This is a genomic window from [Actinomadura] parvosata subsp. kistnae (genome assembly GCF_900323885.1).
GTDB lineage: Bacteria > Actinomycetota > Actinomycetes > Streptosporangiales > Streptosporangiaceae > Nonomuraea > Nonomuraea composti.
Genome location: NZ_OOHJ01000023.1, coordinates 113494 through 168192 on the forward strand (window position 1 = coordinate 113494; position 54699 = coordinate 168192).

The following is a 54699-nucleotide window of genomic DNA, read 5'->3' on the forward strand; positions in this document are numbered from 1 at the left end:
GTCCGGCCCGTACGCGGTCAGCATGTTGCGGACCGCCACCCACGCGAACAGCGGCCACTCGGGGGAGATCTCGCCCTTGATCCAGGCCGGCCAGTGCAGGTAGGCGTCCTTGGACACCCGAGGGTCGGTCAGCAGCCGCCGCAGCAGCGCCTGGTCGCTCACCGCCCACGCCACGACGCCGCCGGGCAGCTCGACGCGGGTGGCCGGCCCGAGCGCGCGGATGCGCTCGGCCTCGCCGTGGATGTCGCGGCCCGCGGGGTCGATGACGAACGGCCGTGCTCCGGTGCCATCCATGGGCTCTCCCGGCTCGTGGGGGTTGCGTCCTCCGGCAGCGTTCCCCATCGGGCCGGGCCGCGCCCACTATCCAGCCGGACCGATCTTTGTACGCGCGCCGTCCCGCGCGTCCGCGGGAACGAGCGCGAACCCGTTGACGATCTCCGGCTGGATGCGGATCACCTGCTCCATCTCGCCCGCCACCCAGGGGGTCAGCATGCCTCTGAGCAGCGCCGCCTCCTCGGGGTCGGTCACCAGGCGGGCCACGCCGGTGACGATGACGCTCCAGCCCAGGCGCTCGTGCCCGTCCAGCTCGTCGGCCTCGTACGCCACCACCACCGCCTCCGCCGGCGCCACGTGGGAGCCGAGGATCGTGCCGGGGCTGGAGCGGATGACGATCCGGCCGTCCACGACGACGTGGTTCACCGGCCGGATCGCGGGCAGCGCGTGCCGGGTGAAGACGACCCGGCCGAACGGCACCTCCGCCAGCAGCCGCAGCGCCTCCGTCTCGGGCAGTTCCCGGAGCCGCCGGTCGCCCGTCCCGTTCTGGTACATCACCGTCACAGCCTGCCGACCCGGCCCCCGTCCCCGACAGGGACCAAAGTCCCTACTTTCCCCGAAGGAGTGCCCTGCGGGGGCGATCGGCGCGGCGGATAGCCTGATCGCGGCGCGGACCAGGTGAAAGGGGGCGGAAGCGGTCATGACGTGGTGGGCGGTGGTGCGGTTCCTGCACGTGCTCGGGGCGGCGCTGTGGGTCGGCGGGCAGCTCACCGTGTCGCTGGTGGTGCTGCCGCTAGCCCGGCGGCTGCTCGACGGCGAGCGGCGCGGCCAGGTGCTGACCGCCGTGGGCCGCCGCTTCGGGCTGCTGACCGTCGCGGCGTTCCTGCCGCTCCAGCTCGCCACCGGCGTGGCTCTCGCCTGGCACAAGGGCGTCACGTGGGGCATGCTCGCCGAGCCCGGCTACGGGCGGACGCTGGCGGCCAAGCTGCTGCTGTTCTGCGCCGTCATGGCCATGGCGGGGGCGCACGGGTGGGCCAGCGGCGCGGGCCGTCCCCGGCCGGCCAGGGTGCTGGCGATCGGGTCGCTGGTGGGCTCGCTCGGCGTGGTGCTGCTGGCCGCCGCGCTGCCCGCGATGTAACGCGTACCGTGAAGGGCTGACCGTGTGGAGAGCGAGTGCCGCCCGCCTGCGCGCAGGCCGACGGACCTCCCGGCGGAGGACCTTCGGCCCTGATCCGGCGCGCCCCCTCATGATGGGCTGGGCGCATGACAGGTCCGACGGTGAAGGAGGCGCTGGAGGCCGCCCTGGAGGCGGCCCGCTGGGCGCCGTCCGTGCACAACACCCAGCCCTGGACGTTCTCCGTGTCCGGGGAGGAGATCGCGCTGCGCGCCGACACCGACCGGCGGCTGCGGGTCGGCGACGCCTCCGGGCGCGAGCTGCTGATCAGCTGCGGCGCGGCCCTGTTCACCATGCGGACGTCGCTGCGCGGCCACGGCTACGAGCCCGTCGTCCGCGTCCTGCCGGACCCCGACCGCCCGTCGCTGCTCGCCACGATCACGCCGGGCACTCCCGCACCGCCCGACGAGGACGCCCGGCTGCTCGGGGAGCAGATCGAGCTGCGGCGCACCCACCGCGCCGGCTTCACCGACCTGCCCGTGCCCGACCGGCTCGTCGAACGGCTGATCATCGCCGCCGTGGACGAGGGCGCCCGGCTCACCCCGGTGCGGGCGCCCGGGGCGGTGGAGGTCCTGGCCGCGCTCACCCGGGCGGCGCAGGCCGTCCAGGCAGGAGACCGGCGCTTCAGCCTGGAGGTGATCCGCTGGGCGCGGCCACCCGGCAGCCGCCGCAGGGACGGCGTGCCCGCCGACGCCTACCCCAGGCGCGCCGCGCCCACCGACCCGCACTTCCCGCAGCGCGACTACTCCTGGCGGCACGACTGGGGCGGTGCGGGCGGCACCGCCACCTACATCGGCGTGCCGGCGCTGCTCACCACGGCCCGCGACGGGCGCGAGGAGTGGATCGCGGCGGGGCAGGCGCTCCAGCACGTGCTGCTGCGGGCCGCCGCGCAGGGCGTCAGCGCCGCCTTCCACACGCAGGCGCTGGAGATGGACCTGCTGCGCGAGTTCCTGCGGCGGGAGCTGTGCTCGGGGGAGCACCCACAGATGATCATGCGGCTCGGCGTCACGTTCGAGGACAAGACCGCCGTCCGCCGCGCCCTGTCCGACCTGGTGGAGTGAGAACGCGCTCTCTCACGCGCGGCGGGCCCTTCCCCGCGGGAAAGGCCCGCAGGCGTCTCAGGTCAGGAGCGGGCCCACCGCTGGTTGGCTCCGCCCGTGCAGTCCCAGATCTGCAGCCGGGTGCCGTTGGCCGAGCTGACTCCCGTCGCGTCCAGGCACCTGCCGGACTGCGGGTTGACGATCTGCCCCGTGCCCGAGTCGAACGTCCAGCGCTGCGCGCCCGTGCCGTTGCAGTCGTAGAGCTGCACCTGCGTGCCGTTCGCCGTGCCGGCGCCGGTCACGTCCATGCACTTGCCGAGCGCCCGCACGGACCCGTCGGCGTTCCAGGTCCAGGTCTGGGCGGCGGTGCCGTTGCAGTCCCAGAGCTGGACGGCGGTGCCGTTGGCGGTGTTCGCGCCGGCGACGTCCACGCACTTGCCGCCGTAGCCGGTGATCCGGCCGCCGGTGCCGCCGGTCGGCGGGGCGTAGACGCGGACGTAGTCGACGGTCAGGGTCTGCGGGAACGTCGTGCTGCTGTCGGGGTAGCCGGGCCAGTTGCCGCCCACCGCCACATTCATGATCATGAAGAACGGGTGGTCGAAGACCCACCGGTTGCCGCCCAGGTCGGACGGGGTGCGGCGCTGGTACTCGACGCCGTCCACGTACCAGACGATCAGGTTGGGCGACCAGTCGACGGCGAAGGTGTGGAAGGCGTCGGCGAACGGGCTGCCGATCGTGTAGCCGGCGCCGATGCCGCCGCCCCCGGAGTAGCCGGGGCCGTGGATGGTGCCGTGCACGGTGTTGGGCTCGCGGCCGATGTTCTCCATGATGTCGATCTCGCCGCTGTTGGGCCAGCCGACCGAGCCGATGTCGTTGCCGAGCATCCAGAACGCCGGCCAGATGCCCTGACCGCGCGGCAGCTTCATGCGGGCCTCGAAGCGGCCGTAGGTGCGGGTGAAGGTGGCGGAGGTGAGCAGGCGGGCCGAGGTGTACTGGCAGGTGCCGTAGTGGCACTGGTAGCCGGCCGGGTTCTCGCGGCGGGCGGTGATCACCAGGTTGCCCGCGCCGTCCAGGGCGGCGTTGCGGGTGCTGTCGGTGTAGTACTGCTGCTCGTTGTTGCCCCAGCCGCTGCCGCCGATGTCGAAGCGCCACTTCGACGCGTCGACGGCGCTGCCGGCCGCGCCGTCGAACTCGTCGGACCAGACGAGCGGGCCGGGGGCGGGGGCCGCGGCGGCGCTGCCGGCCATGGGGGCGAGCAGCGCGAGGATCGTGGTGAGAGCGGCACCGAGGGCGAATAAGGCTCTGGAACGGGGGGTGCGTGCCATGGGGGTTACCTCATCGGGTCCACGGACGGTGAGTTTACGGAAACCTTCCGGCAACGTGAGCGGTCCTGTCAAGAGAGCGCTCTCTCGGATGTGGACGGCCCGACCGCTCGCGCCCGCGCCTCCGGCGTCCTGCCTGCCCTAGGCTTGTCCTTCCGTCACACCTCGCCGCCAGGCCGCGCCCGGCACGGCCGAGGACCCGCGCCGGCCTGTGGGGCTGGGCCGTCGCGGGCCGGTGCGCAGTCCCCGTGTGGTGAAAGCAGATGAACATCAGGACCAGACGACGAGACGAGCAGGTCAGCGCGACGAGGGAGGCGCTCCTGGCCGCCGCCGAGCGGCTGTTCGCCGAGCGCGGCGTGCACGCCGTCGGCAACCGCCAGATCAGCGAGGCCGCCGGGCAGGGCAACAACGCCGCCGTCACCTACCACTTCGGCACCAAGGCCGACCTGATCCGGGCCATCTCCCGCAGGCACGCCGAGCGGATCGAGGCCATCCGCGAGCGCATGATGGCCGGCATCGCCGGCTCCACCGACCTGCGCGACTGGGTGGCATGCCTGGTCCGCCCGTTCACCGAGCACCTGGAGACCCTGGAGGCCGCGGGCGGCCCCACCTGGTACGCCCGCTTCACCGCCCAGGTCATGGCCGATCCCGCGTTCAGCGCGATCATGGTCGATGAGGCGGTCAGCGCCGCCCCGGCGCTGCGGACGTACCGCGAGGGGCTGACCCGCTGCCTGCCCGGCCTGCCCGATGAGCTCCACAGCGAGCGCTTCGCCATGGCCCGCCACCTGATCGTCCAGATGTGCGTCGAACGGGAACGCGCCCTCGCCGAAGGCGCCCCCACCTTCCGCCCCACCTGGGCGTCCACCGCCGACGGCCTGATCGAGGCGATCCTCGCCCTGTGGCAGGCCCCCGCCGGCCCGTAGGCGTCAGCGGGCCGGGAGGTCCACCACGCCCCACACGTCCGCGACCCGGATGGTGCCGCCGCCGGGAGCGTCCTGGTAGGCGCGGGAGTCGAGGGCGACGTGGCGGTTGTCGTTCATGATCCAGAGCCGCCCGTCCGGCACCTTGACGTCGAACGCCGGCGCGGAGGCGGGAGGCGCCGCCACGTACGGCTCGTCCAGCGGCTTGCCGTCCAGCTCCAGGCGTCCCTTGGCGTCACAGCACCTGACGGTGCCGCCCGGCAGGCCGATGACCCGCCCCACGCGCCCCTGGCCCGCCGTGGTGCCGGGCCACCCCTCCGGCGTGCGGTAGAGGACGATGTCGCCGGCGTGGGGGACGTAGGCGGAGGTCCGCCGGTAGGACAGGGTCGTCCCCATCTTGATGGTCGGCTCCATGGACTCGCTGGGCATGGTGACGGTCCCGCCGCCGAGAGCCAGGTCGGCGAGCCCGCAGCCGGAGGCCGCGACCAGGAGCAGGGCGAGCGGGAGCGTGCGTAACCGTCTACGGATCATCAGGGCATTGTGCCGCAGAAGGCCGGCGGGCCTCGCGGACGAACGACAGCGCCACCGCGCCCATCACCGGCCCGGCGGCCAGGGTGGCGAACGCGGCCGGGAACGAGCCGGTGACCTGGTAGACCGCTCCCACCACGACCGGCACCGTGACGCTGCCGAGCTGCGCCACCGCGTTCGTCGCGCCCGCCGCCGAGCCCGCCAGCGCCGTCCCCGACAGCCCGGGCACCATGGCGATCAGCAGCGGCGAGTACAGGTACGCCCCCAGGCCCGCGAACCCGGCCATCACCAGGAACGCCGTCTCGGTGCTCAGGCCGCCGAACAGCAGCAGGCAGCCCGCGAACGCCACCAGCACCGCGATCGCCGGCCGTTTGCGCCCCCGCCCGGCCAGGTCGGTGGCCAGGCCGATGACCGGCTTGCCGGCCGCGCCCGCCGCCGCGAACACGACGACGACCGTCCCCGCCGCCACCGGGTCGATGCCGTGCCCCGTCACCATGAGCGTGTTGGACCAGGTCACGAAGCCGTACGTGCCCCACAGCCCGCCGAGGCCGGCCAGGCCGATCAGCAGCAGGTCGCGGTCGCGGGCCAGGCGGCGCAGCGGCGGGCGCGCGGCCGGCGGGCCGTGCCGCTCGCGCAGCAGCGCCAGGCACACCAGGGCGAGCGCCATCGACACGAGCCCGAACAGCTGGTACGAGGCCCGCCAGTCGTACCACTGGATCAGCCGGGGCACGAGCGCGTTGGCGATCATGGTGCCGAGCGAGGAGGCCATGCTGAACACGCCCATCGCCAGCCCGCGCTCCCGCTCCCCGAACCAGGACGCGATGAGCCTGACCCCCGCCGCGAAGTCGGCCCCCGCGCACAGCCCGATCAGCGCCTGCACCGCGATCCCGGCCCCGGCGGTCGGCACGGACCCGAACGCGATCATGAAGCCGCCGGCGGTGAACAGCGACCCCGACAGCACGACCCGGCTGCCGATCCGGTCGCCGAGCAGGCCGCCGCCGATGTTGGACAGCACGTAGCCGACGTAGTACGCCGTCGCGAACGCCCCCAGCCCCGCCAGCGACACCCCGAGGTCCTCGCCCGCCCGCAGGGACGCCGGCCCCCACGTGGAGCGGTCGACCGAGGTCATGGTCAGCGAGGCCCAGCAGAGCAGCAGCACGACCCAGCGGCGGCGGGACCGGCGCCCGACGGATGGTGACTCTGCGTGTTCGGTCACATCCGGTCACGTTACCGGCCGCCCGGGCCGCCGGCCGCATGGTCGCAGATCCGCCTCGCCGCGTGACCGTGCCGCGCCTTTCCGTGAATTACCGCTCGAAACGACGATAATGACATACCCGAAAATTGGCGCAGGGTGACCGGGTGCCAATGAAACGGGAGAGCGCGCAAAGCCGCACGGTTGAAGGCTGAATCTTCCGGTGCGGCGATTTATTTAGGTAGAATGACCAAGGCGAACTCATGCTGGTCCGCCAGTCCGTGCACAGAAAATTTACGGTAAATCCCGATCCGGCTTGACGGCATCGCGCAGCGCGCTACAGTACCGCACAACCTGGGGCTGAATGGGAGTGCCAGCATGGCCAAGAGGTTGATTGAAACGATCACGGACGACTTCGACGGCTCCCCCATGGAGGACGAGAATCCCGTCTCCTTCAGCATCAAGGGCGACCGGTTCGTCATGGACCTGAAGCCCGAGAACGAAGACAGGCTGCGTGCGGCTCTGGCGCCCTTCATCGCGAAGGCGCGGCGCGAGGAGACGGCGGCCACGTCGCGACCCCGCGGCCGGCGCGGCTCCAGCGGCACGACACGAGCCATGAGCAAGGAGAAGAGCCAGGAGATCCGGCAGTGGGCGAAGGCACACGGTCTGCCGGTCAGTGAGCGCGGCCGCATCGCCTCTTCTGTGATCCAGAAGTACGAGGCCGCGCACTAGATTGGCCCGCGAAAGGCCCCCTTCAATAGGGGGCCTTTCCTCTTGCCCCGGACCCCGGTTCACCGCCGCTCACGGCGGATTTGGAGGCCGCGCATACGGCCGGGATAAAGCGCTGGAGTCGCCCCGGCAAGTCATTTCAAAGGGGGCCTTCACCCGTTCCTCATGTTGGGCGGCGACATTGGCGGCATGCACGGACACGCACCACGTACCCCGGAAGCGGAGTGCAGCCGCCGCTGCAACCTGGAGCTGCCCTACGAGGGGCTGCCCGGCTCCGAGATGACCGCCGCGCAGCGGGAGAAGCCGCTCGCCCTCGTCCGCGTCTACGCCGGATACATGGACGGCACGCACGCCGAGGTGAAGATGAAGGAGGTGCGCGAGCACGTGGCTCAGCACGGCCACCGGCACGGTCAGTGCACCGCAGCCCGTGCGGGCGGGGCGGCGGCGTCACTTCTCGTCGGCGCTCGCGATCACCTCCAGGACGAACTCGCCCACCAGGCGGGGCACCCGGCGCGCGTCGCCGGGCGCGGGCGCGGGCAGGCCGAGCCGCCGGGCCAGGGCCAGCCGCAGCAGCGGATGCCAGCGCGGCCCGAAGGTGTCCAGCGCGTACTCGGCCGCGGCCTCCTTGGAGATCACCTCACCGGTCGCGATCGTGTGGTGCAGCCGGGGCGGTGACAACACGGTGGCCAGCGCCACCTGGTGGGCCGGCTGCAGCGGCTTGCGCGGGGGCCTGGCCGACAGAGCCCGGCCCGCCCAGGTGGCGAAGTGGCCGTGCAACTGCCCCAGGTTCCACTCGCGCAGCCGGCCCGGCTCCGGGTCGAGGCCCAGCTCGCCCGGGGCCGGGCCGCGCACCGCGACGCCCTTCTCCAGGAGCACCTTCCACACCACCGGGTTCGCCTCGAACCCGCGCCCCCGCTTGAACGACGGCCCGCTGTGCGAGGCGAGCGGGCGCAGGCTCGTGACCGGCCTGCCCAGGTCACGTTCGGCGACGAAGACGCCGTTCAGCGTGCCGGGGACGTCCGGCCGGGCCCGGGCCAGCGCCCGCCAGGCCGCCGGCGCGTTGCCCGCCTTGTGCAGCAGCGCCAGCCGGCGCAGGTCCCTTTCGCCGAGATCCCCGGCCACTGTGGCGACGAAATCGATGTCGCTGCGGCCTGCCCGCCAGGCGCCCAGCGCGACCGAGCCGACGACGTAGAACCCGCTGATCCGGCCCGGCAGCAACCGGTCCGCCACGGCCAGGTATCGGGAGACCGCCCGTTCCACCTCGTTCGCAAGCATGGGAGACAGCATGCCGGACCGGCCGCCGCCTCACATTCCGCCGCCGCACGCCGTCGTATCAAGGGCCGACACGAGAAGAGGGAAGGCATGCACGACTTTCAGGCCATCGCCGACCGCGTCGAGATCGAGGCGTTGCGCGGCGAGTTCACCGACGCGGCGATGATGCGCGACTACGACCGGCTGGCGTCGCTGTTCACACCCGACGGGGTGCTGCGGATGCCGAACATCCCGGCCGAGCTCACCGGGCCGGAGGAGATCCGGGCGTGGGGACGGCGGGTGCCGGGCTTCGTGGAGTTCCTGGTGCAGACCACGCATCCCGGAGTGATCCGCATCGAAGGGGACAGCGCGAGCGGGCGGGCGTACATGCAGGAGCTGGGGCGGCTGCGTGACGGGCGCGCGGAGTTCAACTTCGCGATCTATCACGACCGGTACCGGCGCACCGCTGAGGGGTGGCGGTTCACGGAGCGCGTGTATGAGGTCAGGTACCACGACGCCACGCCCCTGAAGGGTTCGCCCCCGCCCGTGGATTCCGGGCCTGGCGGAACGGGCATTTGACGGCGCGAGTATCACTTATGGGGTGAATACCACTGACACTGTGAGCATTGGTGCAGGTGTGAGGGGCGCTCCGGGCGCGTCCCCACACCCGCTCGACCACCCCGTCCGGTCCGCCCTGACCGGGCCGCACGCGGGATTCGCCGAGCGGCGAGGGGACGTGCTGCGCTACCCGCCGGAGGTGTCCCCGTTCACCGCCCTGCCCGCGACCCCGTCCGGCCAGGACTGGGCCGACGCGGCGGCACTCGCCGGGCCCGGCGCGATGTTCTCGTACGCGGCCGACGTCCTGCCGCCCGCCGGGTGGGAGGTCGTCATCCGGGTGCCGGCGGTGCAGATGGTCGGCGACGGCGTGCCCGCTCCCGACGGCGTGGCGGCTCCCGACGGCGCGCTCGCGCGTGACGGCGCGGCTGCTCCCGACGGTGCGGAGGACGTGGTGCGGCTCACGGCGGCCGACGTGCCGGACATGCTCGCCCTGGTCGAGGTCGCCCAGCCGGGGCCGTTCCTGCCGCGTACCGTCGAGATGGGCGTCTACCTCGGCATCCGCCGGCGCGGCGAGCTGGTCGCGATGGCCGGCGAGCGGCTGCACCCGCCCGGCTGGACCGAGATCAGCGCCGTCTGCACCCACCCCGCCCACCGCGGCCAGGGCCTGGCGGCCCGCCTCGTCCTCGCGGTCGCCGCGGGCGTCCGCGCCCGCGGCGAGACGCCGTTCCTGCACGCCGCCACGAGCAACACGAACGCCATCCGCCTGTACGAACGGCTCGGCTTCCGCCCCCGGCGCACCACCATGTTCCACGCCGTACGCGTCCCCGCCGAGATCGCCGCCGCGCCCGCGGGAGAGGCACGATGAGCGGCTGGGACGAGTCGGCGGCGCGGGCGAGCCGGGACGAGTCGGCGGCGTGGGCGAGCCCGGATGAGCCGGTCGCGCGAGTGGGCCGGGACGAGCTGGTCGAGCGGGTGCACGCGCTGCTGGCCGCGCCCCGGCCGTGGGCGGTCACGCAGGTCGGCGACCCGGTGCTGCGCCGCCCCGCCGAGCCGTACGACGGGCAGCTCCCCGACGCCCTGCTGCGCGAGCTGCTGGACGCGATGTTCCGGCACCTGCCGGGCGTCGGCGTCGGGCTGGCCGCCCCGCAGGTCGGCATCCCGCTGGCGCTGGCCGTCATCGAGGACCCCGCCGAGGTGCCCCCGGAGATCGCCGCCGAGCGGGAACGGGTGCCGCAGCCGCCGCTGGAGCTGGTCAACCCCGTCGTCACCCCGCTCGGGTCCCGCTACCACGCCTTCTACGAGGGCTGCCTGAGCGTCGAGGGCCTGACCGCCGTCGTCGCCCGGCACGCGCGGGTCCGGCTGGCGGCCTGCGACGGGAGCGGGCGGCCGTACGAGATGGAGCTGTCCGGCTGGCCGGCCCGCATCGCCCAGCACGAGACCGACCACCTGAACGGCATCCTCTACCTCGACCGGGCCGAGCCGCGCTCGCTGTCCACCGTGGCCAACTACGAGCGCTTCTCGGCACCGCGCCGCGAGGACGGTGAGGACGCCCACCGCGCCTGAGGCGCCGGCCCATTCCGGCGACCCGCACCACCGCGCCTGAGGCGCCGGCTTGTCCCGGCGACCCGCACCATCGCGCCTGGGGGCCGGGCCCATCCCGACGACCCGCACCATCGCGCCACACTCCCGAGCCGCGCCGTCAGGTGACACTCCCGCTCGCGTCGCCGCGTTCACACTCCCCAGTGACGGCCGAGCGAAGGGAGCCGGAGCATGAGTGCCGATGCGATCCCCGTCGCGGCGATCGTGCCGCTGGTCATCGTGGCGGGCCTGTTCGTCGGGTACTGCCTGGTGGACCTGGCCCGCTCGGACGTGCGCCTGCTGCCCAAATGGGCGTGGGCGCTCGTCTGCCTGCTGTCGGTGCCCGTCGGCGGCATCGTCTACCTGCTGATCGGCAGGCAGCCGAGATGATCGTCGAGACGCGCGGGCTGGAGAAGCGTTACGGGCCGCACCTGGCGCTGGCGGGGGTGGACCTGGCGGTCCCGCGCGGCGCGGTCTACGGGCTGGTCGGGCCGAACGGGGCGGGCAAGACGACGCTGCTGGCGGTGCTGGCCGGGCTGCGGGTGCCGTCGGCGGGGGAGGTACGGGTGGCGCCGCCGCGCGGCCGGGTCGCGCTGCTGCCGGACACGCCGCAGTTCGAGCCGTGGCTGACCGGGCGCGAGGTGGTCGCCCTGGCGCGGCGGCTGGTCGCCCCCGGGGTGCCGGTCGCGCGTGAGGAGCGGGTGCTGGCCGACGCGGAGCTGTCCGGGGCGGCCGACCGGCGCGTGGGCGGCTACTCGCGCGGCATGCTGCAACGGCTCGGCCTGGCCGCCACCGTCGTGGCGGAGCCGGAGCTGCTGCTGCTCGACGAGCCCGCCTCCGCCCTCGACCCGGCGGGACGGCGCGAGGTGCTCGACCTGATCGCGGGGCTGCGCGGGAAGGCGACGGTGGTGCTGTCCAGCCACATCCTGTCGGACGTGCAGGAGGTGTGCGACACGGTCGGCATCCTGCGCGAGGGACGGCTGCTCTTCCAGGGCCCCCTGCACGATCTGCTGGTCGGCCGGGCCGTGCCCGCCTACCTCCTGCGGTTGCGCCCGCCGGTCGGGCACGTCGCCGACGCGCTGCGCGCCAAGGACTGGGTCGTCGGCGTGGACGTCCTGGACGAGCAGCGGCTGCGCGTGTCCGTACGCTCGCTGGCGGCGGCCGAGTGGCTGCTGCCCGAGGCGCTGGCCTCCTGCGACGCCCGCGTGGTGAGCATGAACCCGCAGGCCGCCGACCTCGAAGACGTGTTCCTGGAGCTGACGTCATGACGCTGTGGCGGCTGGAATGGCTGCGCCTGGTCCGCACCCGGCGGCTGGTCGCGATCCTCGGCGCGTACCTCTTCTTCGGCCTCACCGGGCCGCTCACCGCCCGCTACCTCGACCGCATCCTCGGCGGGATCGGCACGGAAGGGGTGCGGGTGCAGCTCCCCGCGCCGACGCCCGCCGACGGCATCGCGCAGTTCACCGGCAACGCCTCGCAGATCGGGCTGCTGGTCGTGGTGCTGGTCGCCGCCTCCGCCCTGGCGTTCGACGCCCGCCGCGAGATGGCCGTCTTCCTGCGTACGCGGGTGCGCGGGGCCGCCGCCGTCATCCTGCCCGCCTACCTCGTCTCCGCCGCGGCCGCGGTTTCCGCGCTGACCCTGGGCACGCTCGCCGCCTGGTACGAGACCGCGGTCCTCCTCGGCGGGCTGCCCGTCGCCCGCCTGCTGGTCGGCCTGGCCTGCGGCGCCCTGTTCCTGGCGTTCGCCGTCGCCGTCACCGCGCTGGCCGCCGCGATCACCCGCGGCGTGGCCGCCACGGCTGGGGCCGCGCTCGCCGCGCTCCTCGCCCTGGCCGTCGCCGACGGGCTCACCGGCGTCCCGTGGCTGCCCACCCGGCTGGCCGGGGCCATGGAGACGCTGGTCCGCGGCGAGCCGGCCACCGGCCTGCCCGCCGGCGCGGCGCTCACGGCAGCCCTCACCGCGGGCGCCTTGGCCGCCGCCGTGGCGGTGAGCGATCGCAGGGAGCTCTGAACGTGCCGGGCCACCCGCGATGCCCGGCTCACGCGACCTGCCCGGCCCACGCGACCTGCCCGGCTCATGTGACCTGCCCGGCCCATGCGACCAGCCCGGCCCATGCGACCAGCCCGGCCCACGCGTCGGTCACGGGTGGTGCGGGCGGCGCCACCTCTCGTCGGCGCGCAGCCAGTCGGCCTCCCATTCCTGGTACCGCCTGCGGTCGAGGAGCCGCCGGCAGGCCGCGAACGCCGCCAGCGCCACCACGCCGGCCAGGAACACGACGAACAGCGCCGTCGCGACGCCCCGGCTGACCAGCTCCACGTCGTCGGCGGGCGGCTGGACGGGCATCCCGGAGGCGTCGACCCACACCGGGACCTGCGTGCCCGAAGTGGCCAGCGCCGGCACCGGCACCAGACCGGTCACGGTCGCGCCCTGCGGGGTCGTCCACCGCGCCGTGGCCTGGAGCGGCACCGCGGGCACCTCGGTGTAGGACACGCGGGAGGGCGGGGCGTTCTCCGTCAGGGTGGCCATGACCTGCGTCCGCAGCCCGGGACCGGCGTGCTGCTCTTTCGCCGCGTCCGAGTAGGCCGCCCGCCCGGCCAGTACGGCGGGCCACACGCAGGCCAGCACGAGCAGCACCGCCGCCAGCACCAGCACGGACTCCACCCGGTCGGAGCGGCGGCGCAGCGGATTGCCGTCCGGCCTGAGCAACCGCACCCGCAGAGCCAAGGGATGAATCGACGGCTTCATCGGGCACCTCCCTCAAACCCCTCTACCACGGAGACCCCCGTCCCATGCGTGCCGCAGGACGACCGGGCACCGGTTCGTGCGCACGACATCGAGGTGATCCTTCCCGGCGGCCGACACAGGCGCGGACCAGCCCGATGCGGGTGCTCCACCGCGCGATGAAGGGAAGGTCGTTCACCGGCGGCCGACGGCGTCTTCCGCGCCTGCGGAAAGCCGCCCTGAGCTGAGGACTTCGAGCCCTGGCGGGTAGTGGATCAGGCGACGGATGCCGCACGGAAGGGTGAGTCCGCGGGGAGGTCGTGATGGGAACGAGAGGCAGGCTCACGATCACCGGCCGGCGCTCAGGGCCCGGGGCGCCGACGGTCGGCGTGGAGGAGGAGTTCCTGCTGCTGGACCGCGCCGACGGCCGCCCGGCCTGCCGGGCGCCGGAGCTGCTGGCCCTGCTCGGCGGCCACCTCCAGGCCAAGCCCGAGCTCATGCGCTTCCAGGTGGAGACGATCACCGGCGTGTGCACGGACCTGCATCAGGTACGCGAGGAGCTGGCCAGCAACCGGCGGCTCGTCGCGGGGGCCGCCGCCGAGGTGGGCTGTCACCTGGTCGCGACCGGGATCGCCCCGAGGCCGGGGCCCGGCCTGGCCGCCATCACCGCCGACCCCCGCTATCACGAGCTGGCCGCCCGCTACCGCTCCCTGGTGGCCCGCTCGGGCACCTGCGGGCTGCACGTGCACGTCGGCGTCCCGTCACGGGAGGCGGGCGTGCTGCTCCTGGCCCGGCTGCGGCCCTACCTGCCCACGCTCCTGGCGCTGAGCGGCAACTCGCCCGTCGTGTCCGGCCGGGACACCGGCTGGGCCAGCCGCCGCTACCTGGAGTGCGTCCGCTGGCCGTCGGCGCGGCCCCCGAACGTGTGGCGCTCGCCGGACGCCTACGACGCGGCGGTGCAACGCCTGATCCGCGCCGGCCGGGCCCTGGACGCGAGGTCCGTCTACTTCCACGCCCGCCTGTCGCCGCGCTACCCGACGGTGGAGGTGCGGATCGCGGACTCATGCCTGTCGGTGGACGACGCCGTCGCCGTGGCGGCCCTGGTAAGGGCGCTGACCGTGCTGGCGTTCGACGACCTCGGGCGCGGCACGCCGATGAGGCGGGTGAGCGGCCGGCGGATCGCCGCCGAGCTGGGCGCCGCCGCTCGCGACGGTCTCGCGGCGCGGGCCGCCGACCCGTACACGGGGCGCTCGCTGCCGCACCGCGCGCTCCTGGCGGCCCTGCTCGATCACCTCGCCGAGCCCGAGCCGGTCGCGCGGTCGCTCGCTCCGGTCCTGTCCCGTGGGACGGGCGCCGACCGGCAACGCGCGTTGTGGCGCCGGGCCGCCACACCGGGCCACTTCGCCGCGCTGCTCGCCGAGGCCACGCTCGCCGCGACGCTCCACCCCGTACCACCGAACGGCTGACCGCCCCCGCCCCCGGCCTTCAGGACCGAAACCGCCGCCTGCCCCGCCTTCGGGACTGAACGCGCTGCCTCCCCCGCCTTCAGGCCCGAAGCCCCGGCCCGCCCTGGTGCAGCAGCCCTTCCTGGGGCGCCTACGTCTGCCGCCGGTGGCGCCACTGCTCGTCGGCCCGCTCCCAGGCGAGCCCCCACTCCCGGTACCGCCTCCGGTCCGCCCGCCACCGCCATCCCGCGAACGCCCCCACGGCCACCAGCGCGCCCCCGAGCAGGACCAGCATTCCCGTCGCGATCCCCCTCATCCGCAGGACGGCGATGTCCGTGGGCGGCGGCGCCGGCGCGCCCGAAGCGTCGAGCCACACCTTGACGGCCGAGCCCGCCTTGGCGAGCGCCGGTACGGGCACCTCGGCCACCCGTTCCGCCCCTGCGGGGGTCGTCCAGCGCACTGCGGCCGTCGGCTGCTCGGCGGGCACCTCGGTGAAGGAGATCCGCGTGCGGGGAGCGTCCCGCAGCAACGTCGCCGTGACCTGGTGCCGGGCCGCGCCCCCGGCCCGCTCGTCGTGGAGCGCCCGCTCGTACGTCGTCCACCCGGCCAAGACCGCGGGCCACACGCTGACCAGCACCAGGATCACGGCGGCCAGCGCGACGGCGGACTCGCGCCGGTCGGAGCGGCGGCGCAGCGGGTTGCCGTCCGGGCGGTACAGCCGCAGCCGCAACACCAGCGGGTTGATCGACTTGTTCATCGTGACCCTCCCTGGTCCCGAGAATGGAAGATGGCCGCGCGGACGGGCAGGGCCGGACGGCTCGGCGCACCGGGACGTTCGTCCTTCACAAGGACCGTCCAGGCCGGCGATTCCGTGACGGCCTTGCCGGAGCCGCGCCTACCCGAGGACCGGCGGCCCCAACTCCCGCGGGACCCACCGGATTCTGTCGGTCGCGTACGGCAACCTTCTGACCCGTGAACGTGACCCACCTGCTCTCCCCGGAAGCCCGGCGCCTCCACCACCACCTCACCGAGCCCGGCGCCGGTTACCCCCATCCGTGGCCCGACACGTCCCTGCTGACGGCGACCGACCTGGGGCACCTGCTCCCGCTCGCCTACCGCACGACGGGCACGGGCGCCGCCACCTCGATGCGGTTCGCCGTCGAGGACGCCGTGCGGGAGCGGCAGCCGGAGTTCACCCCCGCGTCGTGCCTGGCGCTCTACGACGCGCTGGTGGCCGGGCTGGAGCGGCGCAAGTGGGCAGACGTGTGCCTGGCGGCGGGCGCGCTGCTGCGCTGCCCGGGCGGGGTGCCGGAGGCGGAGCTGGCTGGGCCGGCGCGGGTGCTGACGGAGTTCATGGTGGCGCACGGCCGGCTTGAGGCGCCGTACGCGCTGCTGGCGGTGGCCGGGGTGGCCGGAGTGGAAGGGGCGGGGCAGCCGATGGACGAGCCGCGGGAGTCGCTGGCGATGGCCGAGCGGGAGGTCGTGCTGGGGCTCGACCCGGCCGGCCGGGCGCTGGTGGCGGAGGTGGGGCCGCGCTCGTTCGGGTCGCCGCCCGAGCTGCCGGGCGTGTGGGATCGGCTGGCCGCGTTGACACCGTACGCGGACTTCGCCCGCTCCGCGCTGGAGGCGGCCGAGGCGCGGCTGGCCGCGATCCACGCGCGGGAGCTGCCGTACCGTGCCGACAAGGCGTTCAGCGCGGCGGAGGTGGCGGCGCTCGGCCGGGCGGCGCGGCTGGCGCTGCACTGCGACGCGCCGTGGCTGCCCGCGCTGCTCGACAGCCTGCTGGCGCTGGTGGCGGTCGCGCCGACGGCGGCCAAGACGCTGCCGTCGCAGGCGCTGCTGTTCGAGATCGGACGGGCGGTCGTGCGCTTCCCGACGCCCGAGGCGATCACGGCGCTGCGCGCGGCCCGGGCGGCGACCCGGCACGCCGGCGTGGTCAAGCAGCTCGACCGCCTGATCAAGAAGGCCGAGCCGGGGCTGGCCGACCGGATGGAGGTGGCCTTCCGCATGCCGGACCTGGGGTTCGGGGCCGGAGGTCGGCTGAAGGTGTCGCTGGGGGAGTACACGGCGGTGCTCGCGCCGGGCGCGGGCGGCGAGTTCGAGCTGGGCTGGCGGCAGGGCGGCAAGCCGCTCAAGAGCGTGCCGGCGGCGGTGCGCAGGGAGCATCCCGACGAGGTCAAGCGGCTGCGCGAGCTGGTCAAGCAGGTGCGGCGGCAGGTGACGACGCTGTGCCGGGCGCTGGAGGCCGGGCTCGCGGGGGAGATGTCGTGGCCGTACGAGACGTGGCGCGACCGGATCGCCGGGCACCCGATCGCGGGCACGGTGGCGACCCGCCTGATCTGGGAGGCGGAGGCCGCGCCCGGCGAGTGGCGCACGCTGGCGCTGGAGGCGGAGAGCGCTCCCAGCGAGGGGCGTACCCTGACGCCCTCCTCCTCGCCAGAGGCGGGGCGCGTGCGGTTGTGGCATCCGGCGCGGGCGAGCGCCGAAGAGGTGGCCCGTCTGCGGGAGGCCGTGACCGAGGGGAGGGTCAAGCAGCCGTTCAAGCAGGCGTTCCGCGAGGTCTACCCGCTCACCCCGGCCGAGGAGGCGACGGCCGTCTACTCCAACCGGTTCGCCGGCCACATCGTGGACTACCGCCGCCTGTACGCGATGTTCAGAGCCAGGAACTGGGAGTCCAGGATGCTGGGCCCATGGGACGGCGGCGACACCGACGCCGCCACGCGGGTGCTGGCCGAGGGCCGCTGGCGGGTGTCGTTCCACCACGATTACCTGTACGACGAGCCCGGCGAGTACGCCACCACCGACCAGGTGCGCTTCCACCGTCGCGACGACGAGGGCGGCGGCGGCTGGCTGGAGTCGCCGCTGGCCGAGGTGCCACCGCTCGTGTTCAGCGAGGCCATGCGGGACGTCGATCTCTTCGTGGCCGTCACCTCGATCGCCGCCGATCCCGGCTGGGCCGACCGCGGGCACGACCGCCATCTGGCCTACTGGCGCGACACCTCCGTAGGCCCGCTCCAGCCCTCGGGCGAGGTACGCCTTGACGCCCTGGCCCGCATCCTGCCGCGCACGGCCATCGGCGGTCGCTGCACGCTCACCGACCGGTTCCTGGTGGTGCGGGGTGACCTGCGCACGTACAAGATCCACGTGGGCAGCGGCAACATCCTCATGGACCCGGGCGACGTCTACCTGTGCATCGTCCCGGACCGGCGCCGCGACGAGCGGCTGTTCCTGCCGTTCGAGGAGGACGACCGGCTGGCGCTCATCCTCAGCAAGGCATTCCTCCTGGCCAGGGACACGGAGATCACGGACGAGAGCATCCTCGCCCAGATCAAGGGCGGGACGTGATCGCTGGCCGGTACCGGTCGGATGGAGGCGTACCGACTATACAAACGACCGGTCGGTCAGATAGTTTGGCGCCATGACGCAGGACGGCCGGCGGCTGCGCGGGTTGCGGAGCCGGGAGGCGATTCTCGAACGAACGGTGGGCCTGGCCTCCGTCGAAGGGCTGGACGGGCTCTCCCTGGGACGGCTGGCGGCGGCCACCGGCACCAGCAAGTCCGGATTTTTCGCCCATTGGCGCGACAAAGAGGAGCTGCAGCTCGACGCGGTGGAATGGGCCGCCCGCCAATGGAAGGAGCACGTCGTGGCGCCCGCCATGAGCGCTCCCCCCGGGGTGCGGCGGCTGTTCGCGCTGCACGAGGCCCGCATGCGCTTCTACAGCGACGGCGTGCTGCCGGGCGGCTGCTTCTTCTTCACCGTGCAGGCCGAGTTCGACGACCGGCCGGGGGCCGTGCACGACCGGGTCGCGCGGGCCATGCGCGAGTGGCAGGAGTTCATCCAGCGGCTCGTGACGCAGGCCAAGGAACTGGGCGAGCTGGTGGAGGAGGCGGACCCGGCGCAGCTCGCGTACGAGATCGACGCTTTGGGGGAGATGACGATCATCCACTCCCGCCTCCACGACGGGCCCGCCGCCCTCACCCACGCCCGCCGCGCCGTCCTGCAGCGACTGCGCGCGCTCTGTCCCGAGCCCGCGCTACTCCCGGAGGATTGATCATGATGATGGAAGACGGCGCGCACGAGCCCGTCCAGGTGCACTTCGACGACCTCGACGCGATGGGCCTGCTGCACAACTCCCGCTACGCGCTGCTGGTCGAGCGCGCCATCGGCGCCTATTGGCAACGCCTCGGCTGGTCGCCCGACCCGGCCCGGTCGGCTTTCCGCGACGTGTTCCTGGCGGTCCGGGAGTTCAAGGTGACTTACCACGCGCCGATCGTGGGCGCGGGCGAGCCGGTGGTGCACTTCTGGATCGAACGTCTGGGACGCACCAGCGGCGTGTACGGGTTCCGCGTGCTGTCGCCGGACGGGGAGGTGGTCCACGCCGACGGCTACCGCGTCAACGTCAACCTCGACCCGGCCACCCTGCGCCCCACACCGTTCAGCGACGAACTCCGCACCGCCGCCGAGCCCCTGATGCGCCAGCCGACGGTGGCGGCACGCTGAGATCGCGTGCGCGCAGTGCTATGGCGTACACCGGCGCCGGTGCGAGTCTCGCGCGCTCAGGGCATGCGTGCCGGTGCCGACCGGTCGGTCTGTGCCGTGGGGTGGGTCTGTGCCGTGGGGTGGGTCTGTGCCGTGGGGTCGGTCTGGGACATGGAGCCGAGCTGAGACCGGCGCGCCGCCACGGTGCGCCAGCTCACGGTCACGGCACCCGCCAGCAGCACGATCCCCGACAGCACGCCGCTGAGGAACGGCACCCAGGCCGCGGCCGACGTCGGCGCCAGGACGAGCCCCGCCACGCCGAGCAGGCTCAGCACCACACCAGGAACGGCGATGTCCCAGGTCTTCCAGATGGGTGCCAGAGCGACGAAGTGCACCCCGACGACCAGCGCCACCCACGCCACGTTCGCCTGCTCGGGGGTTCCCAGCGCGGCGAGCACCCGCAGCCCGCCGAACAGCAGGACCACCTCGGCCGCCACGATGACGAGATAACCCCGCCCGAACATCGCCCCGCGCGGAGCCCCGCTCCCGTCCCGCTGCCCGCGCGCGGCGGTGAACCACAGGACGAGCACGACCGCGGCCCCCAGACCCGCCACCACCCGCAGCAGGAGCGCGACGGTGCTGTTGAGCGGGTCGTGCGCGTTCACGAAGACGAAGACGGCGCCGAACACCGCGCCGATCAGCAATCCGGTCATACGTTGCATGCCAACCATTGAACGGGGCTGCGGAAGGTCACCGCATGGGCCCTGGGGCGAGCTCGAGGTCGCCCTGGCCCTACCTTGACGACGATCCGCCGCATGGAGCAAACGATGATGAAAGCGACAAAGCGAGGGGCGGGACTCTACTGAATCGGAGAGGCCGAGAGATCGAGGTCCCGTTCGGCGGATACCTGAACTAGATCTCGACTGGAGCTGGTGATGGGAACCTGGGGAACAGGGCCGTTCGACAGTGACACTGCCGAGGATTTCCTCGACGAGCTGGAAGAACGGCCTGCGTCGCAGCGAGTGGCGGTCATCGAGAATACTTTTCGGGCCGCCATCGAGGCGGCGGGCAGTCCCAATGCCCCGGTGCTGCCCGAGGAAGTGGTGGCTGCCGCCGCCGTGGTCGCGGCCAATGTTCCGGCCGGAAGTTCCTTCTCTTGGAACGAGGAGTATCCGGACATCACAGAATGGCTGATGAAGCCGATCATGCCCGACCTCGCCTTGACCGCGATTCGGGCGCTGGAAATGACGCTGCCCGCAGACGGCTGGTTCTGGAGGAGTTGGGTGGACGCGGGAGAGAGGGAAGAGGCCCAGGCGACGATCGACAGTCTGAGATCCGTCCTTCGCCTTGTCGGTGAAAGCTGACCCATGGCGCTCCATGGTGGTGAAGGCTCGTGCCCATGAGCAGGGGAGTGGGCACGCCCTCTCCCGGAAGGCGGAGAGTACGCGCCCCCACGCGCGGGGTGAAACGTATGCGCGGGGGGACAGGCGGAACGTACTACGCCGTCACCCTCAAAGCCCGACACGGTGACCCGGCGCCCTGCGGTTCCGGCCCGAGCGGACGCCTGCTCAGCAGGTATACCCCGTTCCGCGTACGACAGCGTCCGTGATGGCCGGGCCGTGGGTCATCTCGCCGTTCCCCGTAGGTAGGCGAGCACCGCCAGCACCCGGCGGTTGTCGTCGGCTGTGGCCGGGATTTCCAGTTTGGCGAACAGGCTCGCCACGTGCTTGCCCACGGCCGCCTCCGTGATCGACAGGGCGCGGGCGACGGCGCTGTTGGAGCGGCCCTCGGCGATCAGGGCGAGCACCTCGCGTTCGCGGGCGCTGAGCCGGCGCGTGGGCTCCGTGACCTCCCTGGCTCGGGCCCACGTCCGTTCGAACAGGTCGATGAGGGCGGTGATCAGGCTCTGCTGGCGGATCGCCAGCGCGCCCGGCGCGTACGGGACGGGGGTGAGCCGGAGGAAGGCCAGCGTGCGGTCGAAGATGACCAGTTGCTGGACCGGCTCGTCCACCACCCGGTGCAGGTCGCCAGCGGCGTGCAACTGCCTGATTCGGGCCGCGCGGATCGGGTCGTCCAGGACGGTGGCGTGCACGATGGTGCGCATCCTGGTGCCGCGTTCCAGGGCGTCGAGGTTCTCGCGGCGGCTCGTGTGCTCGTTCCTGGCCGTGTCGGACACTCCCACGGGATGCATGGCGCGCACTTCCCGGGCCGAGACGGCGGCCTCCGAGATGCGCCGGCGGACGAGGGCGTTGTCCTCCAGTCGTTCCACGTCCACGGGGAGGCCCCGCAGGTCGCTCACCACCTCTTCGAGGCGGCGGGCCAGCTGGGCCAGCGGCACGCTCTCTTCCACACGCCTCCCTCATCACGCGAGCTTCCCGCCCATGCTAGACAAAACGCCCACAGCTCACATCGTGATCTACTTCGTAAAGGGCGCAGATTGGTGTCCTGCAAGCACAGATCCACCCGCTGAGGGGAGGGACGCACGGGCGCGTCCAGTTAGCATGGCCGTCCCGTCAGTGGCATACGGGTACAGGCCCGTCCATGGGGTCGAAGCACAGCACGATCTCGCCGAGTTGCCGGCCCTCGCGGATCAACGCCAGCGCGTCCTGTACGCGAGCCGCGGGAAAGGCGCTGAACGGGAGCGGCAGGACCCGGCCCTTCGCCAGGCCGGCCATGACCTCGGCGAACAGGCCCGGCTCGGACGGGTCGGCGAGGCCGAGCCGGACGTACCGGCCCTCGCCGGCCAGCGCTCGCTCCCAGCCGGGAGGGACGGGTCCGGCCACCACCTCGGCGCCCCGGCCGTCGGTCAGCTCCAGGACCCGGCGGGGAGCGCGCGGGTCTTGGGCGTCCAGTGTCCGCCACGCGCCCAGGGTGAGCAGGAGGTCGCGCTGGGCCGGGGTACGGGCGGCGGCGATCACCCTCGCGCCGCACTGGAGGGCGTGCCGCAGCGTGGCCAGGCCGAGCCCCGTGGCGTCGGCATGCAGGAGCAGGGTCTCGTCCGGCGACAGCTTGGCCTGGACGGTCAGAGCGAGATGGGCGTGCAGGTGCGCCAGCGGGACGGTCGCGGCCTCGGCGTCGGTCATTCCCGCGGGGATCGGGGTGAGGAGGCGGGCCCAGGTGAGGGCGTGGGAGGTGGGCGTTCCGGGGGCCAGTCCGGTAACGCGCTCGCCGGGGCGGACGCCGGTCACGCCTTCGCCGATGGCGGTGACCACGCCAGCGCCTCCCCACCGCCAAGTGGACGGGTCCCCGGTTCGCGAGCCGCGCTGGGACGAGGCGCCGGTTCGTGAGCCGCGCTGGGACGGGTCCCCGGTTCGCGAGCCGCGCTGGGACGAGGCGCCGGTTCGTGAGCCGTGCTGGGACGGGTCCCCGGTTCGCGAGCCGTGCTGGGACGAGGCGCCGGTTCGCGAGGTGCGCGGATCGTCCGGCCTCTCGACCCAGGTGAGGGGGAAGGTGGCAGCGCGGATTTCCACCGCCGCCATGCCGGGGCCGGGCGGCTCGTGGATGACGAAGCGGCTCCTTTGCGTCGAACGGCTCGGCGGGGCGGTGCGGAGCGGGCGAGCGTGGGCGCGAGGGCGGGCGGCCAGGAGGATGGAGAAGGCGTCCCGGCCAGGGGCGGTGTCGGGGCCGGTCTGGGCGATGTCGGTGAAGCCGCATTCGCGCAGCAGGGGCGGCCACTGCTCGCGGCGTAGCAGCGGAGTGCGCGGGCGGAGGGGGTCGTTCTCGGCGGCCCAGGCACGGCCGGTCGAGGCATGGCCGGCCGAGGTGTGAGCGGTCGAGGTGTCAGCGGCCCAGGCATGGCCGTTCGAGGTGTGAGCGGTTGAGGTGTGAGCGGTTGAGGTGTGAGCGGTCGAGGTGTCAGCGGTCCAGGTGTGAGCGGGCGAGGTGGGAGTGGGCGAGGAGTGGACGGTTGAGGTGGGGGTGGGCCGGAAGAAGGTGGTCAGTGGGCCCAGCAGGAGGCACGGGTCGTGGGTTTCGACGGCCAGGAGGTGGCCGCCGGGGGTGAGCAGGCTGCGTACGCGGTCCAGGGCGGCGGGCAGGTCCCTGGCGGTGTGCAGGGCGTTGGCGGCGATGACGAGATCGTGGGCGCCGGAGGTGAAGCCCTGGGTGACGGGGTCGGCGTCGAGGTCGAGGGGCCGGTAGTCGAGGAAGTCGTGGCCGGAGAAGCGGCGGGAGGCGGCGGCGCAGGCGGCGAGGCAGGGGTCGGTGAAGGTGTAGCGGGTGAGGTGGGCGAACAGGAGCGGGAGCAGGGCGGCGGTGGTGCCGCCGGTGCCGGCGCCTATCTCCAGTACGCGCAGCGGACGGTCGCCGGGCCAGGCGGCGATGATCTGGCTGAGGAGCGCTGCGGCCGTCCGGTTGGTGAAGCGGCATACCGGTGCGACGTCGTACAGGTGCTGGAGGAGCTTGTTGTCGATCGGCTCCGGGGAGCCCTGGTGGGCAGGCGGTGCGGCGGGGTTGTGTTCGCCGCGGAGCAGGGCCGGGAGGCGCCGGGTCAGGGAGGTGGTGAGGGCTGTTTCGGTGAGGTGGGCCGGGTGTCGCAGGAGGAGGGTGCGGGTGAGCTCGTCGGGGTCGGCCGGGACGGTGAGGCGCCAGCGGCCGGTGGAGCGTGAGCGGTGTCGGGGTTCGTCGGGGCGTGGGTGTGCGGCTTCGTGGTGCCACTGGTCGTGGGAGGGCGGGGGTGTCGTCGGTCTCGGGGGCCGTTGTTCCTCGTCGCTCAGGTGGGCCAGGCCGTGCTCGTGCAGGAGGTCGAGCAGGGTGGTGGTGAAGCGGCGGTGGCGGGGGAGGAGGCCGGCGGTGATGAGGTCGTCCATGGTGAACGGGGCGGAGGGGAGCAGCCGGGCGAGGGCGTCGGCGTAGCGGTGGAGGAGGGCGTGACGTGCCTCAGCGAGAAAGGCGTCGTGGCGGCCGGTGCGCCAGGCCGCGCGGATGCGTTCGAGTTCCTGGCCGGCGCGGGCGAGGATGACGCCGGGCATGGGCAGCTCGCACACCGCCCCGTTCGGGCAGGGCCCGGGTGTTGTCCGGTCGCTGCCGGGGCCGCACGTGGTCGCGTTGCTGCCGAGTCCGCCCGTGGTCGCGTTTCTGCCGGGCTGACGTGCGGTCTCGCAGGCCGCCGAGTCCGCGCCGTGCGCAGGCAGGGCGTCAGGGAGCGGTATGCGGGGGAGAGCGCTGGCGGGAGCCGGGGTGGGGTCGGATCGCATAGGACTACTGTGCGCGCCCAAACAGTCACATTCCCGCCCTCTGTCCTCACCATAAAACCACTTGAATGAGTGAGTACTCGCTCATTACGCTCCCGCCCATGAACAGAAGGCGGAGGGTGCCGGCCATGGCACCGGAAGACCGCCGCGCCGCACTCATCGCCGCCACCATCCCCCTCCTCAGGGAGTACGGCGCGGCGGTGAGCACTCGTCAGATCGCCGAGGCCGCGGGCGTGGCCGAGGGGACGATCTTCGGGGTGTTCCCCGACAAGGCTTCGCTGGTGCGGGCGGCGCTGATGAGCGCGTTCGATCCGCGGCACGCCCTGGACGCGCTGGCGGCGATCCCCGCGTCGGCCGGGCTGCGGGCCCGGTTGTGCGAGGCGGTCACGATCCTGCGGACGAGGATGAGCGCCAACGCCAACCTCCTGTCCGTCCCCAACGGACCCAAGGAGCCGATCGCGGACGACGCCGAGTTCCGCGAGCACATGCTGGACAACCGGCGCCGCATCCAGGTCGCGCTGGCCGAGCTGATGGGGCCGGATCGTGACCGGTTGCGGCGCTCGCCCGACGACGCGGCGCAGCTGCTGCTCATGCTGATCGCGGTGTCCGTGCACCGGGGTTTCGGTGCGGGCGCCGACTTCGCGGACATGGAGGACGAGGAGATCGTCTCCGTGCTGCTCGACGGGCTGCTCGTCAGGCCCTCTCCTATCCCAGACCCAGAAAGCCCCTGTTGATGCTGCTCCGTCTTCTGCGGGTCCAGTTGCGGCCGTACCGGAGGGAGATCGCGCTCGTCGTGGTCTTCCAGTTCGTGCAGACGCTGGCCACGCTCTATCTCCCCACTCTCAATGCCGACATCATCGACGACGGCGTCGTCAAGGGCGACACCGGTTACATCATGCGCATCGGGCTGGTGATGCTCGCTGTCACGCTCGTGCAGATCACGTGCGCGACGGTCGCGGTGTATTACGGCGCCCGTACGTCGATGGCCCTGGGCCGTGACCTGCGGGCCGCGATCTTCCACCGGGTGCAGGGTTTCTCGGCGCAGGAGGTCGGCCGGCTCGGCGCGCCGTCGCTGATCACCCGCACGACCAACGACGTGCAGCAGGTGCAGTTGCTGGTGCTGATGGCGTTCACCATGATGGTGGCGGCGCCGATCATGTGCGTCGGCGGCATCGTGCTGGCGCTGAACCAGGACGCGGCACTGTCGTCGCTGCTGCTCGTCGCGCTGCCGGTGATGATCGCCGTGGTCGCGGTGATCGTGGTTCGGATGCGCCCGCTGTTCCGTACGATGCAGGAGCGCATCGACCGCATCAACCAGGTGCTGCGCGAGCAGATCGCCGGCATCCGGGTGATCAGGGCGTTCGTGCGCGACCGGTACGAGCGGGAGCGCTTCGCGGGTGACAACGACCGGCTGACGGAGGTGTCGCTGCGGGTCGGCCGGTTGATGGCGCTGATGTTCCCCACGGTCATGCTGGTGGTGAACGTCTCCAGCGTCGCCGTGGTGTGGTTCGGCGGCCACCGGATCGCCGACGGGGCCATGGAGGTGGGCGCGCTGACGGCCGTCATCTCCTACCTGATGCAGATCCTCATGTCGGTGATGATGGCGATGTTCATGTTCATGATGATCCCGCGGGCGGAGGTGTGCGCGGAGCGGATCGAGGAGGTGCTGGCGACCGAGACGACGGTGCATCCGCCGGCGTCCCCGGTGGTGCCGGCGCGCAGTGACGGCGAGCTGGAGCTGCGCTCGGTGGACTTCCGTTACCCGGGCGCGGAGGAGCCGGTGCTGTGCGGCGTGAGCTTCGCGGCGCGGCCGGGCCGTACGACGGCGATCATCGGGAGCACCGGCAGCGGCAAGACGACGCTGCTCAACCTGATCCCGCGGCTGTTCGACGCGTCGGCGGGCGAGGTGCTGGTGGACGGCGTGAACGTGCGCGACCTCGACCCGGGCGCGCTGTCGCGGGCGGTGGGCCTGGTGCCGCAGTCGCCGTACCTCTTCTCCGGCACGGTCGCCTCGAACCTGCGTTACGGCAGGCCGGACGCGACCGATGAGGAGCTGTGGCGGGCGCTGGAGGTGGCGCAGGCGCGCGAGTTCGTGGAGGCGATGCCGGGCGGGCTGGACGAGCCGATCTCGCAGGGCGGCACGAACGTGTCCGGCGGGCAGCGGCAGCGGCTGGCGATCGCGCGGACGCTGGTGCACCGGCCCGAGATCTACCTGTTCGACGACTCCTTCTCCGCGCTCGACTACGCGACGGACGCGCGGTTGCGTGCCGCGCTGGCCGAGGAGATCGCCGACGCGACGATCGTGATCGTGGCGCAGCGGGTGAGCACGATCCGCGACGCCGACCGCATCATCGTCCTGGAGGACGGGCGGGTGGTCGGCAGCGGTACCCATGGCGAGCTGATGGACGGCTGCCCGACGTACAGGGAGATCGTCCTGTCGCAGCTCACGGAACAGGAGGCGGCGGCATGACGACGCAGGCGCCGGCGCGGCGCCCGCAGCCCGGCTTCGGGCCGGGCCGGATGATGGCGGGGCCGCCGGCCGAGAAGGCGCTCGACTTCGGCGGGACGTTGCGCAAGCTGATGGCGTTGCTGCGTCCCGAACGGGCGCTGCTGATCGTGATCCTGGTGCTCGGCGCCTCCAGCGTGGCGCTGACGGTGACGGGCCCCAAGATCCTCGGCCACGCCACGGACCTGATCTTCACGGGCATCATCGGCGCCCAGCTCCCGGCGGGGGCGACGAAGGAGCAGGCGGTGGCGGGGCTGCGGGCCCGCGGCCAGGGCACCTTCGCCGACATGGTGGCCTCGATGAGCGTGGTGCCGGGCCGCGGCATCGACTTCACCGCCCTGGCGCAGGTGCTGGGCTGGGTGCTGGTGATCTACCTGGTGGCGGCGCTGCTGGGGATCGTGCAGTTCCGGCTGACGACCACGGTCGTGCAGCGGGCGGCGGCGCGGCTGCGCGAGCGCATCGAGGGCAAGCTGGGACGGCTGCCGCTGAGCTACTTCGACGGCCAGCCGCGCGGCGAGATCCTCAGCCGGGCCACGAACGACACCGACAACATCGCGCAGACGTTGCAGCAGACGATGAGCCAGCTCATCTCCTCGGTGCTGACGGTCGTGGCGGTGCTGGTCGTGATGTTCTGGATCTCGCCGGTGCTGGCGCTGATCGCGCTGGTGACGGTGCCGGTGTCGGTGTACGTGACGACGGTCATCGGCAAGCGGGCGCAGCCGCAGTTCATCAAGCAGTGGTCCTCGACGGGCAAGCTGAACGGCCACATCGAGGAGATGTACGGCGGGCACACGCTGGTCAAGGTGTTCGGCCGGCAGAAGGAGGCGGCCGAGACGTTCGAGGAGCACAACCAGGCGCTGTTCGCCTCCAGCTTCCGCGCCCAGTTCATCTCCGGCGTCATCCAGCCGGCCATGATGTTCATCGGCAACCTCAACTACGTGCTGGTCGCCGTGGTGGGCGGGCTCAAGGTGGCGTCGGGGTCGATCTCGCTGGGCGACGTGCAGGCGTTCGTCCAGTACTCGCGGCAGTTCAGCCAGCCGCTGACGCAGGTGGCCGGCATGGCGAGCCTCGTGCAGTCGGGCGTCGCCTCGGCCGAGCGGGTCTTCGAGCTGCTGGAGGCGCCCGAGCAGTCGGCCGAGCCGGCCGAGCCGGTACGCCCGGAGAAGGTCAGGGGGCGGGTGGCGTTCGAGCACGTGTCGTTCCGCTACGCCGAGGACCGGCCGCTGATCGAGGACCTGTCGCTGACCGTGGAGCCCGGCCAGACGGTGGCCATCGTGGGCCCCACGGGAGCGGGCAAGACGACGCTGGTCAACCTCATCATGCGCTTCTACGAGGTGACGGGCGGCCGCATCACCCTCGACGGGGTCGACATCGCGCGGATGTCGCGGGAGGAGCTGCGCGCCAACATCGGCATGGTGCTGCAGGACGCGTGGCTGTTCGGCGGCACGATCGCGGAGAACATCGGTTATGGCGCGGAGGGCGCCACCCGCGAACGCATCGAGGCCGCGGCGCGGGCCGCCCACGTGGACCGCATCGCGCACACGCTGCCCGACGGCTACGACACGGTGATCGACGAGGAGGGCGGCGCGGTCAGCGCGGGCGAGAAGCAGCTCATCACGATCGCGCGGGCGTTCCTGTCGGACCCGGCGATCCTGATCCTCGACGAGGCGACCAGCTCGGTCGACACGCGGACCGAGGTGCTGATCCAGCGGGCGATGAGCTCGCTGCGCGAGGGCCGGACGAGCTTCGTGATCGCCCACCGGCTGTCCACGATCCGCGACGCCAGCCTGATCCTGGTGATGGAGGGCGGGCGGATCGTCGAGCAGGGCACGCACGAGTCGCTGCTGGCGGCCGGCGGGGCGTACGCCCGGCTGTACTCCGCCCAGTTCGCCCAGCCGGTGGTGGAGGTGGACTGACGGGACGGGCGGCGGGCGGACACGCGTCACGTACGCGCTCCGGCCGCCGCCTGATGCCGTAGGGTGATCGGGCGATCGCTCACAGTCGGGGGACGGCGATGTTCGACTTGATCATCAAGGGGGGCCGCTGGTTCGACGGCGCGGGGAGCCCGTCCGCGATCCGCGACCTCGGGGTGCGCGGCGGGCGGGTGGCGGCCGTGTCGGCCGAGCCGCTGCCGCAGGCGGGGTGCCGGCGGGTGCTCGACGCGGCCGGCTGCTGGGTGCTGCCGGGATTCCTCGACGTGCACACGCACTACGACATCGAGGTGCTGCTGTCTCCGGGGCTGCCCGAGTCCGTACGGCACGGCGTCACCACCGTCGTGCTCGGCAACTGCTCCCTGTCGGGCGTCTACTGCTCCCCCGACGACGCGGCCGACCTGTTCAGCCGGGTCGAGGCGCTGCCGCACGCCGCCGTGCTCGACGCGCTGAAGCGGCACCGGAGCTGGTCCGGGGCCGACGAGTACGTGCGGGCGCTGCTGGCCCGGCCGCTGGGCCCGAACGTGGCCGCCTTCCTCGGCCACTCCGACCTGCGGGCGTACGTGATGGGGCTGGGGCGCGCGGTCGGCGCGGACCCCGCCACCGGGCAGGACCTCGACCGGATGGCGGCGCTGCTCGACCGGGCCCTGGACGCCGGTTTCCTCGGCCTGTCCACGGTGGCCAGCACGCACTGCCGACTCGACGGTGACCGGTTCCGGTCGGCGCGGCTGCCGTCCACGTTCGCGGGCTGGCAGGAGTACCGCGCGCTGCACCGCGTGCTGCGGGCCCGCGGCCGGGTCCTGCAGAGCGCGCCCGGCAGCGCCCGCCCGTGGAACACGTTGCTGTTCCTGCTCGCGGGCGCCGGCCTGTGGGCGCGGCCGCGGCTGAAGACGTCGCTGCTGGCCGCGCTCGACTCCAAGACGGCGCCCGTCCCGGCGGGCGTGCTGACGCGCGTCACCGCGCTGGCCAACCGGCTGCTGGGGGCCGAGGTGCGCTGGCAGCACCTGCCGGTTCCGTACGAGCTGTACGCCGACGGCATCGACCTGGGCATCTTCGAGGAGTTCGGCGCCACGGCGGCCGCGCTGCACCTGCGGCAGGAGGCCGAGCGGGCGCGGCTGCTGTCGCGGCGGGCCTACCGGCGGTGGTTCCGCCGCGACTACGACCGCCGCTTCCGCCACCTGTACGACGCCGGCATCGTCGCCTGCCCCGACGAGGGGCTGGTCGGCCGGTCGTTCGGCGAGGTGGCGGGCGCGCGCCGGCGGCATCCCGCCGAGACGTTCCTCGACCTCGTGGTGGCGCACGGGTCGCGGCTGCGCTGGCGCACGACGATCGCCAACCACCGGCCGCACGTGCTCGACCGGCTGGCCGGCCATCCGGCGGTGCAGATGGGGTTCGCCGAGTCGGGCGCGCACCTGCGGAACATGGCCCACTACAACGCCCCGCTGCGGCTGCTCCAGCGGGTCGTGGCCGCCCAGGCGGCCGGCCGGCCGTTCATGACGGTCGAACGGGCGGTGCACCGGCTCACCGGCGAGCCGGCCGACTGGTTCGGGCTGCGGGCGGGCACCTTGCGCGCGGGCGACCGGGCCGACCTCGTCGTGGTGGACCCGGCCGGGCTCGACGACCGGCTGGCCGCCTACCACGAGGCGCCGATGCCGGACTTCGGCGGCGTGCGGCGCATGGTCAACCGCAGCGACGCGGCCGTCAGGGCGGTGTGCGTGGCGGGTGAGCCGGTGTTCGAGGGGGGCGTGTTCGCCGCCGGTTACGGGAGCACGCGGCGCACCGGCACGTTCCTGGGCGCGGACCGGCGGTGCGCCTGACCTGTCAAGGCGCCGCCGGCGCGACGGTCTTCCTGTTGCGCGGGTCGGCGAGGTCGTTGGCGGTGTCCACCAGCCAGATCGCCATCAGCACGCCGGCCGCCGCCGACAGGCTGTAGAGCAGGCTCCCCGCCTCCACGATCAGCCAGCCCGCCGCCAGCACCAGCATCGGCAGCACCAGGGACGTGATGCCGTACAGGTAGGTGACGAACCGCCAGCGGCCGTCCCACCGCTGAGCCCGCAGGACCAGCACCATCCAGACGAGCTGGGCCAGCAGCAAGGCGAGGCCGGCCCCGCCCGACAGGCCCAGGGCGAACTCGTCGGACACCGCGACGACGGCGCCGCCGCCGAACGCCAGCACCCCGGCGACGACCGACCAGCTCGCGTACTCCAGGCTGTCGCCCAGCACCGGCCGGATCAGCACCACGACCGCCAGCATCAGCACGGAGTCGAGCACCACGGCCCACCACGGCCAGCCCTGCGCGAGGGGGTGGATCAGCCAGGTGGCGGCGGCCGCGTACAGGGCGAGGCGCAACCGCTGCTCCTGCACGGTCAGCTCGGGCGGCTGCCCCACGCGGGGGCCGCGCAGGCCGAGCCACAGCGCGCACGTCCAGGGCAGGCCGATCAGGAGCATGGTGGCGACGTTCGCCGGGGTGGCCTCGACGAGCTCCTGCACGTCCCCGAACACCGTCAGCCGCCACAGCGGGGCGACGTCGCCGGTGGTCAGCGCGAGCACGGCGGTGGTGACGAGGGCGGCGGCGTAGAGAGCGGCGATGATCAGGGCGGGGACGCTTAATCGGTGGCGCACGGGTCACTTCCCGGAGGTTCAAGATCGGATCGGACGCCTCACCCTAGCGAAGGAGCGGGTGCCGAGGGTGCGCCCGGCCGCGAGCGGGTGCCGGGCGCGACTCCGATCGCGGAAGGGGCGTCGAGGGTGAGATCGGCCGCGACCTCGACGGCGATCTCGACGGCCCGGCGGGCCAGCGGCGATTGGGTGCGTCCGGCTCGCCAGTGCAGGTAGACCGCGCGCGGCGGCGGGGCGGGCCGCAGCTCGTGGACGCGCAGCCGGTCGTCGGACGGGACGTCCGCGCCGCGGACGGCGAGCCAGGGCAGCACCGCCGACCCCAGCCCGGCCCGCACCATCGACAGCAGCGTGTCGTTGACCGCCGTGCGGAACACGATCCGCGGGCGGGCGCCGCCCCGGGCGATCGCCTGCTCCAGCGCGGGCTGGTCGCAGGTGAGCGGCCAGGCCACCATCGGCGCCCCGTCCAGCCGCTCCAGCGGGACGGGCCCCTCGGGGAAGGCTCCGGCGCCGGCCACCAGCAGGTACGGGTCGTCGAGCAGCTTGACGTGCTCGGCGTCACCGTCGATGAGCCCGTCGTAGAACAGCAGGTCGAGGTCGCCGAGATGAGGCTGCTCCGGCTCCTCCTCCGACAGCCTGATGTCGCAGCCCGGATGCTCCTCGCGCAGCCGCCGCACCACCGACGGCAGGATCACGCTGGACACGCTCTGGAACGTCCCGATGTCGATGCGGCCGTCGCCCGCCTTGAACCGGTCGACGGCGTCGGCCAGGGCCTCCGCCTGCGCCAGCAGCTCGCGGCCCCGGCCGAGGACGACGGAGCCGAGCGGGGTCAGACGCACCGGCCTGGGCCCGCCGGGACGGTCGAACACCGGCCCGCCGACGGCCTTCTCCAGCGCGGCGATCTGCTGGCTCACGGTCGACTGGGTGTAGCCGAGCCGGGTGGCCGCCCGGCCGAACGAGCCCTCGTCGGCGATGGCGGCCAGCGCGGCCAGGTGGCGCAGTTCGAGATCGAGCACGTCATTAGCGTACATCGCCCTACACGATCGACTAGATCGAATATCATCGCTTTTCACGATCGACGCCGCGGCTCTAGCGTTCCTGGCATGACCACTGAACGCCTTCTTCCCGTCAACGGCGTCGAGCTCTGCGTCCAGACCTTCGGCGACCCGGCCGCGCCCGTCCTGCTGCTCATCGGTGGCGCCGAGGCGTCGATGGACTGGTGGGACGACGAGCTCTGCGAGCGGCTGGCCTCCGGCGGGCGGCACGTCGTCCGCTACGACACCCGCGACACCGGCCGCTCCACCACCTTCCCGCCCGGCGCGCCGCCGTACGACGCCGACGCCCTGCTCGGCGATGCCGTCGGCCTGCTCGACGCGCTCGGCGCCCAGGCCGCCCACCTCGTCGGGATCTCGATGGGCGGCGGCCTCGCCCAGCGCCTCGCCGTGCACCACCCGGCACGGGTCGCCTCGCTGACGCTCATCGCCACCAGCCCCGCCGGACCGGGCGGCCCGGGACGGCCCGACCTGCCGCCGATGAGCGCCGAGCTGGCGGCCCGGTTCGCCGAGGGCGGCGACGAGCCCCCCGACTGGGCCGACCGGGAGGCCGTCATCGCGTACTACGTCCGGGGCGAGCACACCTACGCCGGCACCCTGCCCGTCGACGAGCAGCGCATCCGCCGCATCGCCGGGCGCGCCTGGGACCGCAGCGCGTCCCCGGCGTCGGCGCAGAACCACTGGCAGATCGAGGGCGGCGAGCCCGTCCGCGCCCGCCTCGGCGAGATCGCGGCGCCCACCCTCGTCCTGCACGGCACCGCGGACCCGCTGTTCCCGTACGGGCACGGGGAGGCGCTGGCACGGGAGATCCCGGGGGCCCGGCTCGTCCCGCTCGACGGGATGGGGCACCAGATGCCGCCGCCCGAGGTCTGGGACACCGTGGTCGCGGAGATCCTCGCGATCTCCGGCCCCCGGCCGTCCCCGTCCGGGACGAGCCGCCAGCAGGCGGGCGACGTCGGCGTGCGGCGGGAGGTCCGGCCGTGAGCCGGTTGCGGTCGCGGCTCTGGCTGCCGCTGTTCGACGGCCTTGCCGACCCGCTGACGGTCGCGCGCCTCGCGGCCGACGCGGAGGAGGCCGGTTGGGACGGCTGCTTCGTCTGGGACCACCTGCACTGGCGGCCGCCGGTCCGGCAGGTCGCCGATCCGTGGATCGCGCTGGCGGCGATCGCGACCGCGACCGAGCGGTTGCGGCTCGGCCCGATGGTCTCGACGCTCGCCCGCCGCCGGCCGGCCAAGGTGGCGCGGGAGACCGCGACGCTGGACCGGCTCAGCGGCGGCCGCCTCGTCCTCGGCGTCGGTCTCGGCAGCGACCGGTTCGGCGGCGAGCTGTCCAGGACGGGCGAGCAGCTCGACGACCGGCGGCGCGGGCGGATGCTCGACGAGTCCCTGACGATCCTGGCCGCCGCCTGGTCCGGCGAGCCCGTGCGGCACCGCGGCGAGCACTACACGGTGGACGGCATCGCGTTCCTGCCCCGGCCGGTGCAGCGGCCCGGCGTGCCGGTGTGGGCGGCCGGGTTCCCGGGGAACGTCAGGCCGATGCGGCGGGCCGCCCGGCTCGACGGCTTCTTCCCGGCCAACCTGGAGCACCCGGACCAGCTCGCCGAGGTGGTCGCCACCCTCGCCGGGCTCCGTCCGGACGCGGACGGGCCGTACGAGATCGTCGTCGGCCTGCCGGCCGGCACCGACCCGCTGCCGTACGCGGCGGCCGGCGCGACCTGGTGGTTGCCCGAGTTCTACCCGGGCGTGCGGCTCGACACCGTGCGCGGCGTCCTTCGCGACGGCCCCGCCGGCTTGGGAGGCGATGGAGATGTTCGACTACGACACTGAGCTGAGCCACTACAACGTGCTGCTGCGGGCCGCCGCCGGCGTCCGGGCCGACGAGCGCGTGCTCGACATCGGCTGCGGCGCCGGGCAGACCACCCGCGACGCCGCCAGGTCCGCGCCGTCCGGCAGCGCGCTCGGCGTGGACGTGTCCGGCCCGATGGTGGAGCGGGCCCGCCGGCTGAGCGAGGAGGAGGGCCTGCGCAACGTCGCTTTCGAACGGGCCGACGCCCAGACTCACCCCTTCACTCCTTGGCGTTTCACCTTGGGGGTCAGCCGGTTCGGCACGATGTTCTTCGCCGACCCGGTCGCGGCGTTCGCCAACGTCGGGCGGGCGTTGCGGCCGGGGGCGCGGCTGGTGCAGCTCGTGTGGCAGGCCGGCGAGCGCCAGGAGTGGTTCCGCGCCGTCCGGCAGGCGCTGGCCGGCGGCCGGACGGTGCCGGACGGGCCCGGCGCCGCCGCGTTCTCACTGGCGGACCGGAGCGTCACGGCCGGCGTGCTGACCGCGGCCGGCTTCACGGAAATCGAGATCACCGAGGCCCGCCGGCCGATCTGCTACGGCCCGGACGCCGCCCGCGCCCGCGACGCCCTCACCGAGCTGCGCATGGGCCACGACCTGCTCGCCGGCCTGGACGCCGCCGGGACGGCCCGCGCTCTCGACCGGCTGCTGACCGTCCTGGACGCCCACGATACGGGGGAGGGCGTGTGGTTCGACTCCCAAGCCTGGCTGGTCACCGCCCGCCGAATCTGACCCCGAGGCTGCGCTGATCACCACCTGACGCACCTGGCCCGAGCCTGGCTGGTCATCGCCCGCCGAATCTGACCCCGATCAACCCGTCAGAAGCGGTAGCGCAGCAACCGCCCCGAGTCCCGTCCGCCAGGCAGATGCGCCCCCAGCCGCATCCCGATCCGCGCCACCGCCGGGAGCCTGTCCAGATCGGGCACGTCCACGACGTACAGATCGTCCACGAACTCCAGCCCGTCCTGCCATCCCTCCAGCTCCCGTGGGTCATCGATCCCCCAGTGCCAGCTCTCCAGCACGGCCCGCGGCACGATGCCCATCCAGCTCATCTTCCCGGCCATCCGCAGGAGCCGCTTGCTGAAGCAGTCGAACAGCAGCTGCCCGCCCGGGAAGTGCCCGCAGATCCGCTGGATGAGCCGCCGCGCCTCCTCCTCGTGCAGGTACATCGTCAGCCCCTCGGCCACGACCACAGCCGGCCGATCGGCGGGCACCTGCTCCAGCCACCCCTCCTCGGTCACCGACGCCGCGATCATCCGGTAGTCGCCGCCGGGCTCGGGCAGCAGCCGCCGCCGCAGGTCGATGACATCGGGGTAGTCGACGTCCACCCACCGCACCGACGGCGGCGGCGCCAGCCGGTGCACGCGGCTGTCGAGGCCGCACGCCAGGTGCAGCACGGTCACCTCGCCGGGGTGGGCGTGCAGGAACTCGGTGGTCCACCGGTCGAGCTCCCGGCCGCGCAACGCCAGGAGCGCGGCGTCCCACGGGGCCCGCGTGCCGGTCTTGCGCCAGTCGTGGTCGAGGCGACGGACCACCTCGTCGGCGGTGCGGTCGCCGAGGATCGGGGAGGAGGACCTGCTGTCCAGTGCTCTGGCGTACAGGGTGGCGAGCATCGTTCGCTGAACGGTGGTGAGCTCGATCTTCTCGCGGTCCACACCCCGACGATACGCTTCTCGCAACCGCGAGCCGCCGCTCTTCCACGCGCAGGACCTGACGCCCACGACCGTCGTTTACGCCGCCTCGCTCGCCAAGCAGATGACCGCCGCGCTGGTGGCGCTCCTCGCCCGGGACGGCGTCCTCGACGCGGACGCCGCCCTGTCCGGCTGGCTGCCCGAGCTGCCACCCTGGGCCGCCGGTCGGCCACCGCGTCCATCTGCATGGTGGCGGCTGGCGGGGCCTGCGTGCGGCGCACGTCCGGTTGCCGGATCTGGGCTGGAGCATCGTGCTGCTGGCTCCCGGCGACGGCACCGAGCGGCGGTCGGAGCTGGTCAGGCTTGTTCTGGACGAGGTGACAGGCGCCGCAGCAGGTACGTGTCCATGATCCAGCCCTTGCGGGCCCGCGCCTCGGCCCGTACCTCCTTGATGCGCTCACCCACCTCGGCCACCCGCCCCGACACCAGCAGCTCGTCCTCGGTGCCCAGGTAGGCGCCCCAGTGGATGGCGTAGTCGTCGAGCCCGGCGAACGAGCAGTGGGCGTCCAGCATCACGACCACGTCGTCGGCGGTCGGCCCGTCCGCGGCCAGGCGGCGGCCCGTCGTCAGGTGGACGGGCCGTCCGACCTGGGTGAGGCTGGTGCGGTGGGCGGCGGTGAGCGCGGCGACGCTGCTGATGCCGGGGACGACCTCGTAGTCGAAGACGACCTCCCCCCGCTGGAGGATCTCCTCGACGATGGCGAGCGTGCTGTCGTACACGCCGGGGTCGCCCCACACGAGGAACGCCCCGGTCTCGCCGTCGGCGAGCTCGTCGCGGATGAGCGCTTCGACGGCGCGTCCCCGCCGCGAGCGCCAGTCGTCCACGGCGGCCGTGTACGCGGCGGCGTCGCGGTCCCGCTCGGGGTCGCGCGCCTCGGCGATCCGGTACGGCGCCCGCCCGTGCTCGGCGATCATGTCCAGCCGGAGCTGGACCAGCTCGTGCTTGACCTCGCCCTTGTCCACGATGAAGAACACGTCCGTGGCGCCGATCGCCTTGACCGCCTGGAGGGTGAGGTGGTCGGGGTGTCCGGCGCCGATGCCGATGAGGAGTAGCCGCTTCACCCGTGAAAGTGTGCCAGAGCGGGACGGAACGCCCGCGTCGGCGTCACTCATCCCGCCGGAGCGGGAAGGAACGCCCGCGTCCCCCTGACCCACTTCGCCGGAGCGGGACGGAACGCCCGCGTCCCCCTGACCCACTTCGCCGGAGCGGGACGGAACGCCCGCGTCGGCGTCACTCACTCCGCCGGAGCGGGACGGGACGCCCGCGCCCCCGCGCTCACTCCGACAGGGCGGTGCGCAGCTTGGTGAGGACGGCGCGCAGGATGCGGGAGACGTGCATCTGCGAGATGCCGAACTCCTGGGCGATCTCCGACTGGGTCATGTTCCCGTAGAACCGCATGAGCAGGATGTTCTTCTCGCGCGGCGGCAGGGCGTCGATGAGGGGCTTGACCGCGTGCCGGTCCACCAGCGTGTCGAGGGAGGCGTCGGTGTCGGCGACGAAGTCGCTCAGCTCGGCCGCGTCGTCGTCGCCGCTGCTGACGGGGGCGTCCAGCGACAGCGTGCTGTAGGCGGTGGAGGCCTCGAGGGCGAGCAGGACCTCCTCCTCGGAGATGCCCATCTTCGCGGCCAGCTCGGCCACGGTGGGGGAGTGGCCCAGCGTCTGGGTGAGCTCGGCGGTGGCCTTGTTCAGCTCGATGCGCCGCTCCTGGTAGACGCGCGGCACGCGGATGGCCCAGGTGCGGTCGCGGAAGTGCCGCTTGACCTCGCCCATCATGGTGATCATGGCGTAGCCCCTGAACTCGTGGCCGAGCTCAGGGTCGTAGCCGTTGACGGCCTTCATCAGCCCGACGTACGCGGCCTGACGCAGGTCCTCCATGGGCTCGCCTCGGTAGCGGTAGCGGCGGGTGACCTCGGTCACCAGTCCTTCGTGCATCTCCACCAGGCGCTCGCGAATGCGGACGGCGTGCAGCTCGGAGATCTGCGGGTCGGCCAGCTCGGCCAGCAGTTCCTCGGCGGTGAGCTGCTCGAATGCGATGTTCAGGACAGGCATGTGCTGCTCCAAAAAGTGCCAGCGTCTCTGCCTGGGAACACAAAAAGCCCAGGCAGAGGCACGCTCAGGTGATTCGCGTGAGACGAAGCCCTCTGCTGGACTTCGAGATCAAGAATGCCCGCAAATGCGGGGCAATCACCCGGTTTGTATCACAAAAGGGTTACAAAGGTCCGGTGAGATGTGGGCCACATCCGTCGGCCGCGCGTCACGTTCGGGTGCCCGCCGGGTCTCTCAGGAGTCATGACCCAGGGAGGCACCTCATGACGATCCTCGTCACCGGAGCGACCGGCACCGTCGGCCGCCACGTCGTCCGGCACCTGCTCGACCACGGCCGGCGGGTACGCGCCCTGACCCGCCACCCGGCCCGCGCCGCCCTGCCGGCGGGCGTCGAGGTGGCCGAGGGCGATCTGACCAGCGCCGCCGGCCTGGAGGCGGCCTTCGACGGCGTCACCGCCGCCCACCTCATCACCTTCGGCGGCGACTACCGTCCCCTGGACAACGGGCCGCGGATCGTGGAGCTGGCCGAGCGCGCCGGCGTCCGCCGGGTCACCGTCCTCGGCGGCTGGCGGGAGGGCACGCTGGAGCCCGCACTCAGGGCGAGCCGCCTGGAGTGGACGTTCCTGCAGCCGGTGCAGTTCATGGCCAACGCCCTGACCGACTGGGCCGGGCCGCTGCGCGCCACCGGCCGGGTGCGCGAGCCGTACGGCGACCGCAAGAGCCCGCCGATCGACGAGCACGACATCGGCGCCGTCGCCGCCACCGTGCTCACGCGGGACGGGCACGCCGGCCGCTCCTACCACCTCACCGGCCCCGAGGTGCTCACGGCCCGCGCGATGGTCGCGATACTCGCCGAGGCCACCGGCCGCGACCTGCGCTTCGACGAGCTGACCCCCGACCAGGTGCGCCGGGAGTGGGTCGCGGAGGGTCGCCGGCCGGACCTGTCGCTGTTCCGCGCGTTCAGCGAGGTGGACGGCGCCGGCCAGGCGGACCTGGTGGAGATGCTGCTGCGGCTGTACGGTACGCCGAACGAGCTCGCCACGACGGTGACCGGCGACGTCGAGCGCGTCACGGGCCGCCCACCGCGCACGTTCGCCCAATGGGCGGCCGACCACGCCCACCACTTCCAGCCCTGACCGCCGGGTGAGAGCGGCCCCGGACGCCCCCCGGGCTCGGGGCCGCGCAGGCCGAGGTCAGGCCGATGCCGCCTGGACGGCCTCCCGGATCAGGGCGGCCACCTCCTTGGGGCGGGACACCGCGACGGCGTGCGAGGCCCCTTCCACCTCGACGACGCTCGCGCCCGCCCGCCGCGCCCCGAAGCGCTGCACGTCGGGGTTGATGGCCTGGTCGCCGGTCGCGACGAGCGCCCAGGACGGCGTGTCCTTCCACGCCGCCACGCTCGCCGCCTCGGTGAACGCCGCGGCGGCCAGCGGCCGCTGCGCCACCGCGAGGACCTGGGTGACCTCGCGCGGCACGTCCGCGGCGAACACCTCGGGGAACGCCTCCTGCGCGATCGTGAACTCGACCGCCGGCTCGCCGCCCTCCAGCGGGTACGTGGACTGCTTCAGGTTCCGGCCGAGCAGCGGCTCGGGGAAGCGGCCCTGGAGCTCGGCCAGGCTCTCGCCCTCCTCCAGCGCGTACGCGGCCACGTACACCAGCCCCTTGACCTTCTCGTCGGTGCCCGCGACGGTGATGACCGCGCCGCCGTACGAGTGGCCGGCCAGCACCACGGGCCCGTCGATCTGGTTCACCACGGAGGCGATGTACGCGGCGTCGGCGGCCAGGCCGCGCAGCGGGTTGGGCGGCGCGACCACCGGGACGCCGTGCTCCTGGAGGTCGGCGATGACGCCCGACCAGCTCGCGGCGTCAGCGAAGGCACCGTGCACCAGCACGACGGTTGCCGTCATGATCTCTTGTCTCCTCGGGACGTGAACGAAAGGAAAAGGGCTCAGGCGTGCAGGGCGTCGTGCAGGAACTCGCCGCCCTGCTGGGTAGCCGCCCTGGCCGCGTACGTGTCGCGCAGCGCGTTGAGCATGACGAAGTCGTGGATGATGCCCTGGTAGCGCACGGCGGTGACGGGCACGCCGGCGGCGCGCAGCTTGGCCGCGTACGCCTCGCCCTCATCGCGCAGCACGTCGGCCTCGGCCACGATCACCAGCGCCGGCGGCAGCCCCGCCAGGTCGTCCGTCGTGGCGCGCAGCGGCGACGCCGTGATCTCCGCCCGCTGGGCCGGGTCGGTCGTGTACTGGTCCCAGAACCACTTCATGCCCTCGCGGCTGAGGAAGTAGCCGCTCTCGAACTGCTCGTAGGAGCCGGTGTCGAAGGACGCGTCCGTGACCGGGTAGAACAGCAGCTGCGCCGCCAGCCTCGGGCCGCCGCGCCGCTTGGCCAGGATGGTCGTCGCCGCGGTCATGTTGCCGCCGACGGAGTCGCCGGCCACCGCGATGCGGGACGGGTCGAGGTCGTGCTCGGCGCCGTGCTCGGCGATCCACTGCAGCGCGGCGTAGATCTCCTCGATGGCGGTCGGGTACTTGGCCTCGGGGGAGAGGCTGTAGTTGACGAAGACGGTCGCGGCCTGGGCCCGTACGGTCAGCTCGCGGACCAGCCGGTCGTGCGTGTGGGCGTTGCCGAACACCCAGCCGGCGCCGTGGACGTACAGCACCACCGGCAGCGCCCCCTGAGCGCCGGCGGGCCGGAAGACGCGGATCGAGACCTTGCCCGACGGCCCGCCGGGGATCTCCAGGTCCCGCACGTCGGCGTCCGGCACGGGGACGTCGCCGTCCTGGACGGAGTCGACGGTCTTGCGCCCCTCGACCGGGCCGAGGTCGTAGAGGAACGGCGGGTTCTTCGTCGCCTCCACGAACTCCTGCGCGGCCGGCTCGAGGACTGGCTTGGTGTCGGGCATGCTGAGCGACCCCTCCATGGGTGCGGTACGTGGCCGCCTTCCGGCGGCCCTTACTCGCTCAGCCTGCCCATCTGCGCCCGGGCACGCATCAGTAAGTTGACTGGCGGGATGGCCTGGGGGCCAGCGCGTCCCGCAGGAACCGGCCGCCCTGACGGACGGCGGCGCTCGTCGGCGGGCTGTCGCGCAGCGGGTTGAGCGAGGCGAAGTCGTGCACCGTGCCGAGATACCGCACGCATGTCACCGGCACGCCCGCGCGCAGCAGCCGGCGCGCGTACTGCTCGCCCTCGTCGCGCACCACGTCCGCCTCCGCCGAGATGACCAGCGCAGGCGGCAGGCCCTTCAGGTCCTCGTCCGAGGCGCGCAGCGGGGCCGCGGTCGGCTCGTCCAGCTCGTGCTCGTCGTCGGTGTACTGCTCCCAGTACCACTCCATCGCGGCCCGGGTGAGCAGGTAGCCGGAGGCGAAGCGGCGCTGCGAGTCGGTGTCGCAGCCCGGATCGGTCATCGGGTAGTACAGGAGCTGCGCGCGCAGGCGGGGGCCGCCGCGCCGCTTGGCCATCATGGTGAGCGCCGTCGCCATGGTCGCGCCCGCGCAGTCGCCCGCCACGGCCATCCTGCGGCCGTCGAGCGCCAGGTCGGCGGCGTGCTCGGCGACCCACGTCAGCACCGCGTACGACTCCTCGACCGCGACCGGGTAGCGGGCCTCCGGGGTGCGGGTGTACTCCGGCACCACGAACGCCGCCTCGCTCGTCGCGCTCAGCTCGCCGATCATGCGGGCGTGCGTACGCGCGTCGCCGAGCATCCACCGGCCGCCGTGCACGTACACGACCACCGGCAGCGCGGCGGAGACCCCGGCGGGCCGGAACACCCAGAAGCCGGTCAGCCCCGCCGGCCCCACCGGCGCGACGTGGTACTCGGTCGTCACGCCGCAGTCGTCGAGCAGGTGACCCTGCGTCTCCAGCAACGCCTGCCGGCCGTCGACCGGGCCGAGCTGGTGCAGGTAGGGCGGCGCTGCCGAGGCGTCGACCAGCCGCTGGATCACGGGGTCGAGAACGACGGCGGGCTCCCGAGGGACGCCCCCTCCGCCCGTGACGGGCTCGGATGCCATGCGCTCACCTTTCCGTTCGTCGTGACGGCCCGGGACCGCCGATCGCTCGCACCCTCTAGTGTCGGGCACGCGGCTGACCGGCGCGTGCCCCGGGTCACAGGTCGTCGAAGAGCGCCCGCAGCTGGTGGCGGCTGCTGACGCCCAGCTTCGGGTACACGTTGTAGAGGTGCGAGCTGATCGTGCGCACCGACAGCATGAGCTGCTCGGCGATCTCCCGGTTACGCAGCCCCTGCGCCGCCAGCCGGACGATCTGCCGCTGCTGCGCCGTCAGCTCCGACAACGGGTCGGCGGTGGCGGGAGAGAGTGCCGCGCCGCTCGCGCGCAGCTCCCCGCGCGCCTCCCCGGCCAGCCCGGCCGCACCCAGCCGGACGAACGTCTCCAGCGCCGTCGCCAGCAGCGGCCGGGCATCCAGGGGGCGGCGACGGCGGCGCAGCCACTGCGCGTAGTGCAGGCGCGCCTGCGCGCGGGCCAGCGGCCACTGGTCGCCGGCCGGGTTCACGGTGGCCAGTCGGAAATGGTGCTCGGCGTCCTTGAGGTCGCCGATCAGGGCCGCCGCGTGGTGCATCAGCAGGGTCATGCGGGTCGTCGGGCGCGGGCCGGCCGCCTCCCGTACATTCCGCAGGACCGCGGCGGCCTCCTCCTGGCGGCCGGTGCGCTGCGCGGCGGCGGCGAGGTCGGCGATCGCGCGGTGCGCCAGGAAGTAGTGCAGCGGCTCGCGGGCCTGGCCGCCTTCGCCGCGCACGCTGCGGGCGCCGTTCGCGCGGTGCTCGCCGATCTTGTCGCTCGCACGGCCTGCGCTGCTCTCGCCGAACAGCGGCCTGAGATGGCGGAAGGCCGTGTCGAAGTCGCCGGCCGCCGCCGCTGCCGTGCCCGCGGCGCGCAGCAGGCGGGCGTGGGTCGCCCGGTTCTCCTCCAGCGCCACCGCCGTCCAGGCCGGGTCCTGTGGCATCGCGGCCGGCTCGCCGCGCAGCGCCCGCAGCGTGACGCGCAACGCCTCCGCGTCGATCTCCAGGTGGCGCAGCTTGTGCACCGCCGCGAGCGTGGCGACCGTCTCCAGGTGCTCGTCCGCCTCGGCCCATCGGCCGGTGTCGATCAGCGCCGCGCCCATGGCGGCCAGCGAGGGCGCGGCCGGGCCCATGGAGCCGTACGCGGCCAGCAGCGTGTACGTCCGGCGGAAGACCTCCACGCAGACGTCGGACTCGTCGGCGTACCAGGCGGTCGCGCCGATCGCCTGCAACCGGGTGATCTCCGGCATACCGGGCGCCGCCTGCGGCACCCCGGGCCGCCGCAACGAGCGCAGCAACTCGGGCGCCCGCACCGGCTCCGCCCCGGCCAGGGCGGCGGCCCGCACCGCCACCGCCGCCGGATCGCTCTCACCCGCTCCCACGTGGGCGAGCAGCGCCGCGATCGGGCGCCTGAACTCGGGCAGCCCCGACTGGAACGCGACCGCCTGCAACGCGGAGGCCAGCGCGAGCACGGTGCCGCCGCTCTCGGGCGGGCGCGGCTTCAGGACGCTGGTCAGCACCGCGAAGCCCTGCCGCTGCCGGCCGAACAACGACAGGGACAGGCCCGCCCCGACCGCCGCGTCCGCCAGCAGCTCGCGGTCCTCGGTCAACGCGGTGACCTTGGTGTAGAGCTCGGCCACCCAGCAGGGGTCACCGGCGTCGCCGGCCGCCCGCAGCGCCTTCGTGTAGCGTCGCGCCCGGTCCACGGGCTCGGGGCTGCACTCGGCGGCCCGCTCCAGCGCCCGGGCCGCCGCGAAGAAGCCGCCGCGCCGCAGGGCGAGCTCGGCCGTGTCCTCCAGCGCCGCCGCCACGGACTCGTCCTGCCCGAGGCAGGCGGCGGCCAGGTGCCAGGCGCGCCGGGCCGGGTCGTCGCCGAGCACGGCCGCGAGGTCGGCGTGCGCCCGCTGCCGCTGGTGCGCCGTGGCCGCATGGTAGGCGGCGGCCCGCATCAGCGGATGACGGAACGCGATCCGCCCCTCCGCGATCCTGACGAGCCCGGCCTCCTCGGCGGGCGCCCACCCATCCAGCCCACCCACAGCGCCGGCGGCGGCCATGATGGTTTCGAGGCTTTCGTACTCCGAGGCGGCCGCCGCGTACAGGACCAACCGGCGGGTGGCGGGCGGGAGGGCGCGCAGGCGGGCGGCGAACATCTCCTGGATGCGCAACGTCTGCGGCAGCCCCCCGCCGGAGGGCTCGCCGGACAGGTTGCGGCCCGCGCCCGGCGAGCCCGGCAGCGGCTCGCCGGCGCGGTGGGCGCGGGCCAGCTCGATGATGGCCAGCGGGTTCCCGGCGGCCTGGGCGAGCAGGTCGATGCGGGCGCGTCCGGCGGGCGGGTGGGGCTGGGCGTCGAGCAGCCGCGCCGCCGCCGCCGGGTCCAGCGGTGCCAGGGGTACGAGCGGCAGGTCCGGGACGAGCCCGGCCGGAGGCGTCTGCCCGCGCGCGGCGATCAGCACGGTCACGGCCTCGCCGGACAGGCGGCGGGTGACGAAGCCGAGCACGTCGCGCGAGTCCCGGTCGAAATGCTGGACGTCGTCCACGATCAGGAGAAGGGGCCGGCGCCGGGCCGCTCCGGCGAGCAGGTTGAGCACGCCGATCCGCAGTGGCGCCGGGTCGTGCGGCTGCGTCGCCGCCGCGATGCCGAACGCGGCCTCCACCGCCTCCCGCTGGTGCGCGGGCAGCGCGCCGGCCTCGGGCAGCAGCGGCCGCACGAGCTGGTGCAGCCCGGCGAACGACTGCTCCGCCTCCACCTCGCAGCCCCGGGAGAGCAGGACGCGGGTGCCGACCTGCCGGGCGTACTCGGCCGCGGCCTCCAGGAGCGCGGTCTTGCCACTGCCCGCCTCGCCGAGCAACAGGGCGGTCCGGGCCACGTCCCGCCCACCGCTCAGGGCGTCCCGCCCTACCGCGTGGCTGTCCCGTTCGGCGCTGAGCGCGTCCCGTCCCGTGCCGAGTGCGTCCCGTCTCGTGCCGATCGCGTCTCGCCCCGCGTCGACGGCGTCGAGGAGGCGCTCGATCTCCGCGCGGCGGCCGAACAGGGAGGCGGCGGCGCCGTCGAGGGCGGGGCGCCGGCCGGGCGGGGCCGGCTGCCGGAGTGGACCTCGACCTGCGACGGCGGTCGGCTCGTCCATGCTGCGCCCCCGGTTCGTTGAAGTTTCTAGGGCATTGTGCCAGCTCGGGGGTGTTCGCGGCGTTTCGGGCTGGATGTCCGGGTCGTCAGACCAGCCAGCCCTTCTGCTCGGCGATCTCCACCGCCTCCGTCCTGGTCCGGGCGCCGAGCTTCTGGATCGCGGCCGACAGGTGGTTGCGCACGGTGCCGGGCGACAGGTAGAGCTGGCGCGCGATGTCGGCGATGGTGCCGTGGCCGCGGGCGGCGGCCAGGACGTCCGTCTCCCGGGGCGTGAGCGGCGAGGCGCCCTCGCTCAGCGCCGCGATCGCCAGCGACGGATCGATCACCCGCTGCCCGGCCGCGACCTTGCGGATGGCGTCGGCCAGCTCGGTGACCGGCGCGTCCTTCAGCAGGAACCCGGCCGCGCCCGCCGCCATGGCCGCGTGCAGGTAGCCGGTACGCCCGAACGTGGTGACGATGACGACCTTGGTGCCCGGCACGGCCTTCGCGAGCCGGCGCGCCGCCTCCAGCCCGTCGATGCCCGGCATCTCGATGTCGAGCAGCGCGAGATCGGGACGGAACGCCTCGCACGCGCTCACCACCTCGTCACCGCGGCCGACGTCGGCCACGACCTCGATGTCCGGCTCCAGGCCCAGCAGCGTCGCCATCGCACCCCGGAACATCGTCTGGTCCTCGGCCAGCAGGACTCTGATCGTCATCGTGTCTCCCTGAGGTCAGCTCGGGTCGAGAGGGACGGCGACGCTGAGCCGGAAGCCGCCTTCCGGCCGCCGGCCGACGCTGATCTCGCCCCGGAGGGCGGACGCGCGCTCCGACAGGCCGGTGAGCCCGTTGCCCGAGACGGCCGCCTCGGGCCTTTCGTCATCACCCGTCCCCACGCCGTCGTCGCAGATCTCGACGGCGGCCCGGCGCGGCGCCAGCTCCACCGTGATCGAGCAGGACCGCGCCCGGCTGTGCCGCAGCACGTTGGTGACGCCTTCCCGTACGGTCCAGGCGAGCAGCCCCTCGACGGGCACGGGCAGGTGCCAGTCGTCGGGCAGGGACACCGTGCACGCGATCCCCGCCGACCGCGCCGCCGAGACGGCGCCCGCCACTTCGGCGGCCAGGGCGGGCTGGCGGTAGTTCGTGACGGCCTGGCGCACCTCGGCCAGGGCGCGGCGGACGACCGTGTCGATGTCGGCCAGCTCGGCGCCGGCGCGTTCCGGATCGCGCGGGACGAGCCTCCTGGCCAGCTCGGTCTTCACGGCCACCACCGACAGGCTGTGGCCGACCAGGTCGTGCAGGTCTCGGGCGATGCGGTTGCGTTCCTCGACGACGGCCAGCCTGGCCAGCTCGCGCCGGGTCTCCTGGAGCTCGTCGATGAGGTCGGCGGTGCGCCTGCTCTGGCGGGCGAAGACGCCGGGCAGCAGCACGAACCCGCCGAGCACGACGGCCGCGCCCGGGTCGGCGCCGTGCAGGAGCGCCAGGGCGACGGCCGCGCCGCTGATCGCGCCCATGTCCCTGGTGCGCAGCTCCCAGCCCGCCTGCCGGGTGGCCCAGGTGGACACGACGATCCAGTGCCAGCCCGCCCACGCCTCCAGCCCAAGGCAGGCGGCGACGAGCCAGAGGTAGCGGGCCCGGCCGGGCCGTACCTTGACGAGCCCGGCCAGGGCGACGACGGCGAGCGCCCAGGGGACGGCGAGCACGCGGCTCCAGAGCGCGGCCTGGGAGGTGAGGTGGTAGATCAGCGCCCAGGCGATGGCGGCGAGCATGAGCAGCGACCGCACGTCGAACGCCGCACCGAGCATCCGCAGGCGGCGGGCCGGCCGTGAGCGCACGCCGGAGCCCCCGGCGAGTGGGGCTCGCCGGGGGCTCCGCCACTTCAGCGACGGCATGGGGGCACGCTCATCGGGCACCGGCCTCGCGCCGCCACAGGACCAGCGCGGACGCGGCGGCGGCGAGCGCCCATCCGGCCAGCACCGCCAGGCCGCTCGCCTGCGGCCCGTGCCCGCCGGCGATCGCGTAGCCGGCCTGCGCCAGGCTGTAGGTGGGCAGGTACGGCTGGATCGTGGCGAGCACGCCGGGCAGGGCGCCGGACCCGATGATCCCACCCAGCGCCGCCAGCGCGAAGAAGATCACCACCAGGCCGATCTGGGCCGTCTTGCCCTTGAGCGTGAGGGCGAGGCTGAGCCCGAGGAGCGCGAAGGGCAGCGAGCCGAGCAGGAGCAGCGCGGCCAGCCCCGCCCACTGCCCGGCGCCGAGGCGGACGCCGCCGGTGGTGACGGCGGCGAGGCAGACGCCCGCCACGCCCGGAAGGATCATGAGCATCCCCTGGACGATCTTCCCGGTGAGCCAGTGCGCGTCGGCCAGCGGCGTGACCCTGAGCTGCCGCAGCCAGCCGCGCAGCCGGTCTTCCGCGACGCCGCCGCCGGAGCCGATGAGCCCGCCGCCGGCCGCCGCGTAGACGGCCATGGCGACCATGGCGGGCACGGAGTTCGAGGTCCTGCCGTAGATGAGGTAGAGCCCGACGGGCATGATCACGAGCAGGAGCAGGTATCGGACGTTCCGGAGGGACCGGAAGATCTCAAACCGCACGAAGCTGAACATTACGCACTCCTTCAGGCGAACGTAAGGGTGGACGGTGACGAAGGGTCAGCGCTGGGCCGAGGTGAGCTGGAGCAGGGCCTCTTCCAGGCCCGCGCCCGAGACCTCCAGGTCCCGGACCCCGCCGATCGAGGAGTACAGCGCGGCCACCGCGCGGTCGGCGTCGTCGGTCATGAGCGTCACGGTGCCGCCGTGCACCGACACCATCGTGACGCCGGGCAGGGCCAGCAGCCGCGCGGTGTCGGGCGAGTCGAGCACGAACCGCACCGTCCTGCCGCCGGCCATCGCCTTGATCGTGGAGGGGCTGCCGGTCGCCACGACGGCGCCGCCGCCGAGGACGATGACGCGGTCGGCGTAGGCGTCGGCCTCGTCCAGGTAGTGGGTGGCGAACACGGTGGCCGTGCCGCCCGCTCGTACGGCCGCCCAGAAGGCGCGCCGCGACTCGACGTCCATCGCCACCGTCGGCTCGTCGAGGAAGAGCAGCTCGGGCCGCCCCGCCATGGCCACCGCGAACCGCACCCGCTGCGCCTGCCCGCCCGACAGCGCGTCGCAGCGCCGCCCGGCCAGGCCGGTGAGATCGGCCAGCTCCAGCACGTCGGCCAGGGAGCGCCGCCCGCCGTACAGGCGGACCGCCAGCCGGACCACCTCGGCCACCGTGCTGTCGGCGGGCAGCCCGCCCGACTGCAGCATCGCCCCCACCCGGCCCTGCGCCACCGCGCGGTGCGGCGCGGTCCCGAGTACGGTGATCTCGCCCGCGTCGGGCCTGGCCAGGCCGAGCATCAGGTCCACGGCGGTGGACTTGCCGGCTCCGTTGGGCCCGAGCAGCGCCACGGTCTCGCCGGGCGCCACGTGGAAGGTGACGTCGTCGAGGGCGCGCACCCGGCCGTAGCTCTTGCTGACGGCGGTGAAGCTCACGGTGTTCTTCATAGGTGAAACGCTAGGTTCGTGGCGGCTCGGGGATAAGTGCCCGCCGTCGTGACTCCACCCGTGACGATCGTCATGGGTACGGCCGCGTGCGCGGGGCCGCTCTACGCTATAGTGCGAATTGCAATATAGAAGGGAGAACCAATGGCGCGGCGTCCTGATCTGGTCGGCCTGACCGTGCTGGCCATGCTGTCGGTACGCGCCGGCCACCCGTACGAGCTGCACCGCTTCATCGTCGACACCCACAAGGACTACGTGACCGGGCTGCCCAGAAGCCTCTACCACGCGGTCGAGCGGCTGGCCGGCGACGAGCTGATCGTGCCCGTCGAGACCAGCAGGGAAGGCCGCCGCCCCGAGCGCACGGTCTACGAGATCACCGACGAAGGCCGCCGCGAGCTCGCCACCCGGCTCCGCGCGCTGCTGGAGAACCCGGGGGCCGAGCGCCGCACGTTCACCGCCGCCGTCTCCCTGATGGGCGTCCTGCCCGTGCCCGAGGCGCTGCGGGCGCTGCGGACGCGGGCGGCGTCCATCGAAGGGTCGCTGGCCTCCATGAACGCCCACCTCAAGGCGCTCAAGGACAGTGGCCTGCCCGACGTGCTGACGATCGAGATCGACTACGAGCGGGCGCTCAGCGAGACCGAGCTGGCCTGGCTGCGCAAGCTCATCGCCCGGCTGGAGTCGGGCGAGCTCGACTGGCCGAGCACCCTCAAACGGGAGTTCCTGGAGGACGTGCTCGGCTCCCCGGAGAAACCCGGCGAGCCGGGCGAGCCGGGGCCGTAAGGCGGCCGCCGGGGTGCGCCAACACCCCGGCGGCCGGACATCCGAGAACAAGGCGCCTGCCCTGCCTGGAGTCGCACCCTCAGGATAGGCGCCGCGACCACGAGGAGTTGCGTCATGTCCGAGATCCCCCACCCCGAGATCGCCGCGTTGCTGTCCGGCCTCGCCGACGCCTGGAACGCCGGCGACGCCACCGCCTACGCCGCCCTCTTCACCGAGGACGCTGACTACATCACCTTCGACGGCACCCACACCCGGGGCCGCGCCGCCATCGAATCCACCCACCGCCGGCTCTTCGACGGCCCGCTCAAGGGCTCCACCATGGCCGGCGTCGGCAACGTCACCGTCAAACCCCTGACCGACGGCGCCGTCCTCGTGATCGCCTCCGGTGGCACCGCCGTGGACGGCCTGCATCGGCCCTCCACCGTCTCCTTCACCGCCGTCCGCACGCCCGGAGGCTGGCGCTTCGCCTCCTTCCAGAACACGCGGGTGGCGTCATGACCACGAGGAAGAAGCTGCTCGCGCAGGCGGCCGGGATCGTCGAGGCGCCCGCCGCCCGCGTCTGGGACGCCCTGGCCGCCGAACTCCTGCCCGACGGCCGCCGCTCCGGCCGCTTCACCGTCGAGGACGTCCCGGGGCACACCTCCACCGTCGAAGTGACCGGGCACACCATCGCCTTCCAGGGCGGCTGGTGGTACCGGGGCGAGTGGAGCGTCGAGCCGCACCCCCAGGGGGCGCTGGTTGTGCACCGCGTGTTCAACGTGGCGCAGCGGCTGCGGTGGGGGGTGCCGCTGGCGAACCGGCTCTTCATCGGGTTCGCCGAGAGCACGCGCGCCGGGTTCCTGGACGGGCTCGCGAAGGTGGGGCGGCGGGCAGGAGGAGCGGTCCGGCCGGCCTGAACCCTCCTGCGGGTCCGGGCCCGGGGCCGCGGCTTTCCTGCGCTGCGGGTCCGGCTCGGGTTCGCCGCCTCTCCTGCGACCCCGGCCGGGGCCGCCGCTCCCGCTCCTCCTCGGAACGCGGCTCCTCCTTGGAACGCGGCTTTTTCTGGAATGCCGCAGTCCTTCCACCCCGCCGGAATGCCGCCCCTCCCGGAACACGGAGAGGGGCGGCGAGGGATGGCGTGGTGCGGGCCCCGGGCGAGCGGGCGCGAGGCGAGCGGGCCTTGGCGAGCGGGCCTTGCGAGCTGGCCGGGAATCGGGCCCGGGGTGCGGGTCAGGGGAGCGGGGTGGTGCGGGCGCGGGCGACGGCCTCCGCGTGGTCGGCGGGCAGGAGATGGCCCGCCGCCAGAGCCCGATCGGCCGCCCGGGTGAACGTGGTGACGTAATCCTGCTGGGTGGGATAGAGCTGCCGGATCCGGGCGCTGCTCAACGGGGTGGTCGCGCCCAGCAGCAGGCACGCCCCCGTGACCTCGCCGCCGGAGTTGGTCGGGGCGTAGGCGGCCAGTGGCGCGTCCAGGTCCGGCAGCCGGACCCCGCCCAGCGCGTTCCCGTCCACGTCACGGCGGATGCTGCCGAGCAGCAGGCTGATCGGCGGCCCCGAGGGAGGCGCGCCGAGGCCGCGGACCCAGCGGTCGAGGTGGTGGTAGGCGGCGTTGGACGCGTACCGCCAGGTCATGGCGTTGACGGGCCGGTCGCAGGAGATCGGCCGGCCGTCGTTGATGGCGCGGTCGCGGGCGTTCTGGGCGTTGTACTGCGCCAGTCCGTACGCGTCCGCGTGCGACGTCCCGGCCACCTCCCACGTGCGGACGCGGGCACTGTCGGCCTGGCGGGCGTCCGCGAACGTCCTGACGTCCGTCTCGGACTCGATCTGGAAGACCGGCACGGCGCTGTCGGTACGGATCCGCGCCGTGAGCGGCAGCGCGATCACCCCCTCACCGATGGGCGCGGCCCCGGCGCCCCGCCCGTGGATCAGGATGCCGTCATAGGCGGGCACGATCGGCTGGATCGCGTTCGTGAACGTGGCCAGCCGCCCCGCCGACTGGGAGTGCCCCGCGGCCAGCACCTTCACGGGGCCGTCCGTCCCGAGCAGCGCCGCCGCGTCCGCCCGCACCGCCTCCGCCGCCTGCGCGAAGATCGAGTACGACAGCGCGTCCGACGCCAGCGACACCTGGCCGTAGCGGGCCGGATCGAGGCTCCTGAGCTTGTCGGCGCCGACCTTCTGGGCGGTGACGCCGACGTAGGCGTACCCGGCGCGGGTGAAGTGCTCGTACGACTGCGACCATTCGACGCCGATGTCCACGCCGAAGCTGACGTTCAGCCACTCCACGACGACCGTGCCGTTGAACCTCGCCGGGTCGGCGGGCCGCTCGACCAGCAGCCGGGTCGTGTAGTCCTGGACGGTGCCGGTGGCGCGGGCGCCCCACTGGCCGCCGCTGGTCCAGACGCCGACCTTCTGGAACGTGTCGGCGCGCCCGCTCATCAGGAACTCCCGCTCCTGGTAGCCACGCGCGCCCAGGTCCACCACCGTCGCCCCGACGGGCCGGCCATGGCCCGCGCCGGGCGGGATCTCGGAAACGACGGGCGCCGCCACGACCTGCGCGGTGGTGGTGTGTGCGGTGCCGGCTTGCGCGGGGGCGGCGGGCAGTGAGAGTGCGGCCGGTGTGAGTACGGCCAGCGCCAGCATCCTCCACACGGCACCGAACCGGGGACGTAAGGGGTGGGACATGGTGACGTTCCTCCTCGGAGGTCCACGCGCCGCGGACGGCGGGACCACGACAGTGTCCGCCGCCGGTCCCCGCGCCGGCATCGGGGAAATCACCAGTGCTGGTGAGGGCGCAGGCTCGCAAGGAGTGGGTTCGCCTCGGGGACTTGTGGCTCGGGCGCGCTCGATACGGGCGCTGACGCTTCGGGCGCGTTCTCCAGGGCCAACGGTGCTCCGTTCGGAGGGTACGTACTAGATAGTCCGTGAAGTCAAGGGCCGTGTCTAGCCAGCTAACTCACTAGTACGTACATTAGGGAAACCGCAGCACCTGCTGGAAAGGAACACGTGAATGGACTCATTCCTGGTCGGGTTGATCGGCGCGGGCATCGGCCCCTCCTGGAGCCCGCCGCTGCACGAGCAGGAGGCCGTGCACCACGGGCTGCACTACGTCTACCGGCTCCTGGACACCGACCGGGTGGGCGGCGACGTGGGCGAGCTGGTCCGCACGGCGCGGCGGTTCGGCTACGACGGGCTCAACATCACCCACCCCTGCAAGCAGGCCGTCATCCCGCACCTGGACGAGCTGTCACCGGACGCCCGCATGCTCGGCGCCGTCAACACCGTCGTGTTCGACGGTGACCGCGCGATCGGCCACAACACGGACTGGACGGGGTTCGCGGAGTCGTTCGCGCGGGGTCTGCCTGACGCGCCTACCCGCAGGATCGTGCAGCTCGGGGCCGGTGGCGCGGGAGCGGCGGTCGCGCACGCGTTGCTGACCATGGGCGCCGACCGGATCACCCTGGTCGACGCGGACCCGGCGCGCGCCGACGCGCTCGCGGGCGAGCTGGCCGGCCGCTTCGGCGCGGGGCGGGCCCGCCCGGCGGGCGCGGCCGAGCTGCCGGAGCTGCTGGCGCGCGCCGACGGGCTGGTGCACGCCACGCCCACCGGCATGGCCCACCATCCGGGGCTGCCGCTGCCCGCCGAGCTGCTGCATCCGGGCCTGTGGGTGGCCGACATCGTCTACCGGCCGCTGGAGACCGAGCTGCTCAAGCACGCCCGCGCGGCCGGCTGCCGGACGCTCGACGGCGGCGGCATGGTCGTCTTCCAGGCCGTGCACGCGTTCCGGCTGTTCACCGGCCGGGAGCCGGACGCCGAGCGGATGTTCGCCCACCTGACCGATCTCATCGCCGTCTGACCGACCCGACGAAGCCGTGCGACGGCCCGACCGAAGCCGTCTGACGGCCCCGCCAAAGGAGGAAGTGTGCGTAAGTCCATCGCCACCGTGTCGGTGAGCGGCACTCTCATGGAGAAGCTGGAGGCGATCGCCGCCGCCGGTTTCGACGGGGTGGAGATCTTCGAGAACGACCTGCTGGCCTGCCCCCTCTCCCCCGAGGAGGTCCGGGCGAGGGCCGCCGACCTGGGGCTCGGCATCGACCTCTACCAGCCCTTCCGCGACTTCGAGTCGGTGCCGCCGGAGGTGCTGGCGGGGAACCTGCGCCGGGCCGAGCGCAAGTTCCAGGTGATGGAGCGGCTGGGGGCGGACCTGCTGCTGGTCTGCTCGAACGTCTCGCCCGCCGCGATCGGCGACGACGAGCTGGCCGCCGAGCAGCTGCGGCTGCTGGCCGAGCGGGCCGCCGAGCACGGCGTGCGCATCGCCTACGAGGCGCTGGCCTGGGGACGGCACGTCAACGAGTACCTGCACGCCTGGCGGATCGTCCGCATGGCCGACCACCCGAGCCTGGGCACGTGCCTGGACAGCTTCCACATCCTGTCGCGCGGCTCCGACCCGATCGGCATCGAGGCCATCCCGGGCGAGAAGATCTTCTTCCTGCAGCTCGCCGACGCGCCGCTGCTGGCCATGGACGTGCTGCAGTGGAGCCGCCACTACCGCTGCTTCCCTGGGCAGGGCAACTTCGACCTGGCGGGGCTGACCGCCAGCGTGCTGCGCGCCGGGTATGCGGGGCCGCTGTCGCTGGAGGTGTTCAACGACGTGTTCCGGCAGGCGTCCGCCGAGCGGACCGCGCTGGACGGCATGCGCTCGCTCATCGCGCTGGAGCAGAGCCTGGACGGGGTGACGCATCCGGCCGTGCCCGCCGGGTTCGCCTTCGCGGAGCTGGCCGACCCGGATCCCGGCAGCGGCACGCTGGGCGGCCTGCTGAGCGCGCTCGGCTTCGCCCGGACGGGGGTGCACGCGAGCAAGCCGGTCGAGCTGTGGTCGCAGGGCGAGGCCAGGATTCTGCTGAACGCCGGCGCGGAGGCGGGCGAGCCGGCCCTGGTGGCGATCGGCCTGGACAGCCCGGACCCGGGTGGCGCGGTCAAGCACGCCGGATCGTTGTTGTCGCCCGTGCTGCCCCGCGAGCGCGCCCCCGAGGACGTCCCGCTGGACGCGGTCGCCGCCCCGGACGGCACCGAGATCTTCTTCTGTGACACCGCCTGGCTCGCCGACTTCACCCCGGGCACACTCGTCGCCGGCCCCATCACGGGCATCGATCATGTGGCGCTCACCCAGCCGCTGCACTACTTCGACGAGGCCGCGCTGTTCTACCGCAGCGTG

53 protein-coding genes and 2 pseudogenes (2 of these 55 cut by a window edge) are annotated in these 54699 nt (G+C 73.5%); 30 read left to right on the forward strand and 25 right to left on the reverse strand.

Going from position 1 to position 54699, the window contains the following annotated elements; genetic code table 11:
- A protein-coding gene (locus tag KIS93_RS51985; RefSeq protein WP_080037370.1) for a cytochrome P450 family protein crosses the window boundary here: on the reverse strand, positions 1-294 show its 5' portion. Its footprint begins 939 nt before the window's first position; the window shows 294 of its 1233 coding nt (coding positions 1-294); it begins with the start codon at positions 292-294; its stop codon lies beyond the left edge, outside the window.
- Positions 295-360: 66 nt separating this feature from the next.
- Complete coding sequence (locus KIS93_RS51990; RefSeq protein ID WP_080037371.1) at positions 361-828, reverse strand: pyridoxamine 5'-phosphate oxidase family protein; 468 nt, start codon at positions 826-828, stop codon at positions 361-363.
- Positions 829-973: 145 nt separating this feature from the next.
- On the opposite strand from KIS93_RS51990, the gene KIS93_RS51995 reads away from it, so the two are divergent.
- Together KIS93_RS51995 and KIS93_RS52000 are read left to right on the forward strand one after the other, a co-directional pair.
- The gene (locus KIS93_RS51995; RefSeq protein ID WP_080037372.1) at positions 974-1411 is read left to right on the forward strand and encodes a hypothetical protein; all 438 of its coding nucleotides are present in this window, start codon (positions 974-976) and stop codon (positions 1409-1411) included.
- 125 nt (positions 1412-1536) lie between these two features.
- Positions 1537-2508, forward strand: a complete 972-nt coding sequence (locus KIS93_RS52000) for an Acg family FMN-binding oxidoreductase (RefSeq protein ID WP_080037373.1) — start codon at positions 1537-1539, stop codon at positions 2506-2508.
- Between the two features lie 62 nt (positions 2509-2570).
- Here KIS93_RS52000 and KIS93_RS52005 read toward each other — a convergent pair whose 3' ends face one another.
- Positions 2571-3812 (reverse strand): glycoside hydrolase family 16 protein, encoded by a 1242-nt coding sequence (locus KIS93_RS52005; protein ID WP_080037374.1) that lies wholly within the window; start codon positions 3810-3812, stop codon positions 2571-2573.
- A gap of 260 nt (positions 3813-4072) precedes the next feature.
- Between KIS93_RS52005 and KIS93_RS52010 the strand changes: the two genes are divergently transcribed.
- Positions 4073-4732 carry a TetR/AcrR family transcriptional regulator gene (locus KIS93_RS52010; RefSeq protein ID WP_080037375.1) on the forward strand — a complete coding sequence of 220 codons (660 nt, stop codon included), beginning with the start codon at positions 4073-4075 and terminating at the stop codon, positions 4730-4732.
- Between the two features lie 3 nt (positions 4733-4735).
- On the opposite strand, the gene lepB is transcribed toward KIS93_RS52010, so the two are convergent.
- A complete protein-coding gene (gene lepB / locus KIS93_RS52015) occupies positions 4736-5260 on the reverse strand; it encodes a signal peptidase I (RefSeq protein ID WP_080037376.1) in 525 nt (174 codons plus the stop codon).
- Entirely contained in the window at positions 5250-6473 is a 1224-nt protein-coding gene (locus KIS93_RS52020; protein ID WP_222107967.1) for an MFS transporter, read from the reverse strand. The genes lepB and KIS93_RS52020 overlap by 11 nt, the downstream gene beginning before the upstream one ends.
- A 354-nt stretch (positions 6474-6827) precedes the next feature.
- On the opposite strand from KIS93_RS52020, the gene KIS93_RS52025 reads away from it, so the two are divergent.
- Both KIS93_RS52025 and KIS93_RS69335 read left to right on the forward strand, forming a co-directional pair.
- Positions 6828-7181, forward strand: coding sequence for a histone-like nucleoid-structuring protein Lsr2 (locus tag KIS93_RS52025; protein ID WP_080037377.1), 354 nt, complete (start codon positions 6828-6830; stop codon positions 7179-7181).
- A 186-nt stretch (positions 7182-7367) separates the two neighbouring features.
- Positions 7368-7556, forward strand: a pseudogene (locus tag KIS93_RS69335) (DUF3500 domain-containing protein); the annotation flags it as partial.
- A gap of 69 nt (positions 7557-7625) precedes the next feature.
- Here the strand turns inward: KIS93_RS69335 and KIS93_RS52035 are convergent.
- Complete coding sequence (locus tag KIS93_RS52035) at positions 7626-8453, reverse strand: aminoglycoside adenylyltransferase domain-containing protein (RefSeq protein ID WP_155126651.1); 828 nt, start codon at positions 8451-8453, stop codon at positions 7626-7628.
- 87 nt (positions 8454-8540) lie between these two features.
- Between KIS93_RS52035 and KIS93_RS52040 the strand changes: the two genes are divergently transcribed.
- The 6 genes from KIS93_RS52040 (at position 8541) to KIS93_RS52065 (ending at position 12576) form a co-directional block, all read left to right on the forward strand.
- Positions 8541-9008 (forward strand): nuclear transport factor 2 family protein, encoded by a 468-nt coding sequence (locus KIS93_RS52040; protein ID WP_080037379.1) that lies wholly within the window; start codon positions 8541-8543, stop codon positions 9006-9008.
- A gap of 58 nt (positions 9009-9066) precedes the next feature.
- The gene (locus KIS93_RS52045) at positions 9067-9852 is read left to right on the forward strand and encodes a GNAT family N-acetyltransferase (RefSeq protein WP_230466036.1); all 786 of its coding nucleotides are present in this window, start codon (positions 9067-9069) and stop codon (positions 9850-9852) included.
- Positions 9849-10550 (forward strand): peptide deformylase, encoded by a 702-nt coding sequence (locus KIS93_RS52050; RefSeq protein ID WP_080037381.1) that lies wholly within the window; start codon positions 9849-9851, stop codon positions 10548-10550. The genes KIS93_RS52045 and KIS93_RS52050 overlap by 4 nt, the downstream gene beginning before the upstream one ends.
- A gap of 207 nt (positions 10551-10757) precedes the next feature.
- Positions 10758-10955, forward strand: a complete 198-nt coding sequence (locus tag KIS93_RS52055; RefSeq protein WP_222107969.1) for a PLD nuclease N-terminal domain-containing protein — start codon at positions 10758-10760, stop codon at positions 10953-10955.
- Positions 10952-11833 (forward strand): ABC transporter ATP-binding protein, encoded by an 882-nt coding sequence (locus tag KIS93_RS52060; protein WP_155126654.1) that lies wholly within the window; start codon positions 10952-10954, stop codon positions 11831-11833. Before KIS93_RS52055 ends, KIS93_RS52060 begins: the two co-directional genes overlap by 4 nt.
- On the forward strand, positions 11830-12576 hold the full coding sequence (locus tag KIS93_RS52065) for a hypothetical protein (protein ID WP_080037382.1): 747 nt from the start codon (positions 11830-11832) through the stop codon (positions 12574-12576). The genes KIS93_RS52060 and KIS93_RS52065 overlap by 4 nt, the downstream gene beginning before the upstream one ends.
- Before the next feature lie 129 nt (positions 12577-12705).
- On the opposite strand, the gene KIS93_RS52070 is transcribed toward KIS93_RS52065, so the two are convergent.
- Positions 12706-13311 (reverse strand): Rv1733c family protein, encoded by a 606-nt coding sequence (locus KIS93_RS52070; RefSeq protein WP_155126657.1) that lies wholly within the window; start codon positions 13309-13311, stop codon positions 12706-12708.
- 299 nt (positions 13312-13610) lie between these two features.
- On the opposite strand from KIS93_RS52070, the gene KIS93_RS52075 reads away from it, so the two are divergent.
- Entirely contained in the window at positions 13611-14753 is a 1143-nt protein-coding gene (locus KIS93_RS52075) for a carboxylate-amine ligase (protein ID WP_080037384.1), read from the forward strand.
- A gap of 130 nt (positions 14754-14883) precedes the next feature.
- Here KIS93_RS52075 and KIS93_RS52080 read toward each other — a convergent pair whose 3' ends face one another.
- Entirely contained in the window at positions 14884-15489 is a 606-nt protein-coding gene (locus tag KIS93_RS52080) for an Rv1733c family protein (protein ID WP_080037385.1), read from the reverse strand.
- 215 nt (positions 15490-15704) lie between these two features.
- On the opposite strand from KIS93_RS52080, the gene KIS93_RS52085 reads away from it, so the two are divergent.
- From KIS93_RS52085 to KIS93_RS52095, 3 genes are all read left to right on the forward strand, one after another.
- Complete coding sequence (locus KIS93_RS52085; RefSeq protein ID WP_080037386.1) at positions 15705-18077, forward strand: DUF4132 domain-containing protein; 2373 nt, start codon at positions 15705-15707, stop codon at positions 18075-18077.
- A 73-nt stretch (positions 18078-18150) separates the two neighbouring features.
- A complete protein-coding gene (locus tag KIS93_RS52090; protein WP_186404946.1) occupies positions 18151-18783 on the forward strand; it encodes a TetR/AcrR family transcriptional regulator in 633 nt (210 codons plus the stop codon).
- A gap of 2 nt (positions 18784-18785) precedes the next feature.
- Positions 18786-19232: an acyl-CoA thioesterase gene (locus KIS93_RS52095; RefSeq protein WP_230466038.1), complete on the forward strand. Its 447-nt coding sequence runs from the start codon at positions 18786-18788 to the stop codon at positions 19230-19232.
- A 56-nt stretch (positions 19233-19288) separates the two neighbouring features.
- On the opposite strand, the gene KIS93_RS52100 is transcribed toward KIS93_RS52095, so the two are convergent.
- Positions 19289-19924: a hypothetical protein gene (locus tag KIS93_RS52100; protein WP_186404947.1), complete on the reverse strand. Its 636-nt coding sequence runs from the start codon at positions 19922-19924 to the stop codon at positions 19289-19291.
- A 222-nt stretch (positions 19925-20146) separates the two neighbouring features.
- Here KIS93_RS52100 and KIS93_RS52105 point away from each other — a divergent pair, with 222 nt between their 5' ends.
- Positions 20147-20575 (forward strand): DUF4259 domain-containing protein, encoded by a 429-nt coding sequence (locus KIS93_RS52105; protein ID WP_080037387.1) that lies wholly within the window; start codon positions 20147-20149, stop codon positions 20573-20575.
- A gap of 260 nt (positions 20576-20835) precedes the next feature.
- On the opposite strand, the gene KIS93_RS52110 is transcribed toward KIS93_RS52105, so the two are convergent.
- Together KIS93_RS52110 and KIS93_RS52115 are read right to left on the reverse strand one after the other, a co-directional pair.
- Complete coding sequence (locus tag KIS93_RS52110; RefSeq protein WP_230466039.1) at positions 20836-21561, reverse strand: helix-turn-helix transcriptional regulator; 726 nt, start codon at positions 21559-21561, stop codon at positions 20836-20838.
- Between the two features lie 163 nt (positions 21562-21724).
- Positions 21725-24181: a methyltransferase gene (locus KIS93_RS52115; protein WP_155126660.1), complete on the reverse strand. Its 2457-nt coding sequence runs from the start codon at positions 24179-24181 to the stop codon at positions 21725-21727.
- Positions 24182-24531: 350 nt separating this feature from the next.
- Between KIS93_RS52115 and KIS93_RS52120 the strand changes: the two genes are divergently transcribed.
- The 4 genes from KIS93_RS52120 to KIS93_RS52135 all read left to right on the forward strand — a co-directional run bounded on the left by KIS93_RS52120 (position 24532) and on the right by KIS93_RS52135 (position 30657).
- Complete coding sequence (locus tag KIS93_RS52120) at positions 24532-25137, forward strand: TetR/AcrR family transcriptional regulator (RefSeq protein ID WP_222107970.1); 606 nt, start codon at positions 24532-24534, stop codon at positions 25135-25137.
- On the forward strand, positions 25137-26873 hold the full coding sequence (locus tag KIS93_RS52125) for an ABC transporter ATP-binding protein (RefSeq protein WP_186404948.1): 1737 nt from the start codon (positions 25137-25139) through the stop codon (positions 26871-26873). Before KIS93_RS52120 ends, KIS93_RS52125 begins: the two co-directional genes overlap by 1 nt.
- Positions 26870-28825: an ABC transporter ATP-binding protein gene (locus KIS93_RS52130; protein WP_080037390.1), complete on the forward strand. Its 1956-nt coding sequence runs from the start codon at positions 26870-26872 to the stop codon at positions 28823-28825. Before KIS93_RS52125 ends, KIS93_RS52130 begins: the two co-directional genes overlap by 4 nt.
- Before the next feature lie 98 nt (positions 28826-28923).
- Entirely contained in the window at positions 28924-30657 is a 1734-nt protein-coding gene (locus tag KIS93_RS52135) for an N-acyl-D-amino-acid deacylase family protein (protein WP_080037391.1), read from the forward strand.
- Between the two features lie 4 nt (positions 30658-30661).
- Here the strand turns inward: KIS93_RS52135 and KIS93_RS52140 are convergent, their stop codons facing one another.
- Entirely contained in the window at positions 30662-31462 is an 801-nt protein-coding gene (locus tag KIS93_RS52140) for a hypothetical protein (RefSeq protein WP_080037392.1), read from the reverse strand.
- Positions 31463-31500: 38 nt separating this feature from the next.
- Positions 31501-32472 carry a LysR family transcriptional regulator gene (locus KIS93_RS52145; RefSeq protein WP_186404949.1) on the reverse strand — a complete coding sequence of 324 codons (972 nt, stop codon included), beginning with the start codon at positions 32470-32472 and terminating at the stop codon, positions 31501-31503.
- 87 nt (positions 32473-32559) lie between these two features.
- Between KIS93_RS52145 and KIS93_RS52150 the strand changes: the two genes are divergently transcribed.
- Genes KIS93_RS52150 through KIS93_RS52160 form a run of 3 tightly spaced genes read left to right on the forward strand, consistent with a single transcriptional unit; the run spans position 32560 to position 35079 of the window.
- On the forward strand, positions 32560-33492 hold the full coding sequence (locus KIS93_RS52150; protein ID WP_080037394.1) for an alpha/beta fold hydrolase: 933 nt from the start codon (positions 32560-32562) through the stop codon (positions 33490-33492).
- Positions 33489-34334 (forward strand): LLM class flavin-dependent oxidoreductase, encoded by an 846-nt coding sequence (locus KIS93_RS52155; RefSeq protein ID WP_080037395.1) that lies wholly within the window; start codon positions 33489-33491, stop codon positions 34332-34334. Before KIS93_RS52150 ends, KIS93_RS52155 begins: the two co-directional genes overlap by 4 nt.
- Positions 34315-35079 (forward strand): class I SAM-dependent methyltransferase, encoded by a 765-nt coding sequence (locus KIS93_RS52160; RefSeq protein WP_080046554.1) that lies wholly within the window; start codon positions 34315-34317, stop codon positions 35077-35079. Before KIS93_RS52155 ends, KIS93_RS52160 begins: the two co-directional genes overlap by 20 nt.
- 86 nt (positions 35080-35165) lie before the next feature.
- Here the strand turns inward: KIS93_RS52160 and KIS93_RS52165 are convergent, their stop codons facing one another.
- On the reverse strand, positions 35166-36002 hold the full coding sequence (locus KIS93_RS52165; RefSeq protein WP_155126666.1) for a class I SAM-dependent methyltransferase: 837 nt from the start codon (positions 36000-36002) through the stop codon (positions 35166-35168).
- Here KIS93_RS52165 and KIS93_RS69340 point away from each other — a divergent pair.
- A pseudogene (locus tag KIS93_RS69340) lies at positions 35977-36180 on the forward strand (hypothetical protein); the annotation flags it as partial. The gene KIS93_RS52165 and the pseudogene KIS93_RS69340 overlap by 26 nt on opposite strands.
- 155 nt (positions 36181-36335) lie before the next feature.
- Here KIS93_RS69340 and cobF read toward each other — a convergent pair.
- Both cobF and KIS93_RS52180 read right to left on the reverse strand, forming a co-directional pair.
- Positions 36336-37100 (reverse strand): precorrin-6A synthase (deacetylating), encoded by a 765-nt coding sequence (gene cobF / locus KIS93_RS52175; protein ID WP_080037396.1) that lies wholly within the window; start codon positions 37098-37100, stop codon positions 36336-36338.
- Between the two features lie 214 nt (positions 37101-37314).
- Positions 37315-38088 carry an RNA polymerase sigma factor SigF gene (locus KIS93_RS52180; RefSeq protein WP_080037397.1) on the reverse strand — a complete coding sequence of 258 codons (774 nt, stop codon included), beginning with the start codon at positions 38086-38088 and terminating at the stop codon, positions 37315-37317.
- Positions 38089-38348: 260 nt separating this feature from the next.
- Between KIS93_RS52180 and KIS93_RS52185 the strand changes: the two genes are divergently transcribed.
- Entirely contained in the window at positions 38349-39221 is an 873-nt protein-coding gene (locus tag KIS93_RS52185) for an NmrA family NAD(P)-binding protein (RefSeq protein WP_080037398.1), read from the forward strand.
- A gap of 57 nt (positions 39222-39278) precedes the next feature.
- Here the strand turns inward: KIS93_RS52185 and KIS93_RS52190 are convergent, their stop codons facing one another.
- From KIS93_RS52190 to KIS93_RS52225, 8 genes are all read right to left on the reverse strand, one after another.
- Positions 39279-39992 carry an alpha/beta fold hydrolase gene (locus KIS93_RS52190; protein ID WP_080037399.1) on the reverse strand — a complete coding sequence of 238 codons (714 nt, stop codon included), beginning with the start codon at positions 39990-39992 and terminating at the stop codon, positions 39279-39281.
- 41 nt (positions 39993-40033) lie between these two features.
- Positions 40034-40990, reverse strand: coding sequence for an alpha/beta hydrolase (locus KIS93_RS52195; RefSeq protein WP_080046556.1), 957 nt, complete (start codon positions 40988-40990; stop codon positions 40034-40036).
- Positions 40991-41078: 88 nt separating this feature from the next.
- Entirely contained in the window at positions 41079-42095 is a 1017-nt protein-coding gene (locus KIS93_RS52200; RefSeq protein ID WP_080037400.1) for an alpha/beta hydrolase, read from the reverse strand.
- A 94-nt stretch (positions 42096-42189) separates the two neighbouring features.
- A complete protein-coding gene (locus KIS93_RS52205) occupies positions 42190-45225 on the reverse strand; it encodes an AAA family ATPase (protein WP_080037401.1) in 3036 nt (1011 codons plus the stop codon).
- A gap of 85 nt (positions 45226-45310) precedes the next feature.
- Positions 45311-45922: a response regulator transcription factor gene (locus tag KIS93_RS52210; RefSeq protein ID WP_080037402.1), complete on the reverse strand. Its 612-nt coding sequence runs from the start codon at positions 45920-45922 to the stop codon at positions 45311-45313.
- Positions 45923-45937: 15 nt separating this feature from the next.
- Complete coding sequence (locus tag KIS93_RS52215) at positions 45938-47038, reverse strand: sensor histidine kinase (RefSeq protein ID WP_186404950.1); 1101 nt, start codon at positions 47036-47038, stop codon at positions 45938-45940.
- 67 nt (positions 47039-47105) lie between these two features.
- A complete protein-coding gene (locus KIS93_RS52220; protein WP_080037404.1) occupies positions 47106-47807 on the reverse strand; it encodes an ABC transporter permease in 702 nt (233 codons plus the stop codon).
- 45 nt (positions 47808-47852) lie between these two features.
- A complete protein-coding gene (locus KIS93_RS52225; protein ID WP_080037405.1) occupies positions 47853-48731 on the reverse strand; it encodes an ABC transporter ATP-binding protein in 879 nt (292 codons plus the stop codon).
- A 141-nt stretch (positions 48732-48872) separates the two neighbouring features.
- Here KIS93_RS52225 and KIS93_RS52230 point away from each other — a divergent pair, with 141 nt between their 5' ends.
- From KIS93_RS52230 to KIS93_RS52240, 3 genes are all read left to right on the forward strand, one after another.
- The gene (locus KIS93_RS52230) at positions 48873-49508 is read left to right on the forward strand and encodes a PadR family transcriptional regulator (RefSeq protein WP_080037406.1); all 636 of its coding nucleotides are present in this window, start codon (positions 48873-48875) and stop codon (positions 49506-49508) included.
- 114 nt (positions 49509-49622) lie between these two features.
- A complete protein-coding gene (locus KIS93_RS52235; RefSeq protein ID WP_080037407.1) occupies positions 49623-50006 on the forward strand; it encodes an SgcJ/EcaC family oxidoreductase in 384 nt (127 codons plus the stop codon).
- Positions 50003-50404: a hypothetical protein gene (locus tag KIS93_RS52240; RefSeq protein ID WP_080037408.1), complete on the forward strand. Its 402-nt coding sequence runs from the start codon at positions 50003-50005 to the stop codon at positions 50402-50404. Before KIS93_RS52235 ends, KIS93_RS52240 begins: the two co-directional genes overlap by 4 nt.
- 313 nt (positions 50405-50717) lie before the next feature.
- On the opposite strand, the gene KIS93_RS52245 is transcribed toward KIS93_RS52240, so the two are convergent.
- A complete protein-coding gene (locus KIS93_RS52245) occupies positions 50718-52169 on the reverse strand; it encodes an alpha/beta hydrolase domain-containing protein (RefSeq protein ID WP_230466040.1) in 1452 nt (483 codons plus the stop codon).
- Positions 52170-52494: 325 nt separating this feature from the next.
- On the opposite strand from KIS93_RS52245, the gene KIS93_RS52250 reads away from it, so the two are divergent.
- Both KIS93_RS52250 and KIS93_RS52255 read left to right on the forward strand, forming a co-directional pair.
- Complete coding sequence (locus KIS93_RS52250; RefSeq protein ID WP_080037409.1) at positions 52495-53340, forward strand: shikimate dehydrogenase; 846 nt, start codon at positions 52495-52497, stop codon at positions 53338-53340.
- A gap of 66 nt (positions 53341-53406) precedes the next feature.
- Positions 53407-54699, forward strand: partial view of a bifunctional sugar phosphate isomerase/epimerase/4-hydroxyphenylpyruvate dioxygenase family protein gene (locus tag KIS93_RS52255; RefSeq protein ID WP_155126669.1) — the 5' portion only. The gene runs 450 nt beyond the window's last position; the window shows 1293 of its 1743 coding nt (coding positions 1-1293); its start codon is at positions 53407-53409; its stop codon lies beyond the right edge, outside the window.

Bases quoted from the DNA above. Each gene is read 5' to 3' on its own strand.
- KIS93_RS52125 (WP_186404948.1), top strand. From the start codon at position 25,137: ATGCTGCTCCGTCTTCTGCGGGTCCAGTTGCGGCCGTACCGGAGGGAG.
- KIS93_RS52220 (WP_080037404.1), bottom strand. From the start codon at position 47,807: ATGTTCAGCTTCGTGCGGTTTGAGATCTTCCGGTCCCTCCGGAACGTC.
- KIS93_RS52055 (WP_222107969.1), top strand. From the start codon at position 10,758: ATGAGTGCCGATGCGATCCCCGTCGCGGCGATCGTGCCGCTGGTCATC.
- KIS93_RS52010 (WP_080037375.1), top strand. From the start codon at position 4,073: ATGAACATCAGGACCAGACGACGAGACGAGCAGGTCAGCGCGACGAGG.
- KIS93_RS52225 (WP_080037405.1), bottom strand. From the start codon at position 48,731: ATGAAGAACACCGTGAGCTTCACCGCCGTCAGCAAGAGCTACGGCCGG.
- KIS93_RS52135 (WP_080037391.1), top strand. From the start codon at position 28,924: ATGTTCGACTTGATCATCAAGGGGGGCCGCTGGTTCGACGGCGCGGGG.
- KIS93_RS52250 (WP_080037409.1), top strand. From the start codon at position 52,495: ATGGACTCATTCCTGGTCGGGTTGATCGGCGCGGGCATCGGCCCCTCC.
- KIS93_RS52205 (WP_080037401.1), bottom strand. From the start codon at position 45,225: ATGGACGAGCCGACCGCCGTCGCAGGTCGAGGTCCACTCCGGCAGCCG.
- KIS93_RS52000 (WP_080037373.1), top strand. From the start codon at position 1,537: ATGACAGGTCCGACGGTGAAGGAGGCGCTGGAGGCCGCCCTGGAGGCG.
- KIS93_RS52180 (WP_080037397.1), bottom strand. From the start codon at position 38,088: ATGCCTGTCCTGAACATCGCATTCGAGCAGCTCACCGCCGAGGAACTG.
- KIS93_RS52040 (WP_080037379.1), top strand. From the start codon at position 8,541: ATGCACGACTTTCAGGCCATCGCCGACCGCGTCGAGATCGAGGCGTTG.
- KIS93_RS52120 (WP_222107970.1), top strand. From the start codon at position 24,532: ATGGCACCGGAAGACCGCCGCGCCGCACTCATCGCCGCCACCATCCCC.
- KIS93_RS52200 (WP_080037400.1), bottom strand. From the start codon at position 42,095: ATGGCATCCGAGCCCGTCACGGGCGGAGGGGGCGTCCCTCGGGAGCCC.
- KIS93_RS52065 (WP_080037382.1), top strand. From the start codon at position 11,830: ATGACGCTGTGGCGGCTGGAATGGCTGCGCCTGGTCCGCACCCGGCGG.
- KIS93_RS52245 (WP_230466040.1), bottom strand. From the start codon at position 52,169: ATGTCCCACCCCTTACGTCCCCGGTTCGGTGCCGTGTGGAGGATGCTG.
- KIS93_RS52005 (WP_080037374.1), bottom strand. From the start codon at position 3,812: ATGGCACGCACCCCCCGTTCCAGAGCCTTATTCGCCCTCGGTGCCGCT.
- KIS93_RS52090 (WP_186404946.1), top strand. From the start codon at position 18,151: ATGACGCAGGACGGCCGGCGGCTGCGCGGGTTGCGGAGCCGGGAGGCG.
- KIS93_RS52195 (WP_080046556.1), bottom strand. From the start codon at position 40,990: ATGCCCGACACCAAGCCAGTCCTCGAGCCGGCCGCGCAGGAGTTCGTG.
- KIS93_RS52100 (WP_186404947.1), bottom strand. From the start codon at position 19,924: ATGACCGGATTGCTGATCGGCGCGGTGTTCGGCGCCGTCTTCGTCTTC.
- KIS93_RS52160 (WP_080046554.1), top strand. From the start codon at position 34,315: ATGTTCGACTACGACACTGAGCTGAGCCACTACAACGTGCTGCTGCGG.
- KIS93_RS52235 (WP_080037407.1), top strand. From the start codon at position 49,623: ATGTCCGAGATCCCCCACCCCGAGATCGCCGCGTTGCTGTCCGGCCTC.
- KIS93_RS52105 (WP_080037387.1), top strand. From the start codon at position 20,147: ATGGGAACCTGGGGAACAGGGCCGTTCGACAGTGACACTGCCGAGGAT.
- KIS93_RS52230 (WP_080037406.1), top strand. From the start codon at position 48,873: ATGGCGCGGCGTCCTGATCTGGTCGGCCTGACCGTGCTGGCCATGCTG.
- KIS93_RS52050 (WP_080037381.1), top strand. From the start codon at position 9,849: ATGAGCGGCTGGGACGAGTCGGCGGCGCGGGCGAGCCGGGACGAGTCG.
- KIS93_RS51990 (WP_080037371.1), bottom strand. From the start codon at position 828: ATGTACCAGAACGGGACGGGCGACCGGCGGCTCCGGGAACTGCCCGAG.
- KIS93_RS52025 (WP_080037377.1), top strand. From the start codon at position 6,828: ATGGCCAAGAGGTTGATTGAAACGATCACGGACGACTTCGACGGCTCC.
- KIS93_RS52080 (WP_080037385.1), bottom strand. From the start codon at position 15,489: ATGAACAAGTCGATCAACCCGCTGGTGTTGCGGCTGCGGCTGTACCGC.
- KIS93_RS51995 (WP_080037372.1), top strand. From the start codon at position 974: ATGACGTGGTGGGCGGTGGTGCGGTTCCTGCACGTGCTCGGGGCGGCG.
- lepB (WP_080037376.1), bottom strand. From the start codon at position 5,260: ATGATCCGTAGACGGTTACGCACGCTCCCGCTCGCCCTGCTCCTGGTC.
- KIS93_RS52150 (WP_080037394.1), top strand. From the start codon at position 32,560: ATGACCACTGAACGCCTTCTTCCCGTCAACGGCGTCGAGCTCTGCGTC.
- KIS93_RS52115 (WP_155126660.1), bottom strand. From the start codon at position 24,181: ATGCCCGGCGTCATCCTCGCCCGCGCCGGCCAGGAACTCGAACGCATC.
- KIS93_RS52130 (WP_080037390.1), top strand. From the start codon at position 26,870: ATGACGACGCAGGCGCCGGCGCGGCGCCCGCAGCCCGGCTTCGGGCCG.
- KIS93_RS52240 (WP_080037408.1), top strand. From the start codon at position 50,003: ATGACCACGAGGAAGAAGCTGCTCGCGCAGGCGGCCGGGATCGTCGAG.
- KIS93_RS52210 (WP_080037402.1), bottom strand. From the start codon at position 45,922: ATGACGATCAGAGTCCTGCTGGCCGAGGACCAGACGATGTTCCGGGGT.
- KIS93_RS52070 (WP_155126657.1), bottom strand. From the start codon at position 13,311: ATGAAGCCGTCGATTCATCCCTTGGCTCTGCGGGTGCGGTTGCTCAGG.
- KIS93_RS52075 (WP_080037384.1), top strand. From the start codon at position 13,611: ATGGGAACGAGAGGCAGGCTCACGATCACCGGCCGGCGCTCAGGGCCC.
- KIS93_RS52095 (WP_230466038.1), top strand. From the start codon at position 18,786: ATGATGATGGAAGACGGCGCGCACGAGCCCGTCCAGGTGCACTTCGAC.
- KIS93_RS52060 (WP_155126654.1), top strand. From the start codon at position 10,952: ATGATCGTCGAGACGCGCGGGCTGGAGAAGCGTTACGGGCCGCACCTG.
- KIS93_RS52190 (WP_080037399.1), bottom strand. From the start codon at position 39,992: ATGACGGCAACCGTCGTGCTGGTGCACGGTGCCTTCGCTGACGCCGCG.
- KIS93_RS52035 (WP_155126651.1), bottom strand. From the start codon at position 8,453: ATGCTTGCGAACGAGGTGGAACGGGCGGTCTCCCGATACCTGGCCGTG.
- KIS93_RS52185 (WP_080037398.1), top strand. From the start codon at position 38,349: ATGACGATCCTCGTCACCGGAGCGACCGGCACCGTCGGCCGCCACGTC.